Annotated in this window: 52 protein-coding genes and 2 tRNA genes (2 of these 54 cut by a window edge); 31 read left to right on the top strand and 23 right to left on the bottom strand. The window is 63.3% G+C overall.

Annotated elements, in window-relative coordinates:
* On the top strand, positions 1–133 hold the 3' portion of the coding sequence (locus P0D87_RS22130) for a LysR family transcriptional regulator (RefSeq protein ID WP_006052414.1). The gene continues 806 nt to the left of window position 1, outside the view; only the last 133 of its 939 coding nucleotides appear in the window; the start codon falls outside the window, past its left edge; it ends in the stop codon at positions 131–133.
* Between the two features lie 203 nt (positions 134–336).
* Entirely contained in the window at positions 337–495 is a 159-nt protein-coding gene (locus P0D87_RS22135) for a hypothetical protein (protein ID WP_006052415.1), read from the top strand.
* A gap of 55 nt (positions 496–550) precedes the next feature.
* Here P0D87_RS22135 and P0D87_RS22140 read toward each other — a convergent pair whose 3' ends face one another.
* From P0D87_RS22140 to wrbA, 4 genes are read right to left on the bottom strand one after another with little or no spacing between them, the layout of a single operon-like run.
* Entirely contained in the window at positions 551–1,369 is an 819-nt protein-coding gene (locus tag P0D87_RS22140; protein ID WP_053858509.1) for a metallophosphoesterase, read from the bottom strand.
* A 59-nt stretch (positions 1,370–1,428) separates the two neighbouring features.
* Positions 1,429–2,847: an FAD-binding oxidoreductase gene (locus tag P0D87_RS22145; RefSeq protein WP_029967658.1), complete on the bottom strand. Its 1,419-nt coding sequence runs from the start codon at positions 2,845–2,847 to the stop codon at positions 1,429–1,431.
* 58 nt (positions 2,848–2,905) lie between these two features.
* On the bottom strand, positions 2,906–3,403 hold the full coding sequence (locus tag P0D87_RS22150; protein ID WP_082367017.1) for a DUF2069 domain-containing protein: 498 nt from the start codon (positions 3,401–3,403) through the stop codon (positions 2,906–2,908).
* Positions 3,400–4,002, bottom strand: a complete 603-nt coding sequence (gene wrbA, locus P0D87_RS22155; RefSeq protein WP_006052419.1) for an NAD(P)H:quinone oxidoreductase — start codon at positions 4,000–4,002, stop codon at positions 3,400–3,402. Before wrbA ends, P0D87_RS22150 begins: the two co-directional genes overlap by 4 nt.
* Positions 4,003–4,200: 198 nt before the next feature.
* Here wrbA and P0D87_RS22160 point away from each other — a divergent pair, with 198 nt between their 5' ends.
* Positions 4,201–5,514, top strand: a complete 1,314-nt coding sequence (locus P0D87_RS22160) for a YihY family inner membrane protein (protein ID WP_081652996.1) — start codon at positions 4,201–4,203, stop codon at positions 5,512–5,514.
* 54 nt (positions 5,515–5,568) lie between these two features.
* Here the strand turns inward: P0D87_RS22160 and P0D87_RS22165 are convergent, their stop codons facing one another.
* From P0D87_RS22165 to P0D87_RS22175, 3 genes are all read right to left on the bottom strand, one after another.
* On the bottom strand, positions 5,569–5,889 hold the full coding sequence (locus P0D87_RS22165) for an Mpo1-like protein (RefSeq protein WP_025600584.1): 321 nt from the start codon (positions 5,887–5,889) through the stop codon (positions 5,569–5,571).
* Positions 5,890–6,142: 253 nt separating this feature from the next.
* Positions 6,143–6,976 (bottom strand): alpha/beta fold hydrolase, encoded by an 834-nt coding sequence (locus P0D87_RS22170; RefSeq protein WP_053858508.1) that lies wholly within the window; start codon positions 6,974–6,976, stop codon positions 6,143–6,145.
* Entirely contained in the window at positions 6,973–8,382 is a 1,410-nt protein-coding gene (locus P0D87_RS22175) for an O-acetylhomoserine aminocarboxypropyltransferase (protein WP_053858507.1), read from the bottom strand. The genes P0D87_RS22170 and P0D87_RS22175 overlap by 4 nt, the downstream gene beginning before the upstream one ends.
* A gap of 266 nt (positions 8,383–8,648) precedes the next feature.
* Here P0D87_RS22175 and P0D87_RS22180 point away from each other — a divergent pair, with 266 nt between their 5' ends.
* From P0D87_RS22180 to P0D87_RS22195, 4 genes are all read left to right on the top strand, one after another.
* Entirely contained in the window at positions 8,649–9,107 is a 459-nt protein-coding gene (locus P0D87_RS22180; protein WP_006052424.1) for a CBS domain-containing protein, read from the top strand.
* 148 nt (positions 9,108–9,255) lie between these two features.
* Entirely contained in the window at positions 9,256–11,220 is a 1,965-nt protein-coding gene (locus P0D87_RS22185) for an MFS transporter (RefSeq protein WP_029967647.1), read from the top strand.
* A 99-nt stretch (positions 11,221–11,319) separates the two neighbouring features.
* Positions 11,320–12,420, top strand: coding sequence for a chorismate synthase (gene aroC, locus P0D87_RS22190; RefSeq protein WP_053858506.1), 1,101 nt, complete (start codon positions 11,320–11,322; stop codon positions 12,418–12,420).
* Positions 12,421–12,480: 60 nt separating this feature from the next.
* Positions 12,481–13,959 carry a tetratricopeptide repeat protein gene (locus P0D87_RS22195; protein ID WP_053858505.1) on the top strand — a complete coding sequence of 493 codons (1,479 nt, stop codon included), beginning with the start codon at positions 12,481–12,483 and terminating at the stop codon, positions 13,957–13,959.
* A 61-nt stretch (positions 13,960–14,020) separates the two neighbouring features.
* On the opposite strand, the gene P0D87_RS22200 is transcribed toward P0D87_RS22195, so the two are convergent.
* On the bottom strand, positions 14,021–15,694 hold the full coding sequence (locus P0D87_RS22200) for an electron transfer flavoprotein-ubiquinone oxidoreductase (protein ID WP_053858504.1): 1,674 nt from the start codon (positions 15,692–15,694) through the stop codon (positions 14,021–14,023).
* A gap of 187 nt (positions 15,695–15,881) precedes the next feature.
* Here P0D87_RS22200 and P0D87_RS22205 point away from each other — a divergent pair, with 187 nt between their 5' ends.
* Both P0D87_RS22205 and P0D87_RS22210 read left to right on the top strand, forming a co-directional pair.
* On the top strand, positions 15,882–16,658 hold the full coding sequence (locus P0D87_RS22205; RefSeq protein WP_006052429.1) for an SDR family oxidoreductase: 777 nt from the start codon (positions 15,882–15,884) through the stop codon (positions 16,656–16,658).
* A gap of 58 nt (positions 16,659–16,716) precedes the next feature.
* Complete coding sequence (locus P0D87_RS22210) at positions 16,717–17,160, top strand: acyl-CoA thioesterase (protein WP_029967641.1); 444 nt, start codon at positions 16,717–16,719, stop codon at positions 17,158–17,160.
* 41 nt (positions 17,161–17,201) lie between these two features.
* On the opposite strand, the gene P0D87_RS22215 is transcribed toward P0D87_RS22210, so the two are convergent.
* The gene (locus P0D87_RS22215; protein ID WP_006052431.1) at positions 17,202–17,747 is read right to left on the bottom strand and encodes a PAS and helix-turn-helix domain-containing protein; all 546 of its coding nucleotides are present in this window, start codon (positions 17,745–17,747) and stop codon (positions 17,202–17,204) included.
* A gap of 241 nt (positions 17,748–17,988) precedes the next feature.
* Between P0D87_RS22215 and P0D87_RS22220 the strand changes: the two genes are divergently transcribed.
* From P0D87_RS22220 to P0D87_RS22290, 15 genes are all read left to right on the top strand, one after another.
* Complete coding sequence (locus P0D87_RS22220; protein WP_006052432.1) at positions 17,989–18,693, top strand: CoA transferase subunit A; 705 nt, start codon at positions 17,989–17,991, stop codon at positions 18,691–18,693.
* Between the two features lie 2 nt (positions 18,694–18,695).
* Positions 18,696–19,337 (top strand): CoA transferase subunit B, encoded by a 642-nt coding sequence (locus P0D87_RS22225; RefSeq protein WP_006052433.1) that lies wholly within the window; start codon positions 18,696–18,698, stop codon positions 19,335–19,337.
* A 299-nt stretch (positions 19,338–19,636) separates the two neighbouring features.
* Entirely contained in the window at positions 19,637–20,548 is a 912-nt protein-coding gene (locus P0D87_RS22230; RefSeq protein ID WP_053858503.1) for an alpha/beta fold hydrolase, read from the top strand.
* Between the two features lie 80 nt (positions 20,549–20,628).
* Positions 20,629–20,982 (top strand): RidA family protein, encoded by a 354-nt coding sequence (locus P0D87_RS22235; protein ID WP_006052435.1) that lies wholly within the window; start codon positions 20,629–20,631, stop codon positions 20,980–20,982.
* A gap of 106 nt (positions 20,983–21,088) precedes the next feature.
* Entirely contained in the window at positions 21,089–23,332 is a 2,244-nt protein-coding gene (locus P0D87_RS22240) for a RelA/SpoT family protein (protein WP_053858502.1), read from the top strand.
* 130 nt (positions 23,333–23,462) lie between these two features.
* A tRNA-Val gene (locus P0D87_RS22245) sits at positions 23,463–23,539 on the top strand.
* Positions 23,540–23,789: 250 nt separating this feature from the next.
* Positions 23,790–25,697 (top strand): threonine--tRNA ligase, encoded by a 1,908-nt coding sequence (gene thrS / locus P0D87_RS22250; protein WP_053859068.1) that lies wholly within the window; start codon positions 23,790–23,792, stop codon positions 25,695–25,697.
* A gap of 49 nt (positions 25,698–25,746) precedes the next feature.
* Complete coding sequence (gene infC / locus P0D87_RS22255; protein ID WP_081435533.1) at positions 25,747–26,271, top strand: translation initiation factor IF-3; 525 nt, start codon at positions 25,747–25,749, stop codon at positions 26,269–26,271.
* A gap of 244 nt (positions 26,272–26,515) precedes the next feature.
* Positions 26,516–26,713 (top strand): 50S ribosomal protein L35, encoded by a 198-nt coding sequence (rpmI, locus tag P0D87_RS22260; RefSeq protein ID WP_006052501.1) that lies wholly within the window; start codon positions 26,516–26,518, stop codon positions 26,711–26,713.
* 29 nt (positions 26,714–26,742) lie between these two features.
* On the top strand, positions 26,743–27,102 hold the full coding sequence (gene rplT / locus P0D87_RS22265; RefSeq protein WP_006052502.1) for a 50S ribosomal protein L20: 360 nt from the start codon (positions 26,743–26,745) through the stop codon (positions 27,100–27,102).
* Between the two features lie 158 nt (positions 27,103–27,260).
* Complete coding sequence (gene pheS, locus P0D87_RS22270) at positions 27,261–28,274, top strand: phenylalanine--tRNA ligase subunit alpha (protein ID WP_006052503.1); 1,014 nt, start codon at positions 27,261–27,263, stop codon at positions 28,272–28,274.
* Between the two features lie 186 nt (positions 28,275–28,460).
* On the top strand, positions 28,461–30,896 hold the full coding sequence (pheT, locus tag P0D87_RS22275) for a phenylalanine--tRNA ligase subunit beta (protein WP_053858501.1): 2,436 nt from the start codon (positions 28,461–28,463) through the stop codon (positions 30,894–30,896).
* A gap of 69 nt (positions 30,897–30,965) precedes the next feature.
* Complete coding sequence (locus P0D87_RS22280) at positions 30,966–31,376, top strand: integration host factor subunit alpha (protein WP_006052505.1); 411 nt, start codon at positions 30,966–30,968, stop codon at positions 31,374–31,376.
* Positions 31,377–31,422: 46 nt separating this feature from the next.
* A complete protein-coding gene (locus P0D87_RS22285) occupies positions 31,423–31,830 on the top strand; it encodes a MerR family transcriptional regulator (RefSeq protein ID WP_029967632.1) in 408 nt (135 codons plus the stop codon).
* A gap of 61 nt (positions 31,831–31,891) precedes the next feature.
* Positions 31,892–31,968 (top strand) — tRNA-Pro (locus P0D87_RS22290).
* 104 nt (positions 31,969–32,072) lie between these two features.
* Here P0D87_RS22290 and P0D87_RS22295 read toward each other — a convergent pair.
* From P0D87_RS22295 to P0D87_RS22320, 6 genes are all read right to left on the bottom strand, one after another.
* Positions 32,073–33,515 (bottom strand): MFS transporter, encoded by a 1,443-nt coding sequence (locus tag P0D87_RS22295; protein WP_053858500.1) that lies wholly within the window; start codon positions 33,513–33,515, stop codon positions 32,073–32,075.
* A gap of 57 nt (positions 33,516–33,572) precedes the next feature.
* On the bottom strand, positions 33,573–35,561 hold the full coding sequence (locus P0D87_RS22300) for an aconitase family protein (protein ID WP_053858499.1): 1,989 nt from the start codon (positions 35,559–35,561) through the stop codon (positions 33,573–33,575).
* A gap of 135 nt (positions 35,562–35,696) precedes the next feature.
* Positions 35,697–36,590, bottom strand: a complete 894-nt coding sequence (locus tag P0D87_RS22305) for a LysR family transcriptional regulator (protein ID WP_053858498.1) — start codon at positions 36,588–36,590, stop codon at positions 35,697–35,699.
* 86 nt (positions 36,591–36,676) lie between these two features.
* A complete protein-coding gene (locus P0D87_RS22310) occupies positions 36,677–37,819 on the bottom strand; it encodes an acyl-CoA dehydrogenase family protein (RefSeq protein ID WP_053858497.1) in 1,143 nt (380 codons plus the stop codon).
* Positions 37,820–37,834: 15 nt separating this feature from the next.
* Positions 37,835–39,043, bottom strand: a complete 1,209-nt coding sequence (locus tag P0D87_RS22315; protein ID WP_053858496.1) for an acyl-CoA dehydrogenase family protein — start codon at positions 39,041–39,043, stop codon at positions 37,835–37,837.
* Positions 39,044–39,106: 63 nt separating this feature from the next.
* Positions 39,107–41,239 (bottom strand): 3-hydroxyacyl-CoA dehydrogenase NAD-binding domain-containing protein, encoded by a 2,133-nt coding sequence (locus P0D87_RS22320; protein WP_053858495.1) that lies wholly within the window; start codon positions 41,237–41,239, stop codon positions 39,107–39,109.
* A gap of 154 nt (positions 41,240–41,393) precedes the next feature.
* Here P0D87_RS22320 and P0D87_RS22325 point away from each other — a divergent pair, with 154 nt between their 5' ends.
* The 3 genes from P0D87_RS22325 (at position 41,394) to P0D87_RS22335 (ending at position 43,106) form a co-directional block, all read left to right on the top strand.
* Positions 41,394–42,302: a LysR family transcriptional regulator gene (locus P0D87_RS22325; protein ID WP_006052513.1), complete on the top strand. Its 909-nt coding sequence runs from the start codon at positions 41,394–41,396 to the stop codon at positions 42,300–42,302.
* A 116-nt stretch (positions 42,303–42,418) separates the two neighbouring features.
* On the top strand, positions 42,419–42,616 hold the full coding sequence (locus P0D87_RS22330; RefSeq protein ID WP_006052514.1) for a hypothetical protein: 198 nt from the start codon (positions 42,419–42,421) through the stop codon (positions 42,614–42,616).
* A 109-nt stretch (positions 42,617–42,725) separates the two neighbouring features.
* On the top strand, positions 42,726–43,106 hold the full coding sequence (locus tag P0D87_RS22335) for a DUF5594 family protein (protein WP_006052515.1): 381 nt from the start codon (positions 42,726–42,728) through the stop codon (positions 43,104–43,106).
* Here the strand turns inward: P0D87_RS22335 and P0D87_RS22340 are convergent.
* From P0D87_RS22340 to P0D87_RS22370, 7 genes are all read right to left on the bottom strand, one after another.
* Positions 43,077–43,265: a hypothetical protein gene (locus tag P0D87_RS22340; RefSeq protein ID WP_053858494.1), complete on the bottom strand. Its 189-nt coding sequence runs from the start codon at positions 43,263–43,265 to the stop codon at positions 43,077–43,079. The genes P0D87_RS22335 and P0D87_RS22340 overlap by 30 nt on opposite strands.
* A gap of 49 nt (positions 43,266–43,314) precedes the next feature.
* Entirely contained in the window at positions 43,315–45,426 is a 2,112-nt protein-coding gene (locus P0D87_RS22345; RefSeq protein ID WP_053858493.1) for a phosphocholine-specific phospholipase C, read from the bottom strand.
* 81 nt (positions 45,427–45,507) lie between these two features.
* Positions 45,508–45,831, bottom strand: coding sequence for a hypothetical protein (locus P0D87_RS22350; RefSeq protein WP_053858492.1), 324 nt, complete (start codon positions 45,829–45,831; stop codon positions 45,508–45,510).
* A gap of 185 nt (positions 45,832–46,016) precedes the next feature.
* Positions 46,017–46,847 (bottom strand): alpha/beta fold hydrolase, encoded by an 831-nt coding sequence (locus tag P0D87_RS22355; protein WP_053858491.1) that lies wholly within the window; start codon positions 46,845–46,847, stop codon positions 46,017–46,019.
* Between the two features lie 8 nt (positions 46,848–46,855).
* Complete coding sequence (locus P0D87_RS22360; protein ID WP_006052520.1) at positions 46,856–48,463, bottom strand: benzoate-CoA ligase family protein; 1,608 nt, start codon at positions 48,461–48,463, stop codon at positions 46,856–46,858.
* A 119-nt stretch (positions 48,464–48,582) separates the two neighbouring features.
* On the bottom strand, positions 48,583–50,184 hold the full coding sequence (locus P0D87_RS22365; protein ID WP_053858490.1) for a 3,4-dehydroadipyl-CoA semialdehyde dehydrogenase: 1,602 nt from the start codon (positions 50,182–50,184) through the stop codon (positions 48,583–48,585).
* A gap of 8 nt (positions 50,185–50,192) precedes the next feature.
* A complete protein-coding gene (locus P0D87_RS22370) occupies positions 50,193–50,660 on the bottom strand; it encodes a DUF4863 family protein (RefSeq protein WP_053858489.1) in 468 nt (155 codons plus the stop codon).
* Positions 50,661–50,842: 182 nt separating this feature from the next.
* Here P0D87_RS22370 and P0D87_RS22375 point away from each other — a divergent pair, with 182 nt between their 5' ends.
* The 4 genes from P0D87_RS22375 to boxA all read left to right on the top strand — a co-directional run bounded on the left by P0D87_RS22375 (position 50,843) and on the right by boxA (position 56,425).
* Positions 50,843–51,835: a helix-turn-helix transcriptional regulator gene (locus tag P0D87_RS22375; protein WP_006052523.1), complete on the top strand. Its 993-nt coding sequence runs from the start codon at positions 50,843–50,845 to the stop codon at positions 51,833–51,835.
* A gap of 115 nt (positions 51,836–51,950) precedes the next feature.
* Positions 51,951–53,621, top strand: a complete 1,671-nt coding sequence (gene boxC, locus P0D87_RS22380) for a 2,3-epoxybenzoyl-CoA dihydrolase (protein ID WP_053858488.1) — start codon at positions 51,951–51,953, stop codon at positions 53,619–53,621.
* A gap of 46 nt (positions 53,622–53,667) precedes the next feature.
* A complete protein-coding gene (gene boxB / locus P0D87_RS22385; protein ID WP_408637037.1) occupies positions 53,668–55,095 on the top strand; it encodes a benzoyl-CoA 2,3-epoxidase subunit BoxB in 1,428 nt (475 codons plus the stop codon).
* Between the two features lie 88 nt (positions 55,096–55,183).
* Positions 55,184–56,425 carry a benzoyl-CoA 2,3-epoxidase subunit BoxA gene (gene boxA / locus P0D87_RS22390; RefSeq protein ID WP_006052526.1) on the top strand — a complete coding sequence of 414 codons (1,242 nt, stop codon included), beginning with the start codon at positions 55,184–55,186 and terminating at the stop codon, positions 56,423–56,425.
* A 23-nt stretch (positions 56,426–56,448) separates the two neighbouring features.
* On the opposite strand, the gene P0D87_RS22395 is transcribed toward boxA, so the two are convergent.
* On the bottom strand, positions 56,449–56,932 hold the 3' portion of the coding sequence (locus tag P0D87_RS22395) for a TetR/AcrR family transcriptional regulator (RefSeq protein WP_044021962.1). Its footprint extends 230 nt past the window's final position; 484 of the gene's 714 nt are visible here — the last part of the coding sequence; its start codon lies off the right edge, out of view — the gene reads right to left on this strand; its stop codon occupies positions 56,449–56,451.

Genomic DNA, 56,932 nt, shown 5'->3' on the forward strand with positions numbered 1-56,932 from the left:
CCTGTACGCGTTGTATCCGTCGCGCCAGTATCTGGACGCGAAGATCCGCACGTGGATCGAGCATCTGCGCGACGAACTGCCGGCGACGCTCGCGGTCGACGAAGCGGAGTTGCGGCAGTTCGCTCGGACCTGAGCCGGCGAGCGGTTTCGGCTCGTCCGGTTGGGTGACGGGCGGTTGAATCGGCGCGCTGTTACATCGGCGCCGCGCCGCAACATTTCCTTACTTCCGCGCGCGAATCGATTTGCTACCGTGTGGTTAATGCGCGGCGCGTCAAACCGGCGCGTTGTTGTCGCCGCCACGTTCGGCAATCGCAATCACCGAAGGACGAGGATTTCATGGATACGCATCTGATGATCGGCGTGGCCGTCATGTTTGGACTGATCGGCATTGCCGCATCTCGCGACCTGCTGCGCCGCCTGCGTCAGCAGCAGCCGCAACTTGCGCCGATCAGGATCGAGCGTCCCGAAGCCGGCAAGCAGCGGAGCGGGCGGTAGCCGTTTGGGCTTGCGGCGGGGCGCGTCTGCGGTTTGAGGCCGCAGCGCCGCCGCGCTAGATCTCGACGACCTTATCCCACGCGAACTGCGGATTTTCCCACTGCCTGCTGCGCCGCTCGAAGTAACCTCGCGGATTACACACCACGCGCGTGCCGTTCACCGTGTAGTCGAACGACGTATGCGTGTGCCCATGAATCCATAGCGTGACGGGTGCCCGCACGAGCTCCGGCAAATGGTTGACGAAGCCCGCGGACACGCGGTCTTCCGCGTAACGCTCCGCGAGACTCAAACGATGCGGCGCGTGATGCGTGACCACGACCGTCTGCCCGGCAAACGGTTTCGCGAGTTCGCTCTCGAGCCACGCGCGCGCCTGGCGATGCAGCGCGAGCGCGTCGCCGGGCGTGAAGTCGCGCGCGTCGTCCTCGGCGCGGTTTTCCAGCCCGTGCGGCCAGTTGATCTGAATCGGCCCGCGAAAGTCGAGCATGGCGCGCCGCGACGCCTCCATCGATTCTTCCAGCGCCGCGCTGTCCGCGCCGAACAGCGCAAAATCCGTCCATAACGTCATGCCGAGCACGCGCCAGCGTCCCTGCGGATCGACGAGTGCGGCGTTGTTCAGCACGTACACGTTGTCGACCTGCGCGGCCGCGTCGTACAACGCGGTTTCGAGCGCGCCGAACTCGCCGTCGTAGTACTCGTGATTGCCCGGCACGTAGATCACCGGCGTCGCGCCGTCGAAGGTCTGCGCGGCCCAGCGCGGGCCCGCCGCGTGATTGTGAATGTCCCCGGCCAGCACGATCAGATCCGCTTCTGCGTGCGGAATCAGTTCAGGCTCGTCGTTCTCGAGATGCAGATCGGACAGCACGCGAATTTTCACGAAGAAGGCTCCTGCGAGTGGCTCGGTTGCGGCCGGTTTCAACCGGTTGCTTCACGCTTTTAGCGTAGCACTTTGCCTGGGTTCATCAGGTTCAGCGGATCGAGCGCGCGCTTCACCGCACGCATCATCTGGACCTCGACGTCCTGCTTGTAGTGCATCGCTTCATCAATTTTCAACTGCCCGAGCCCATGTTCCGCGCTGATGCTGCCGCGGTGCCGATGCACGCTGTCGTACACGATACCGTTGATCGGGCTCTGGAATTGCGCGAGGAACGCCTTCGCGTCGACACCCTCCGGCGCCTGCACGTTGTAATGCAGATTGCCGTCGCCGAGATGGCCGAACGTCACCATGCGCGCGCCGGGCGCGGCCTGCGCGATCGCGGCATCGGTTTCCTCGATGAAATGGCCGATGCGCGAGATCGGCACCGCAATGTCGTGCTTGATGTTCAGACCTTCCTCGGCCTGCGCGAGCGGAATATGTTCGCGCAGGTTCCAGAACGCGCGCGATTGCGCGAGGCTTTCCGCGACCACCGCGTCCTGCACGACGCCGTCTTCGAGCGCCGTTTCCATCAGACGCTCGAAGAGCGCGCGCGCGTGCTCCTCGCTTTCGCTGTCGGACAATTCGAGCAGCACGATTTGCGCGTGCGGTTCGGCAAACGGATAGCGCATCTGCTCGAAGTGCCGGCCGACTAGCCGCAGGCAGAAGTCCGACATCAGTTCGAAGCCCGTGAGCAACGGCCCGGCGATGCGTTGCGCGAGCGACAGAAAGTCGAGCGCCGCATGCGGCGACGCGAGCGCGGCGAGCGCCGTGACGCGCGCGGCCGGCTGCGGATGCAGCTTCAGCACGGCTGCGGTGATGATGCCGAGCGTGCCTTCCGCGCCGATGAACAGATCGCGCAGATCGTAGCCGGTGTTGTCCTTGCGCAGCCCGCGCAGACCGTCCCACAGTTCGCCTTGCGGCGTGACGACTTCGAGGCCGAGACAGAGTTCGCGCGTATTGCCGTAGCGCAGAACGCCGGTGCCGCCCGCGTTGGTCGCGAGATTGCCGCCGATCGTGCAACTGCCTTCGGCGGCAAGACTCAGCGGGAACAGACGGCCGGCTTCGTCGGCGCGTTTTTGCACTTCGGCGAGAATCACGCCGGCTTCGACGGTCATGGTGTTGTTGTGCGGATCGATGTCGCGCACGCGGTTCAGCCGCCGCAAGCTGACGACCGCCTGCGCGCCGCTCGCATCGGGCGTGGCGCCGCCTGCAAGGCCCGTGTTGCCGCCTTGCGGCACGAGCGGGACGCCATGTTCGACGGCGAGCTTCACGAGCGCCGCGACTTCGGCGGGCGTCGCCGGCGACAGCACCGCGCAGGCCGCGCCGGTGTAGCGGCGGCGCCAGTCGGTGAGGTAGGGCGCGGTGTCGTGCGCGTCGGTCAGCACATGGGCGGCGCCGATGGCGTCGCGGCAGGCAGTGAGGAAAGCGGATTGAGTCATGTCGGTTGGGTGCGGGATTGGGCGGCGGATGCTGAGGCGCAAGTCGAGCGTATTACGTTCAGACGTCCGCGTTTTCCGGATGTTCGCGGGGCGGCTTCGCGGCGCCGTTCGATACCTTTTCCGCTGCCGTTTTTTCCGCGTCTCGTTCGGCCTCTCGTGCCGCATCTTTCGCCGCCGTTTTCGCCGCCGTTTTTGCCGCGCGTTTGAACGGCGCGACATACGCGAGCGTACAGACGAAAAAGAGCACGCTAAGCATCGCTTCCAGCCAACCGAAGCCCGCGCTCAAGCCACGCTCGCTCCAGCCGCGCACGACGCCCTCGGTAAAGTAAAGCAGGATCAGCATCGACGCCCATTGCATCGTATAGAGACGCCGCCGCCACACGCCCGGCAGCGCGAGCAGCAGAGGCACGGCCTTCAGTACGAGCGCCGAGCCGCCCGGGCGCAGCGGCGCGAGCCACGCTTCCCAGGCAATCGACAACGCGATCAGCGTGACGAGCGAAGCCGTCGCGCCGAGCGCGGCGTGCAGGTTTGGCGACGGCGGCAGCGTGCGATTCACGGTCTTTCGCTCATGGATGCCGCCGTGCGCGCGACACGTGCGCCGAGCGCGACGGCCAGCGTTTTCTCGTCGGCGGAAATGCCTTGTGCGGCGCTGCCCGCGCGCGCGAAATGCGACGCGCCGTAGGGCGTGCCGCCGCTTTGCGTTGTGCTCAATGCGCTCTCCGTGTACGGGATGCCGACGATCAGCATGCCGTGATGGAGCAGCGGCAGCATCATGGACAACAGCGTGGACTCCTGGCCGCCGTGCAGACTGCCGGTGGACGTGAACACGCAGGCCGGCTTGCCCGACAGCGCGCCCGAGAGCCACTGCGGCGTGGTGCCGTCGAGAAAGTACTTCAGCGATGCGGCCATGTTGCCGAAACGCGTGGGCGAGCCGAGCGCGAGACCGGCGCATTCCTCGAGGTCGCGCAGTTCGGCGTACGGCGGTCCTTCGGCGGGAATGTCGGGCTGCGTCGCCTCGCAGACGGTGGAAACCGCCGGCACGGTGCGCACGCGCGCCTGCATGCCGGGGACGCTGTCGACGCCGTGCGCGATCGCCAGCGCAAGCTCGCGCGTGGCGCCGTGACGGCTGTAATAGAGCACGAGAATGTCTTTCATAAGCCTCATCAGTGAACGGGTATTATAGGGCTTGGGTCCGCTCTAGAGGCCGTTCCCAGCCATTCATAGCCATTCGGCCAGGGCTCGCGTAAGGTGCGTCGAGGGTGCGCTCAGAATGCTTTACGAGTGCTTTGAGAGTTCGCTGAAGATTCGGCCGGGCGGTCCTGAAACACAGTCAGACAAAGCAAGGAGGCAGGTTTGTTGTCCAGGGTGCGTTTCGACCTCGATACGCTCAAGCGGCTCGCGCAGTTCGCCGCGAAGCGCAGCAGCGAAGACCGCATTGCGCAGGTGGCCGGCAGCCTCACGTTCACCACGATGCTCGCGCTGGTGCCGCTCGCCACCGTCGCGTTCGCGCTCTTCACGGCGTTTCCGCTGTTCAGTTCGTTCCAGGAGTCGCTGCAGTTTTTCCTCGCCGACCACCTGATGCCCGCGCAACTGAACAGCCAGATCTTCAAGTATCTGAATCAGTTCGCGTCGAAGGCGAAGGGCTTGACGACCATCGGCATGGTGCTGCTGTTTCTCACGGGCGTCATGACCATGATGACGATCGAATCCGCGTTCAACGTAATCTGGCGCGTGCGCAAGGCGCGGCCTATCGCGCAGCGCATCCTCGTGTACTGGGCGATCATCACGCTGGGTCCGATTCTGATCGGCGTGAGCCTCTCGATCTCGTCGTATCTGTTCACGCAGTCCATGACGTTCAGCGCGGCCCAGCGCATGACGCCGGTGATCGAATTCGCGCTCGCGGGCGCCGCGTTGCCGCTGACGGCGCTCGCCTTCACGATTCTCTATGTCTATCTGCCGAACTGCCGTGTGGAGTGGCGCGATGCGGTGATCGGCGGCGTCACGGCGGCTATTGCGTTCGAACTCGCCAAGCGCGGCTTCGGCTATTACGTGCGCCGCATGCCGACCTATACCGCGGTGTACGGCGCGTTCTCGGCGGTGCCGCTGTTTCTGCTGTGGATGTACCTCTGCTGGTTCATCACGCTGGCGGGCGCGATGATCGCGTCGGCGTTGCCGGCCATTCGCATCGGCCAGTTTCATCGACCGACTTTCGAGGGCAGCAATCTGTTCGATGCGCTGGAATTGCTCGCGCGGCTTTGCGAAGCGCGCGATGCCGGCAAGCGCGGCTACACGGTGACAGAGCTTTCGCGGATGCTTCGCCGAGATATGGACACGACGGTCAATCTGCTGCAAAAGCTCGAACAGATCGAATGGATCGCGCAGTTGCAGGAAGACGCGTCGCGCCCGCACTTCCTGCTGCTGGCCAATCCCGCGCAGATCACGGTGCAGCAGCTATACGACCTGTTCGTCATGGATCGCGCTGAGCTGGAGTATCAGCTTCAGCTCGCGTCGACTCGTGTGGACGGCGCCACGCTGCTCGCGGCGCTCGAGAACGACAAACTGCGGGTGACGCTCGCGACGCTGCTCGCCGTGCGTGCCGCGGCGCGCGCGGCGGCCGCGGAAGAGAACGAGCGCGGCACGTCGTCGATGCCGCATCAGGCGGCCTAGCGCTCAGAATGCAGCGAGGCGGCGGTTCCAGCGCCGCGCGCCCGCTCGCTCGCGCTACAACGAAATCTTGCCGACGCAGATGTCCTTGAACATCACCCAGTCGCCCATCAGGCTGTAGAGCGGATGGCGAAACGTTGCGGGCCGGTTCTTCTCGAAGAAAAAATGGCCGACCCAGGCAAAGCCGTATCCGCAGACGACGGCCGCGGGCAGCCACAGCCAGTCGCCGGTGGCGAGCGCCATCGCGAGGCAGCCGATCACGCCGAGCGAACCCACGAAATGCAGCCGCCGCGAGACCAGGTTGCGATGCTCGCTCAGGTAGTACGGGTAAAACTCCGCGAAGTTCGCGAAGTGATCGGTATGCGCGGTATGAGCCATAACGGCCTCCGGATTGCTACGCGTTGCGAATCATCGCCTGTTGTTGCGAACTGCGTTTTCGCGGCGCCCCGACGGCGCGCGAAATGACAGGCTCGATTCATTGTCCGGCTATCGCGTGCCTGGCGCAACCTGGCCATTCGGACGATGGCGAAGGCGCTTCGGGGCGGTTATCGTGGGTGCGTGAATTGGCTGGCGAGCGGGCTGGCGAGCGGGCTGAAAAAATCAACTCGCGACGAAGCGCAGCAGCCCCGCGTTAATCCGCCGCGTGAGCCGGCCTAGAAGCGAAGCTGAACAGCGCGTCGAGCGTGGCGTCGGGCTGTTCGGTCATCAGCGCGTGTCCTGCTTCTAACGTGACGGTGTCAACGGGCGCGCCTGCCTGCGCGAGCGCATCGGCGAGTGCCTTGGCGGCGCGCGGCGGCGTCATCGCGTCGCGGCGGCCGACCACTAGGCGCGTCGCGCAGCGAACCTGCGCGGCACGCGCAAGGCCGTCCGCGTAGCTATTGCACGCGGTGAAGTCGGTATGAAAGAGATGCGTCTCGCCTTTTGCCGAAACGCGCTCCATCAGCCGCTGGTTCATACCGTGCAGCCAGAAGCCAGGACCGGGGCAGGACGGTTTGGCCGCGAGCGTCGAGTGCGACCATTCGTTGACCATGCCGATTGCGTCCGGCTCTCGATGTAGGGCGGCTTCGAGCAAGGTATCGGAGACCGCCATCGGCAACGCGGTGGCGAGGAGCGCGAGATGCGTGGTTCGCGGCGGGAAGCGGCCGGCGAAGTCGAGCGCGATCAGCGACCCCATGCTATGGCCGGCGACGAATGCGCGCGCGACACCGGCGGCGTCGAGCAACGCGGCGAGCCAGTCCGCCAGCGCGTCGATGGTGTGCAACGCGGGGCCGGCGCTGCGGCAGTGGCCGGGGAGATCGACGGCCAGCACGCTAAAGCCGTGGTGCGCGAAATAGCGCGTTTGCAGCGCCCACACGCTATGGTCGTGCTCGGCGCCGTGGATGAAAACGGCAGTCGGCAGACTCCGGTCGAACGGTTTGCCGCCGGTGTAGGCATAGGCGGCCTTGCCTTGAACGGTCAGGATCATGGCGACTCCGGGCGCGGTTGCGAAGCGGTGCTGCTGTCTGTCTTCGGCGCGCCGTCCTGCGCGGGATTCTGCGCCGGCTTCTGTGTCGGCTTCTGTGTCGGCTTCTGCGTCGGCTTCTGCGTCGATTTCTGCGCGGCTTTCAGGCCGCGCTTCAGATCGTCGATGAGGTCGTCGGGGTCTTCGAGACCAATGGAGAGCCGGATCGTGCCTTCCGCGATGCCGGCCGCGGCGAGCGCGGCCGCGTCCATCCGGAAGTGCGTGGTGGAAGCAGGGTGAATGACGAGCGAGCGCGCGTCGCCGACGTTCGCGAGATGCGAGAACAGCGACAGCGCTTCGATGAAACGGCGGCCGGCCTCGCGGTCGCCACGCAGATTGAAGCTGAACACGGCGCCCGCGCCGCGTGGCAGCAGGCGTTGCGCGAGCGCGTAATCGGCATGCGTCGGCAGTTCGGGATAGGCAACGGCTTCGACCGCCGCATGGCCGGCGAGGAACTCGACCACGCGGCGCGTGTTGGCGACGTGCCGTTCCATCCGCAGAGGCAGGGTTTCGATGCCTTGCAGAAGCTGCCAGGCGGCTTGCGGATGCAGGCATGCGCCGAAGTCGCGCAAGCCCTCGCGGCGAGCGCGCAGCAGGAATGGCGCAACCGTGCTTTCCTCGCTGAACACCATGCCGTGGAAGCCGTCGTAGGGTTCGGTGAATTCGGGAAAGAGCCCGGAGGCGTCGAAGTCGAACGTGCCGCCGTCCACCAGCACGCCGCCAATGGTCGTGCCGTGGCCGCCCAGGAACTTGGTCGCCGAGTGATAGACGAAGTCCGCGCCGTGCTCGAACGGTTTCAGCAGATACGGCGTGGTGAACGTGGAATCGACGAGAAGCGGCACGCGATGCTCGTGGGCGAGCTGCGCGACGGTGGCGATGTCGAGCACGTCGAGGCCCGGATTGCCGAGCGTTTCGCCGAACAGCAGGCGTGTGTTCGGGCGCAGCGCCGCGCGCCATCCGTCGATGTCGCCGGGTTTGACGAACGTCGTTTCAATGCCGAAGCGGCGCAACGTGTAGTGCAGCAGATTATGCGAGCCGCCGTACAGCGCGCTCGAAGCGACGATGTGCGAGCCCGCGCCCATCAGCGTGACGATCGCGAGGTGCAAGGCGGCCTGGCCGCTCGCCGTGCCGATCGCGCCCGCGCCGTTTTCGAGCGCCGCGACGCGCTCCTCGAACACGGCCACGGTCGGATTCGAGATGCGCGAGTAGACATGGCCGGCGCGCTCCATGTTGAAGAGCGCGGCGGCGTGGTCCGCGTCGCGAAACGAGAACGAAGTGGTCTGATAGATTGGCGTGGCGCGCGCGCCGGTGGTGGGGTCGGGCGCGGCGCCGGCGTGCAGCGCAAGCGTGTCGAAACGGTTGGCGGACATGCTGGTCGGCGAGGCCACGGGCGGTCTCGCGAAAGGTCAAGGTGGCGGCCATCGTATCACCGGCGCAGGCTGCTTCAAGCGCGGTTTTCCCGATGCGCGAGTGTGTGCGTGCGGGTGTGCGTGCGGGTGTGCGTGCAGCCTTTGCCTGGCGGCGGAAGGCCGCCCCGCCTTGGTGGGGGGGCCGCTTTCCTTTTATGGGCCTTTCCGATAGGATCGAAAGTCATTGATGCATTACCATGCCTAGCGGGTATTTCGGGAGACAGATCATGCGAGTCAGCGACATTCTTAAAGTCAAAGGCAACACCCTTTTCACGGTCACGCCGGATGCCACGCTGCACGACGCAGTCAACACCATGGCCGAACATGACATCGGTTCGCTCGTCGTCATGGAGTACGGCGACCTGGTCGGCATGCTGACATTCCGCGAGATTATTCTGACGCTCAAGGAGAACGGCGGAAGCGTGGGCACGTCGACCATTCGTAAGGTTATGGACGATCATCCGCTTACCTGCACGCCCGAAACCGACGTCAACGAAGTGCGCCGCATGATGCTCGAGCATCACGTGCGTTATCTGCCGGTCATGGAAAGCCGCACGCTGATGGGTGTCATTTCGTTTTACGACGTCGCGAAGGCGGTGGTCGAAGAGCAGGGCTTCGAAAACCGCATGCTCAAGGCGTATATCCGCGACTGGCCGGAAGAGCAGGGGCAGCAGCCGGCGCGTTAAGGCGGCAGGACCCAATATTGAATGAAGGCGTGCGCGAGAGCGCGCGCCTTTTTTGTGCGCGCGGCGCTCGCTCGTTACGCGCGTTGCGGAACTGCCCCCACTGGCGCGCACTCCAGACGCGCATTTCCCCATCCGTTCGTCAAACTTCATGAGTCAGAGCCCCACGCCTCCTACGCCGCCAACGCGCACGCTACCCGCCGCGGGGCGCGCCGCGCGCCGGCATGGCGGCCATGAATCGCAGTTCAAGCTGCTGGGTGAGCGCCGTTTCGCGCCGTTTTTCTGGACGCAGTTCCTCGGCGCGATGAACGACAACGTCTTCAAGATCGGGTTCACGTCGCTCGTCACGTTTCAGGCGGCGCGCTTTTCGGGCGTCGATCCGAAAACTGCGGCGTTTCTGATCTCGGCCATCTTCATCCTGCCTTTTGTGCTGCTGTCGGCCACGTCCGGGCAGATTGCCGACAAGTACGACAAGGCGCTGCTCACACGCTTCGTCAAGACCTTCGAGATCGCCGTCATGCTGATCGGCGGCGCGGGTTTCCTGCTGCATAGCGCGCCGCTGCTGTATTTCTGCACGTTTCTGATGGGCGTGCATTCGACCGTGTTCGGGCCCGTCAAGTATTCGTACCTGCCGCAACATCTGTCGAGCCACGAGCTTGTCGGCGGCAACGGGATGGTCGAGATGGGCACCTTCGTCGCGATTCTCGTCGGCACGATCGTCGGCGGCGCGAGTGCGGGGTTCGTCGAACATGGCGCGCTGCTGCTGGCCTGCGCGTGTGTCGCGATTGCGCTGGCGGGGCGCGTGGTGTCGAGCTTCGTTCCGGTGACGGCGGCGCCGCAGCCGGATCTGCGCATCAACTGGAATCCGGTCAGCGAGACCTGGCGCAACCTGAAGCTCGCGCGCGAAAACCGCACGGTGTTCCTGAGTCTGCTCGGCATATCGTGGCTGTGGTTCGTGGGCGCGACGTTTCTGTCGTCGTTTTTCAGCTTTGCGAAAGACGTGTTGTCCGCCAATCCGGACGTCGTGACGGTGCTGCTCGGCACGTTCTCGATCGGCATCGGCCTCGGCTCGCTGATGTGCGAAAAGCTCTCGAAGCGGCGTATCGAGATCGGCCTCGTGCCGCTCGGTTCGATCGGCATGAGCGTGTTCGCCATCGATCTTTTTTTCGCCAGCCACGCGTTGCCGCCCGTCGGACACCTGTTGAGCGTGGCCGAGTTTCTCGGGCGCGCCGCGCATTGGCGCGTGCTCGCCGATCTGTTCCTGCTCGCGATGTTCGGCGGCTTCTACAGCGTGCCGCTCTATGCGCTGATCCAGAGCCGCAGCCAGCCGAGCCACCGGGCGCGCATCATCGCGGCGAACAATATTCTGAATTCGCTGTTCATGATCGTCTCCGCGCTGATGGCGGTCGGCCTGACGGCGGCGGGCTTCAGCATTCCGGCAATTTTCCTCGTGACGGCGCTGCTCAATATTGTGGTGGCGACTTACATCTATTCGCTCGTGCCCGAGTTTCTGCTGCGCTTCATCGCCTGGCTGCTGGTGCACACGTTTTACCGGATTCGCCTCGTGCACGCCGAGCGGATTCCGGACGAAGGCGCGGCCGTGCTCGTCTGCAATCACGTCAGTTTCGTCGACGCGGTCGTGATCATGGCCGAGAGTCCGCGGCCGATCCGCTTCGTGATGGATCATCACATTTTCAGGACGCCGTTCGCCGGCTGGGTGTTTCGTCACGCGAAGGCGATTCCGATCGCACCCGCGCACGAGGACGCGCAGTTGCTGACGCGCGCCTACGAGCGCTGCGCCGAGGCGCTTGCCGAGGGCGAACTGGTGTGCATCTTCCCTGAGGGCAAGCTCACTCGCACGGGCGAGATGAATCCGTTCCGTCATGGCGTGACCGAGATCATTCGGCGTACGCCCGCGCCTGTGATTCCGATGGCGCTGCGCGGGCTGTGGGGCAGCGTGTTTTCGCGCGCCAACGACGCGCGCTGGCCGCGGCCGGTGCAAAAGGGCGTGATGAGCCGGCTGACGCTCGCGGTCGGCGAGCCGATCGAGCCGGCGCTTGCCACGCCGGAACTGCTGCAGAAAACCGTCACGGAACTGCGCGGCGCGCGCAAATAGGCCGGCTTGTCCGGAAGTCATAAGCCGGCGCCGCGGGCGGCCTCGTGCCCCAAGGGGCTGGCATAATAGCGTCTTCCCCGCATCCTTTGGACGACGCTCATGTCCGGCAACACCCTCGGTACGCTTTTCACTGTCACGACCTTCGGCGAATCGCACGGGCCGGCCATCGGCTGCGTGATCGACGGTTGCCCGCCGGGCATGGCGCTCGACGAAGCCGACATCCAGCTCGAGCTCGACCGCCGCAAGCCCGGCACGTCGCGGCACGTCACGCAGCGTCAGGAAGAAGACAAGGTCGAGATTCTGTCGGGCGTGTTCGAGGGCAAAACCACCGGCGCGCCGATTGCGCTGCTGATTCGCAATACCGATCAGCGCAGCAAGGACTACGGCAATATCGCGGACACCTTCCGTCCGGGTCACGCCGACTACACCTACTGGCAGAAGTACGGCATTCGCGACTATCGCGGCGGCGGCCGTTCGTCGGCGCGGCTGACGGCGCCGACGGTCGCGGCGGGCGCGGTGGCGAAGAAGTGGCTGCGCGAGAAATTCGGTACTGAAATTCGAGGCTATATGGCGGCGCTCGGCGAAATCGACGTGCCGTTCGTCGACTGGGCGCAGGTGCGCGAGAACCCGTTCTTCGTGCCCAACGCGGACATCGTGCCGCAGCTCGAAGCGTATATGGACGCGCTGCGCAAGGACGGCGACTCGATCGGCGCGCGTATCAACGTGGTGGCGTCGGGCGTGCCCGTCGGCCTCGGCGAGCCGCTGTTCGACCGGCTCGATGCGGACATCGCTCACGCCATGATGGGGATCAACGCGGTGAAGGGCGTCGAAATCGGCGCGGGCTTCGCGAGCGTCGCGCAGCGCGGCTCGGTGCACGGCGACGAACTCACGCCCGAGGGCTTTGTGGGCAACCACGCGGGCGGTGTGCTCGGCGGCATTTCGACGGGGCAGGACATCACGGTGTCGATCGCGATCAAGCCAACGTCGAGCATCCGCACGCCGCGCCGTTCCATCGACAAAGCGGGGCAGCCGGCAGTTGTCGAGACGTTCGGCCGGCATGACCCGTGCGTCGGCATTCGCGCCACGCCGATAGCGGAAGCCATGCTCGCGCTGGTACTGATGGACCACGCGCTGCGTCACCGCGCGCAATGCGGCGACGTCTCGGTCAGCACGCCGAAGATCGCGGCGAGCGCGCCTTAACGGGCGCCGTTAGCGCCTCTCACATCGCATTGCATAAGCGGCGCGCGGCGCCTTCCTCGCATGAATCATCCTCCTATCGAGCCAGCGGGCGACGTTCTGACGGCGCTGCGCTCGCGTGCCTCGGCGCCGCACGCGAGCGCGCACGATTACCTCGCGTTCGGTCAGGCGCTGCTGCAACACGCGGGCCGCGACAAGGCGCTGCAACGCGAAGCGCTCGTGGCGCTTGTGCGCGCCTATCAGGCCGAGCCGGCCTGCGAGCCAACGCTGCTTCACACGATTGCGCAGACCGCGTTCATCGTGCGCGATTGGGCGCTTGTCGAATCCGCGACCGCGCTGCTGCTTGCGCAAAATCCCGCCGATGCCAACGCATTGGTCTGGCGCGCGGCAGCCGTTCAGTATCGCGACGACTTCATTACCGCCGAGCAGTTGCTGCGTGAAGCGGTGCGCGTCGTGCCCGGCAATCCGGTAGCGCTTCACAAGCTCGCGTTGTGCGTGAAGGAGCAGTCGCGTTTCGCGGAAGCGGAAGCCTTGCTGCGTCAGGTGCTCGCGTCGTCGCCGGAAAACGCGCATGCGTGGTTCGATCTTTCGGAACTCGAAATCCGCAATGGACGTTTCGCCGAAGGCTGGGCGCATTACGAGTCGCGCAACGCGTTTGCCGGCGAACTGAACAACGCGCAGCAGGCGCTCGCCGCGATCAGCGCGCACTGGCAAGGCGAGCCGCTGACGGGCAAGACGCTCGTTGTGTACGGCGAGCAGGGCAACGGCGATTGTCTGTGGGCAGTGCGCTTTTTGCCGCTTCTCGCCGAGCGTGCGCGGCGCGAGGGCGGCACTGTGATCTTCGGTCACGACGGGCCGTTGCGGCATCTCTTCGAACGGACGTTGCCCGCGGATCTGCGGCTCGAAACGAGCCTTGAAACGCAGCCTGATTTCCATTGCGGGCTAATGAGCTTGCCGCTGCGTCTCGGCATTGTGGATGCGAGCGGCTGGGGCGCGCCTTATCTGAGCGCCGACCTGCAGCATGTGCAGGTGTGGCGGGATCGCGTAGAAGCCTGCATCGCCGGAAAGCCTGGCGGCAATCGCAAGGTCGGGCTGGTGTGGAACGGTAATCCCGACCATATTCGCGACGCGCGACGGTCGGTGCCGGCGGAACAACTGGAACCGTTACTGGATGTCGCGGGCGTGACGTATTTCGCGCTGTCGCCGGGACGTGGCGAGACCGTCGCGCAGTGGCGTGCGAAGGGCCTCGACGTCGTGGACCTCACGCAGCATTTCCAGTCCGGATTCGACGACGTCGCCGCGTTGCTGGCGAATCTCGACCTGATGGTCACGATCGACAGCGGGCCGGCTCATCTGGCCGGCGCGCTCGGCGTGCCGACCTGTTTGATGATCGACCATGTATCCGCGTGGTTCTGGGGCAGCGATTCGGCGGCTACGCCCTGGTACGATTCGATCGAACTGTTCAGGCAACCCACGGTGGGCGCGTGGGCGCCGGTGGTCGCGCAGGTGCGCGAACGTATCGAACGGATGGCGCGCGGCTGACGCCATTGCTTTCGCAGCGCAGGCGTGGGCCGCCTGCGCCTTGAAGCTATAAATCCCGACCTTACATGTTCGGATAGTTCGGCCCGCCGCCGCCTTCAGGCGTCACCCACACGATGTTCTGCGTCGGGTCCTTGATGTCGCACGTCTTGCAGTGCACGCAGTTCTGCGCGTTGATGACGAGCCGTTCGCCGCCGTCGTCGTTCTTCACGAACTCATAGACGGCGGCCGGGCAATAGCGCGCTTCCGGGCCCGCATACGTCTGCCAGTTCACGTTCACCGGCACCGTCGGGTCCTTCAGCGTCAGATGCGCGGGCTGGTTCTCTTCGTGATTCGTGTTCGAGATGAACACCGAAGACAAGCGGTCGAACGTGAGCTTGCCATCGGGCTTCGGATACTCGATCGGCGTGCATTGCGACGCGGGCTTCAGCATCTCGTGATCCCAATGCTGGTGATGCAGCGTCCACGGCACGTTGCCGCCCAGCAGCTTCTGCTCGATGCCGACCATCAGCGTGCCCAGGTACAGGCCCTTGCTCATCCACTGCTTGAAATTGCGGGCGCGGTACAACTCGGTATGCAGCCACGAAGTCTTGAAGCTCTCCGGATAAGCCGCGAGTTCGTCGTTATGACGACCGGCCTGCACGGCTTCGAACGCGGCGTCGGCGGCGAGCATGCCGGTCTTGATCGCCGCGTGCGAACCCTTGATGCGCGATGCGTTCAGGAAGCCCGCATCGTCGCCGACCAGCGCGCCGCCCGGAAACACCAGCTTCGGCAGCGACATCAGGCCGCCTGCGGTGATCGCGCGCGCGCCATACGACACACGCTTGCCGCCTTCGAGGAACTGGCGGATCGCCGGATGCGTCTTGTAGCGCTGGAATTCCTCGAACGGCGACAGATACGGATTCGTGTAGCCGAGACCCACCACGAAGCCGACCACCACCTGGTTGTTGTCCATGTGATAGAGGAACGAGCCGCCGTACGTGTCCGTTTGCAAAGGCCAGCCGGCCGTGTGCATCACGAGCCCAGGCTTATGCTTCGACGGATCGATCTCCCACAGTTCCTTGATGCCGATGCCGTAGACCTGCGGATCGACGCCGTCGCGCAGCCTGAACTTGTCGTTCAACTGGCGACCGAGATGCCCGCGCGCGCCTTCGCAGAAGAGCGTGTATTTGGCGTGCAGCTCCATACCGAGCTGGAAGTTTTCGGTCGGCTGGCCGTCCTTGCCGATGCCGAGGTTGCCGGTCGCGACGCCCTTGACGGAACCGTCGTCGTTATAGAGCACTTCGGCCGCCGGAAAGCCGGGGAAAATCTCGACGCCCAGCGCTTCCGCCTGCTGCCCCAGCCAGCGCGTGACGTTCGCGAGGCTGATCACGTAGTTGCCGTGGTTCTTGAAATTGTCCGGCAGCGCCCAGTTCGGCACGCTTTTCGAACCCGTTTCGGTGAGGAACAGGAAGCGGTCTTCGGCCACGTCGACCGTCAGCGGCGCGCCTTTTTCCTTCCAGTCGGGAATCAGTTCATTCAGCGCGCGCGGGTCCATCACCGCGCCGGAGAGGATGTGCGCCCCGATCTCCGAGCCCTTTTCCAGCACGCAGACGCCAAGCTCGACGCCCTTGCCGGCCGCGAGCTGCTTCAGGCGGATCGCCGCGGACAAGCCTGCCGGGCCGCCGCCGACGATCACGACGTCGTATTCCATCGACTCGCGCGGGCCGTACTGCTCGATGAGACTTGCGGGGGTCATTGATGCTCCTCTTACCGTTAGAATGCTTTTTTCGGGATCGTATTGTGGGCGATGGATTCTTGCACTGCAACCGCATCGACGGAGATTAGCACGAGCGTTCTATTCTCGTGATACGGTATTGACCCGAGTGCAGCGCGGGCCGCGACTGACAACCGCATTCGTAACTACAACCGAACAAGGAACCACAATGGGCCGTTCGATCAATCTGGAAGGCAAGGTCGCGTTGATAACCGGCGCGTCGAGCGGGTTGGGCAAGCGCTTTGCGCAGGTGTTGTCGCAGGCGGGCGCCAAGGTCGTGCTGGCGAGCCGGCGCACCGAGCGGCTCAAGGAACTGCGCGCCGAAATCGAGGCATCGGGCGGCGCGGCGCATGTCGTCTCGCTGGACGTAACCGATTATCAGAGCATCAAGTCGGCGGTCGCGCACGCGGAGACCGAAGCCGGCACCATCGACATTCTGGTGAACAACTCGGGCGTGTCGACCACGCAGAAGCTCTCCGAAGTCACGCCCGCGGACTTCGAGTACGTGTTCGATACGAATACGCGCGGCGCGTTTTTCGTCGCGCAGGAAGTGGCCAAGCGCATGATCATGCGCGGCAACAATGCGCAGAAACCGTCGTACCGGATCATCAATATCGCGTCGATGGCGGGGCTGCGCGTGCTGCCGCAAATCGGCCTTTACTCGATGAGCAAGGCCGCCGTCGTCCACATGACGAAAGCGATGGCGCTCGAATGGGGCAAGCACGGCATCAATGTGAACGCGATCTGTCCTGGCTATATCGACACGGAAATCAATCATCATCACTGGTCGACCGAGCAGGGGCAAAAGCTCGTGTCGATGTTGCCGCGCCATCGCGTCGGCAAGCCCGAGGATCTCGACGGCCTGTTGCTGCTGCTGGCGGCCGACGAATCGCAGTTCATCAACGGCTCGGTGATCGCCGCCGACGACGGCTTCGGCCTCGCGTGACTTTCACTCGTTTCAGGCCGGATTCAATCACTTAAGAAGCAGGAAGAGCAGAAGCACAATGAGCGATTTTCACGCAGTCTTTGAGATGTCGATGCCGATCCGCTGGGGTGACATGGACGCATTCGGCCATGTGAACAACACGGTCTATTTCCGCTACATGGAGCAGGTGCGCATTTCCTGGTTCGAGCAGTTGGGGCTGAGCGGCAGTCAGGCGGACGGGCAGGGGCCGGTGATCGTCAATGCGTCGATGGAATTTCTCAAGCAACTGCATTATCCCGGCGACGTGATCGGCCGCATGAGCGTCGCGACGCCGGGCCGCAGCAGCTTCGACACCGGCTTCGAGCTGGTGCGCGCGGACGATCCGAACACGGTTTATGCGCGCGGCGCCGCGCGCTGTGTGTGGATCGACTACGCGGCCGGCAAGTCGGTGCCGGTTCCCGATCTGCTGCGCGCGACCATCGAGCGAGCGGCTCTGGTGAAAGCGGCCGAGCGCGCGGCGTAAGTTCGCGAGGGGCGACGTTCGGAGCGCGGTCTGTCTCCGACTCAGTGCCCAAGCAGCCGCTGCAACAACTCGGTCGCGTTCCCCGTATCGTATTTGCGCATCAGGCGCGCGCGGTACACATCCACCGTGCGCGGGCTGATGGCGAGCGCGCGGCCAATCTGCTTGCTGGTTTTTCCCGTCACCAGTTGCGCGGCGATTTCCCGTTCGCGAGGCGTCAATTCGACCGCCACGCGCCGCGTCGCGCTCAGATCCTCGAACGTCCAGACGCCCGCCGCGTGCGGGTCGGTGCGCCGCTGCGCGCGGCCCGTCACGTGGCACCAGAACAGTTCGCCGTTGGCGCGCTTCATGATGCGGTCGTCGGCGTAGCTGCCTTGCGCGGTCATGATCGGCGGAATGCGTGCGCCGATCCGCTCGAATTCGTCCGCCGACGGATACAGAATCTGAAACGACTGGCCGATCAGCGCCTCGCGCGGGCAGCCGAAGATCGACGCGAGCTCGTCATTGCAGTCTTCGATAATGCGTTCACGCGACAGCACGAGCCCGATCGGCGCGAGATGAAAAGCGGTTTGATAGTCCAGGGCGGGCATGGGCTGGCGGCAAGTACTTATGTATTTTTGCGTATTGTGCCGCATGGCGCGGCGAGCGTACTCTTTCGGGCACATGAGAGCGCGGTGAAGCGTCCGTGAGCGCGCGTGCGCGAGGGTTTGTCCTCTCTCCACGCGATGCGTCTCCCGGATGACTAGAATGACGTGTCGGGCCTCGGCCTGTACGCGTCGTATCAGCCGCAATAAACCGGTTTCGGGTTTCCATAAAGGAAGGGACATACTGATGAACAAGGTCTATCCAGGCGCCGCCGAGGCGCTGAAAGACATCGTCAAGGACGGGCAGACATTCGCCGTCGGCGGCTTTGGCCTGTGCGGCATTCCCGAGGCGCTGATCGCCGCGTTGCGCGATACGAAGGTGCAGGGCATTACGTGCATCAGCAACAACGCGGGCGTCGACGGCTTCGGTCTCGGTCTGCTGCTCGAGACGCGCCAGATCAAGAAAATGATTTCGTCGTATGTCGGCGAGAACAAGGAGTTCGAGCGCCAGTATCTGGCCGGCGAACTCGAGCTCGAATTCACGCCGCAAGGCACGCTCGCCGAGAAACTGCGCGCGGGCGGCTCGGGCATTCCGGCGTTCTTCACCAACACCGGCTACGGCACGCTGATCGCCGAAGGCAAGGAAACGCGGCAATTCGGCGAGAACCACTACGTGCTCGAACATTCGCTGACTGCGGATGTCGCGCTCGTCAAGGCATGGAAGGCCGACAAGTCGGGCAACCTGATCTATCGCCGCACCGCGCGCAACTTCAATCCGATGTGCGCGATGGCCGGCAAGATCACGGTCGCGGAAGTCGAAGAGATCGTCGAAGTCGGCGAACTCGATCCGGACGCGATTCACACGCCGGGCATCTTCGTGCAGCGCATCGTGCTGAATGCGCATCCGGAAAAACGCATCGAACAACGCGTCGTCCGCGCGAAAGGAGACTGATCATGGCATGGACTCGTGACGAAATGGCCGCGCGCGCGGCGAAGGAATTGCAGGACGGCTTTTATGTGAACCTCGGCATCGGCTTGCCGACGCTGGTGGCGAACCACGTTCCGGCGGGCGTCGAAGTGTGGCTGCAGTCGGAGAACGGCCTGCTCGGCATCGGCCCCTCGCCGACCGAAGACGAAGTCGACGCCGACCTCATCAACGCGGGCAAGCAGACGGTGACCACGCTGCCGGGCTCGTCGATTTTCTCGTCGGCGGATTCATTCGCGATGATCCGCGGCGGCCACATCAACCTGGCGATTCTCGGCGCCATGCAGATCAGCAAGAAGGGCGATCTCGCCAACTGGATGATCCCCGGCAAGATGATCAAGGGCATGGGCGGCGCGATGGATCTGGTCGCGGGCGTCAAGCGCGTGGTCGTGCTGATGGAGCACGTCGCGAAGGGCGATCAGCACAAGATCCTCGAAGAATGCACGCTGCCGTTGACGGGCGTGGGCGTGGTCGATCAGATCATCACCGACCTCGGTGTGATCGAAGTCACGGACGACGGCCTGAAGGTGACCGAATTGGCGCCGGGCGTGAGCGTCGACGAGATCAAGGCGAAGACAGGCGCGCCGCTGGATGTGAGCGCGGTTAGCTGATACGCGGTTGTTGATGGCGCTGCCGGCCTGACGTATAGGCGCTGGCTGACGGTGTCGACCATTCGCGTTATGTGAGGCATGCAAGAAAGCGGGCGAGGCGCGAGTCTCGTCCGCTTTTGTCTTATGCAGTGGATGTTTTGGGTCGTTCGTCCTATGCCGTCTGGACGATCCTTGTCACGCGGCAAAGCGGTTTACAATCGTCCGAAGCAATCATTTGAAGATTCGACGCGGGCGATATTTCGCAGCATTCGCTGCCCGCACGCAAGCTCAATCCGCAGCGCTTTTGCAAGGACCCCAAGATGACTGCAACGACCGCCTTCGCCGGTGAGCGGCCCACGCCGCGCCAACGTTATGTGCAGTGCGCGAGCGCCGCGGGCCTGCATCGTATTGCGTACACGGAGTGGGGCGATCCGGACAATCCGCGCGTGCTGTTGTGCGTGCATGGCCTGACCCGCTCGGGGCGCGACTTCGACCGGCTGGCCGCGCAATTCGCCGGCACGTACCGTGTGGTGTGTCCGGACGTGGCGGGCCGGGGCTTGTCATCGTGGCTTGCCAACCCCAATCTGTATAGCGTGCCGCAGTATGTCGCCGACATGGTCACGCTGATTGCCCGGCTGGACGTGGAAACGGTCGACTGGTTCGGCACGTCGATGGGCGGCCTGATCGGGCTCGGTCTGGCGGGCCTTCCTGATACGCCCGTCCGCAAGCTGTTGTTGAACGACGTGGGGCCGCATCTCGAGCCGGAAGCGGTCAAGCGTATCGGCGACTATCTCGGCAAGCCGGCGCGTTTCGAGTCGCTGCAGCAAGGCATCGATCACGCGGCGTTTCTTGCGACAACCTTCGGCCCGCTCACGCCCGACGAATGGCGCGAGATCAATACGCCGCTCTTGCGCGAGGAGAACGGCACGTGGCTGTTTCGTTACGATCCGCGCATCGCGCAGCCCTTCGCCGCGACCACCGAAGAAACCGCGAAACTCGGCGAGGCCGCGCTATGGCATTCGCTCGCGTCGTTCCAGGGACCGGTGCTGGTGGTGAGAGGCGAGCAGTCCGATTTGCTGTCGCGCGAGACGGTCGCGAAGATGGTCGAGACGGGGCGCGACGTGTCGAGCGTCGAGATTGGCGGCGTCGGGCATGCGCCGGCGTTTCTGTCGGCGGATCAGATCGACATTGCGAAGCGGTTCTTTATCGGCCCCGGCAACGACGCGTCATAATACGCAGTTGCGCGTGACGCTTTCGGGTCATGCAAGCGGCATTTCCATTCAACCTTCTTCTATCTACGTCAGGATTCTCCATGGCAGTCATTCGTCACCATGTTGGTAAGCGCCTCTCGGAAATCGCCGTGCACAACGGCACGGTCTACCTGGCCGGCCAGATCGCCGAAGATGCGGATCAGGACATCACGGGGCAGACGCGCGAAGTGCTCGGCCACATCGACCGCCTACTGGCCGAGGTCAACAGCGATAAATCGCATCTGCTGTCCGTGCAGATCTACATCTCGGACATGGTGCATTTCGCCGGCATGAACGCGGTGTGGGACGAATGGGTCGCACAAGGCGCGACGCCGCCGCGCGCGACAGTCGAAGCGAAGCTCGCGAATCCGAAGTGCCTCGTTGAAATCGTCGTGGTCGCGGCGCAGCGTAGCTAAGCAACGCAGTTGGGCGACGCAGATAAGCGACGCACCAAGCAACGCAGCATCGTGCAGTCGTAGTTGAAATTCCGTTGATTTGCCAGGGCCCGCTGGGCCGCGCACCATGAATACCGAAACCGTTACGAACGCGCCGCATCCCCTCCCGTCTTTCGACGAAGCGATGGCATTCGTACGGCTGCATGCGGGCGAGGTGCGTCTGTCATCGGGCGAATTGCTGGCGGATCACGCGGCGGGCACCGCGTCCATCATGCGCACGCTCAATGTCGATCCGGCGGCCGTGCTGGCAGCGGCGCTGTTCGCGTTGACGCCGCATTTGCAGGACCCCGAACGCGTGATCGCCGACAACTTCGGCGAAGAAGTCGCGCAACTCGTCAGCGACGTGCGCAAGCTGCTGCGCCTTGGCACCGTGAGCTTGCGCGCCGCGCAGAACACGATGCCCGAAGCGGGACGCGACGCGCAGGCCGCACGGCGCGCGCAGGTCGAGGCATTGCGCAAGATGCTGCTCGCGTTCGCGCAGGACATTCGCGTGGTGTTGATCCGGCTCGCGTCGCGGCTGCAGTCGCTGCGTTATTACGCGGCGGCCAAGCTCACGCCGTCGCCGGATGTGGCGCGCGAAACGCTCGACATTTATGCGCCGCTCGCGAACCGCCTGGGCATCTGGCAACTGAAGTGGGAACTCGAGGACCTCGCGTTCCGCTTCGAGGAACCGGTGGTTTACAAGCGCATCGCCAAGCTGCTGGATGAGAAGCGCGTCGAACGCGAAACTTATGTGGCGCAGGCCATTGAACGCCTGCAGCAGGAACTCGCCGCCGCCAACATTCGCGCGGAAGTGAGCGGGCGCCCGAAGCATATCTTCAGCATCTGGCGCAAGATGCGCGGCAAGGAACTGGACTTCGCGGAACTCTACGACGTGCGCGCGTTTCGCGTGATCGTGCCGGACATCAAGGACTGCTACACCGTGCTCGGTATCGTGCACAACCTGTGGCAACCGGTGCCCAAAGAGTTCGACGACTACATTTCGCGGCCCAAGCCGAATGGCTACAAGTCGCTGCATACAGTCGTGATCGGCGACGACGGCCGCGCGTTCGAAGTGCAGATCCGCACGCACGAAATGCATCGCTTCGCCGAATACGGCGTGGCCGCGCACTGGCGCTACAAGGAGGCCGGCACGCGTGGTTACGGCGGCCAGTTCGCGGCCAATGAGAAGTACGACGAGAAGATCGCGTGGCTGCGTCAATTGCTCGCATGGAAAGACGATGTGTCTGAGGGGGAGCACGGCGAAAAGCGCGCGGCGCAACCGTGGGAACAACTGCGCCAGGCCACGCTCGACGACGACCATATCTACGTGCTGACGCCGCAAGCCCGCGTGATCGCGTTGCCGCATGGCGCGACGCCGGTGGACTTTGCTTATCACCTGCATAGCGAGCTGGGGCATCGGTGCCGCGGCGCGCGCGTCGACGGCGCGATGGTGCCGCTGAACACGCAGTTGCAAAACGGTCAGACGGTCGAGATCGTCGCGGTGAAGGAGGGCGGTCCGTCGCGCGACTGGTTGAATCCGCAGCTCGGCTATCTGCATAGCCCGCGCGCGCGTCAGAAGGTGCGCGCCTGGTTCAATGCGGTCGAGTTGCAGGAGCACATCGCAAGCGGCCGCGCGATGGTCGAAAAGACCTTGCAGCGCGAGGGCAAGACGTCGGTCAATCTGGATCAGCTTGCCGCCAAGCTCGGCTTCAAGACCACCGACGATCTCTTCTCCGTCGTGGGCAAGGAAGAGTTCAGTCTGCGGCTCGTCGAGCAGGCGCTGCACGATGCGCCGCCGCCGGAGCCGGTGGTCGAGGCGCCGGAGCAATTCGAGAAGCGCAGCAGCGGAGCGAGCGTGGCGCGCGGCGCGTCGACGGGCGTGCTGGTGGTCGGTGTCGACGCGTTGCTCACGCAGCTCGCGCGCTGCTGCCGGCCTGCGCCGCCCGACGACATCTCGGGCTTCGTGACGCGCGGCAAGGGCATGTCGATTCACCGCAGCGATTGCCCGACGTTCATGCGCATGGCCGAGCGCGCGCCGGAGCGGGTGCTGCAAACCGCATGGTCCGCGGACGTGATGAGCGGGCGCGGGCAGTCGGTCTATCCGGTTGATCTGTCGATCGAGGCGACCGACCGCCAGGGACTGCTGCGCGACATCTCGGAAGTGTTCGCGAGAGAGAAGATGAATGTGATCGGCGTGAAGACGCAGACGCGCCGCAATGCCGCGTTCATGCAATTCACCGTCGAGGTGTCGAGTGCCGCGCAAATCCAGCGCGCCTGCACGCTGCTCGGCGAAGTGACCGGTGTCGTGCGCGCATCGCGTAAAGGGTGATAGCACGGTGTGTTGATGGACTCATGCGGTTATCGCGCGAGCCATGAAATGATGGGCAGTAGCGGATTTAAAGTCGGTGCATAAAAGTACTTGCCAAGCAGTGTGGTGCTCCATATAATCTCGTTTCTTCAGGCTCGTAGCTCAGCTGGTTAGAGCACCACCTTGACATGGTGGGGGTCGTTGGTTCGAGTCCAATCGAGCCTACCAACGAAAGTGAAATTCCGGCGCAGCCGGGGTTTCGCAAACTGCAGTAAGCGCCTCGGCGCAAAAGGCGAATACGGTTATGACACCGCGAACGTTGACCGAAACCACTTCGGAGCGACGCTAGTCGAGGACCACTTTCGCCAGTGCAGTTTGCAGGAAATGTGAATGCGGCCCCTCGAAAGCGGGGCCGCATTTTTTTTGGCTTGTTTGATGGTTGTATCTGCCGCCGCCGGTCGGCATCACGGAGAACGCAATGGTTTCGATACGTCTGCCTGACGGTTCTGTTCGACAGTACGAGCATCCGGTGACCGTCGCCGAAGTGGCCGCGTCCATCGGCCCCGGCCTCGCGAAGGCCGCGCTCGGCGGCAAGATCGACGGTGAGCTCGTCGATACGTCCACGTTGATCGACCACGACGTGTCGCTGGCCATCATCACCGAAAAAGACGCAGACGGTCTCGACATCATTCGGCACTCCACGGCGCATTTGCTCGCGTACGCGGTGAAAGACCTGTATCCCGAAGCGCAGGTCACCATCGGTCCGGTGATCGACAACGGCTTTTACTACGACTTCGCGTACAGCCGTCCCTTCACGCCCGAAGATCTCGAAAAGATCGAAAAGCGCATGCAGGAACTCGCGAAGAAAGACGAGCCGGTTTCGCGCCGCGTCGTGTCGCGCGGCGAAGCGGTCGACTACTTCAAGAGCATCGGCGAGAAGTACAAGGCGGAGATCATCGAGTCGATTCCCGCTACCGACGAAATCAAGCTGTACTCGCACGGCGGCTTTACCGACCTGTGCCGCGGTCCGCACGTGCCGTCCACCGGCAAGCTCAAGGTCTTCAAGCTGATGAAGGTCGCGGGCGCTTACTGGCGCGGCGACTCGAAGAACGAGCAGTTGCAGCGCATTTACGGTACGGCCTGGACGAAGAAAGAAGACCAGGAAGCGTATCTGCACATGCTCGAGGAGGCTGAGAAGCGCGATCACCGCAAGCTCGGCAAGCAGCTTGACCTGTTTCACATGCAGGACGAGTCACCGGGCATGGTGTTCTGGCATCCGCGCGGCTGGACGTTGTGGCAGCAGGTCGAGCAGTACATGCGCCGCCGCGTGAACGACGCCGGCTATCTGGAGATCAAGACGCCCATGATCATGGACCGGTCGCTGTGGGAGGCGTCGGGCCACTGGCAGAACTATCGTGAAAATATGTTCACGACGGAATCGGAAAAGCGCGACTACGCGATCAAGCCGATGAACTGCCCCGGTCACGTGCAGGTGTTCAACCACGGCTTGCGCTCGTATCGGGATCTGCCGCTGCGTTACGCGGAGTTCGGCTCGTGCCACCGCAACGAGTCGTCGGGCGCGCTGCATGGCTTGATGCGCGTGCGCGGGTTCGTGCAGGACGACGCACACATTTTCTGTACGGAAGACCAGTTCATCAGCGAGTCGATCGCTTTCAATACGCTCGCCATGAGCGTGTACAGCGACTTCGGCTTCGATCATGTCGAGATCAAGCTGTCGCTGCGCCCTGATGCGCGCGCCGGCACGGACGAAACGTGGGATCGCGCGGAGCAGGGCCTGCGCGAAGCGCTGACCGCGTGCGGCGTGACGTGGGAAGAACTGCCGGGCGAAGGCGCGTTCTATGGTCCGAAGGTGGAATATCACATCAAGGACGCGCTCGGCCGCTCGTGGCAATGTGGCACGCTGCAGCTCGACATGGTGCTGCCGGAGCGTCTCGGCGCGGAGTACGTCGCGGAAGACAACAGCCGTCGCCGGCCGATCATGCTGCACCGGGCAATCGTCGGATCAATGGAGCGTTTTCTCGGCATCCTGATCGAGCACCATGCCGGTGCAATGCCCGCTTGGCTTGCGCCGATGCAGGTGGTGGTGATGAATATCGCCGAAAGTCAGGCCGAATACGCCCAGTCTCTAGCCCAATCGTTGCAAAAACAAGGGGTTAGAGTAGAGGCCGATTTGCGCAACGAGAAGATTAGCTATAAAATACGTGAGCACACGCTTGAGAAGGTGCCGTACCTGCTTGTGGTCGGCGACAAGGAGCGTGAAGCCCAAACGGTAGCCGTGCGTGCCCGTGGTGGTGTCGACCTTGGCGTGATGCCTGTCGATACCTTCATTGAGCGTCTGCGCCTGGACGTGCAGTCGTTCAACTGAGCCACTTGGCAGCCCGGCTCGTTTTTTTAATTTTTAGAGGAAACGTAACATCGCTACTGATAAGTCTGCGCACCGCATCAACGGTGAAATTACGGCACCCGAGGTGCGTCTGGTCGGAGTCGAGAACGAACCGCTCGGCATCGTGAAACTCGCTGATGCGTTCCGCATGTCGGAACAGCAAGACGTGGATCTGGTGGAAATCGCGCCGCAAGCGGTTCCGCCGGTTTGCCGCTTGATGGACTACGGCAAGTTCAAGTACTCGGAAGCGAAGAAGCAGCACGAGGCCAAGCTCAAGCAGAAGATCGTTCAGGTCAAGGAAGTCAAATTCCGCCCGGGCACTGACGACGGTGACTACAACGTCAAACTGCGCAACCTCATTCGCTTTCTCGAAGACGGCGACAAGACGAAAATCACGTTGCGTTTCCGTGGCCGCGAAATGGCTCACCAGGAAATCGGTATGCGCATGCTGGAACGCCTGCGCACCGACCTCGACGAAGTAGGTCAGGTCGAGCAAATGCCGAAAATGGAAGGGCGCCAGATGATCATGGTGCTCGCTCCGAAGAAAAAGAAGTAAGCGGTCAGAGCGGCGGCGCGCCATGTGGCGCGCGTTCTGGTTGTCAAGTTCGAGTGCGTCACGCCGGGTGTCCGGCGCGGCGTCAGCAGGTTTCGGAGCGGCGCTCGTGCAAACGTGCGCCGTTTCCTGAAAGCGGCTGCCGGCGGTATCGGCGGTCTGCATACCAAGTGGAATGGGTTTCGAAGGGCGGGTAATGGCCAACTGGCCGACCGCACACCCATATCCATCTAATAATGGAGTTGTCATGCCGAAGATGAAGACCAAGAAGAGTGCTGCGAAGCGCTTCGTGGTGCGTCCGGGCGGTACCGTCAAGCGCGGTCAAGCCTTCAAGCGCCACATTCTTACCAAGAAGACCACCAAGAACAAACGCCATCTGCGCGGTTCGACGGCAGTTCATGATTCCGATCTGAACTCCGTGCGCGCAATGCTGCCGTTCGCTTAACCCTTAACCGAAACTCATAGGAGCAAGACATGCCTCGAGTAAAACGTGGGGTTACCGCACGGGCCCGTCACAAGAAGATCATCAAGCTGGCCAAGGGTTACCGCGGCCGTCGCAATAACGTCTATCGCATCGCCAAGCAGGCGGTCATGCGCGCAGGCCAGTACGCCTACCGCGATCGCCGCAACAAGAAGCGTGTGTTCCGTGCATTGTGGATCACGCGTATCAACGCGGCGGTGCGTCAGCACGACATGACGTACAGCGTGTTCATCAACGGCCTGAAGAAGGCTTCGATCGAACTGGACCGCAAGGTGCTGGCCGACATGGCTGTGTTCGACAAGGCTGCTTTTGCTGCGATCGTTCAGCAGGTGAAAGCCGCCGTTGCAGCCTGATTGCGCTTCTGGCAATTAACACTGCGTGGTTCGTTGCAGCGAACATCCGGTAGTCTCGGTGACGCTGCAACAAAAACGGGGCTCCTCACCGAGCCCCGTTTTTGTTGGTAGAACCAGTTTTGTTTCGATAGAACACTGACGTTGAAATGATGGGATCAATGGATCTGGACCAGATTGTCGCCGACGCGCAAAAAGCCTTCGCAGAAGCCTCCGACGTCACCACGCTCGAGAACGAGAAAGCGCGCTTTCTCGGTAAATCGGGCGCGCTGACAGAACTGTTGAAGGGCCTTGGCAAACTCGATCCCGAAACGCGCAAGACCGAAGGCGCACGGATCAACCTCGTCAAGCAACAGGTCGAAGCCGCGTTGACGGCGCGCCGCCAGGCGCTGGCCGACGCGTTGCTGAACCAGCGCCTCGCCGCCGAAGCGATCGACGTCACCTTGCCGGGACGCGGCGCCCATGCCGGCAGCCTGCACCCGGTGATGCGCACATGGGAGCGCGTCGAACAGATTTTCGGCAGCATCGGTTTCGACGTGGCCGACGGCCCCGAGATCGAAACCGACTGGTACAACTTCACCTCGCTGAACAGCCCGGAAAACCATCCGGCGCGTTCGATGCAGGACACGTTCTACGTCGACGGCAAAGATGCCGACGGCCGTCAACTGCTGCTGCGCACGCATACGAGCCCGATGCAGGTCCGCTACGCGCGCACCAACACGCCGCCTATCAAGGTGATCGTGCCGGGCCGCACGTATCGCGTGGACAGCGACGCGACTCACTCGCCCATGTTCAACCAGGTCGAAGGCCTGTGGATCGAAGAGAACATCAGCTTCGCGGATCTGAAGGGCGTCTATACCGACTTTCTCAAGAAGTTCTTCGAGCGCGACGATATTCAGGTGCGTTTCCGCCCGTCTTATTTCCCGTTCACCGAACCGTCGGCTGAGATCGACATGTTGTTCGAAACGGGCAAGAACGCGGGCAAGTGGCTCGAGATTTCGGGTTCCGGCCAGGTTCATCCCACGGTGATCCGCAACATGGGCCTCGACCCGGAGCGCTACATCGGCTTTGCCTTCGGCAGCGGCCTCGAGCGGCTCACCATGTTGCGCTACGGCGTGCAGGACCTGCGTCTGTTCTTCGAAAACGACCTGCGTTTCCTGCGTCAATTTGCCTGAGCGCGCCTATAAGCGCGCCTACTGAGCGCGCCCGAGCGAACGCGCACGGCGCGACGACGAGCATAGAGCGCGGCAACACACGCAGTGCCTGCCGCCAAAGCGTCCCGCAGTGACAAGCAGTGACAAGCAGTGACAGTTGGCCTCTGCGTCACGTGGACCTAAACCGATCAGAACGTACACAGAACCATGCAATTCCCGGAATCCTGGCTGAGAACCTTTGTCGATCCGCAACTGACCACGGACGAGTTGTCGCACGCATTGACGATGGCGGGTCTCGAAGTGGAAGACCTGCGGCCGGCCGCGCCGCCGACCTCGAAGATCGTGGTCGGTCAGGTGCTGGAAGTCGTCAAGCATCCGGACGCGGACAAGCTCAACGTCTGCCAGGTGAACGCCGGCACGGGCGCGACGCTGAACATCGTATGCGGTGCGCCGAACGTGGCGCCCGGCATCAAGGTGCCGGTCGCGCTGGTCGGCGCACAACTGCCGCCGGCCGAAGAGGGCGGCGCGCCGTTCGCGATCAAGCTTTCGAAGCTGCGCGGCGTGGAAAGCCAGGGCATGCTGTGCTCCGCGCGCGAGCTGAAGCTGTCCGAAGATCATAGCGGCCTGATGATCCTGCCGGAAGACACGCCGATCGGCCAGGACATCCGCGAAACGCTGAATCTCGACGACACCATTTTCGAAATCAAGTTGACGCCGAACAAGGCGGACTGCCTGTCGGTGTTCGGCGTGGCGCGCGAAACGTCCGCGATCACCGGCGCACCGTTGCGTCCGCTCGAGATCAAGCCAGTCGAGGTCAAGCTCAACGAGACGCTGCCTGTCAGAATTTCAGCGCCCGATCTGTGCGGACGTTTCTCGGGTCGCGTCATCCGCGGCGTGAATGCGCGTGCGAAGTCGCCGCAATGGATGATCGAACGTCTGGAGCGTTCGGGTCAGCGCAGCATCTCGGCGCTCGTCGATATTTCCAATTACGTGATGCTCGAGTTGGGCCGTCCGTCGCACGTGTTCGATCTGGACAAGATCCACGGCGGCATGGACGTGCGTTGGGGCCGCAAGGGCGAAACGCTCAAGCTGCTGAACGGCAACACTGTCGAAGTCGACGAAACCGTGGGCGTGATCGCCGACGAGCGGCATATCGAAAGTCTCGCGGGCATCATGGGCGGCGACAGCACGGCCGTCACGCTCGACACCACCAACATCTACCTCGAAGCCGCGTTCTGGTGGCCCGACAGCATTCGCGGCCGCTCGCGCAAGTACAACTTCTCGACGGACGCCGGCCATCGCTTCGAGCGCGGCGTCGATTACGCGAGCACCGTCGAACATATCGAGCGCATCACGCAACTCATCCTCGACATTTGCGGTGGCGAGGCGGGGCCGGTGGACGACCAGATCGTCAACGTGCCGCAGCGCGAGCCGGTGAAGATGCGTGTGTCGCGTGCGAACCGCATCATTGGCGTTGCGATCGGCGCTGACGAAATCGCGCAGATCTTCACGCGCCTCGGCCTTAAATTCGAACGCGACGGGGACACCTTCTCGGTCATGCCGCCGTCGTACCGTTTCGACATTGAAATCGAAGAGGACCTGATCGAGGAAGTCGCGCGCATCTACGGTTTCGAAAAGATTCCGGCGCGTCCGCCCGTCGCGAAGAGCGAGATGCGCGCGACCCACGAAACGCGCCGCTCGATCCACACTATCCGCCACGCGCTTGCCGCGCGCGATTACGCGGAAACGGTGAACTTCAGTTTCGTCGATGCCGAGTGGGAACAGGACTTCGCCGGCAACGACAAGCCGGTGCGTTTGCTGAACCCGATCGCGAGCCAGTTGTCGGTCATGCGCACGACGCTGTTCGGCAGCCTCATCCACGTGCTGCGCACGAACCTGAACCGGCGCGCCGCCGACCGCGTGCGCGTGTTCGAAGCGGGCCGCGTGTTCCTGCACGATCCGTCGATCAAGGCGGGCGAGCTGACGGTCGAAGGCTTCGCGCAGCCGAAGATGATCGGAGGCCTCGCGTACGGTCCGGCGCTCGACGAACAGTGGGGCGCACCCGCGCGTACGGTCGACTACTTCGACGTGAAGGCCGACGTCGAGACGTTGCTCGCGCCGGCGGCGGCGCGCTTCGTGAAAGCGGAGCATCCGGCGCTGCATCCGGGGCGCAGCGCACGCATCGAACTCGATGGCCGCGCGATCGGCTGGATTGGCGAATTGCATCCGCGCTGGATGCAAAAATATGATTTACCGCATGCGCCGATTCTGTTTGAACTTGAAGCGGATGCATTAATGCAACGCGTATTGCCCACGCCGTCGGAAGTGTCTAAATTCCCGCCGGTGCGACGCGATATCGCAGTGGTTGTCGATCAGAAAATCGAGGTGCAGGCGCTTCTCGACGAGCTCCAGAAGGCCCAGTCCGAGCCCGCCTGCAAGACCGTTCAGAAGGTTGCGCTTTTCGACGAATTCCGTCCAAAATCAAACACTTCCGGCGGTCTGGCGGCTCACGAGAAAAGCCTTGCGTTCCGAGTTACCTTGCAAGATACTGGCGGGACCCTTCAGGACGAAACGGTCGATCTGGCCATTCAGACTCTGGTGGAACGTCTGGCTCGAGTATATGGCGCACGGTTGCGCGGATAACCCGCATTTAACAATTGCACGGCTGTTTCCGCATCCTTTGTTTTCTGTCTGGCGCGCCATTTGATAGATATGAATGAAATGAACTCGAGTGATTTCGAAGCCCTTCTTACGGCGCAACGCAGCGCCATGATTCGAGAAATTCCGACATCACCCGCCGCCGTTTCAACTGAAACGCCGACGCTCACCAAAGCGGAACTTGCCGAGTTGCTGTTCGACAATGTCGGGCTCAACAAGCGGGAAGCGAAAGACATGGTCGAGGCGTTTTTCGAGGTGATCCGCGACGCGCTCGAGAGCGGCGACAGCGTCAAGCTGTCGGGCTTCGGCAACTTCCAGTTGCGCGACAAGCCGCAGCGTCCCGGCAGAAACCCGAAAACCGGCGAGGCGATTCCGATCGCCGCGCGCCGCGTTGTGACGTTTCATGCAAGTCAAAAGCTGAAGGCTCTGGTCGAGAACGGCGCGGAAGCGAGCTTCACGCGCTGATCGACTGGCGCGTTCCTGCGCAACCCACCACGACGGCTAACTGACGATGACAGCGACGATGGAAAAAGTCGTCTTGCCTCCGATTCCAGCGAAACGCTACTTCACGATTGGTGAGGTCAGCGAACTATGCGGTGTGAAGCCGCATGTGCTGCGCTATTGGGAGCAGGAGTTTACGCAGTTGCGGCCGGTGAAGCGGCGCGGTAATCGCCGGTACTATCAGCATCACGAGGTGTTGTTGATCCGGCGGATTCGCGAGCTGTTGTACGAGCAGGGTTTCACGATCAACGGTGCGCGCAACCGGCTCGATTCGCATGGCGGCGGCGCGCACGGTGCGCCGGCCGCAGCGGGCGACCAGGTCGAGGGCGTCGCACCGCCGGCGCCGACCACGGTTGCCGTCGACGTCGAACAGTTGCGCAAAGAGCTGCTTCACGTGATCGACCTGTTGAATCGCTAATGGCTTTGTTGGTGGCGGCGGTTCTCATCGAATGAAGTGTCTGTTATAATTTCTTGCTGTTCGGGGCGTAGCGCAGCCTGGTAGCGTACCTGCATGGGGTGCAGGTGGTCGGAGGTTCAAATCCTCTCGCCCCGACCAAAGAATCAAGGCCTTACAAGCATCGCTTGTAAGGCCTTTTTCATTTGCACCACAGCGTGCCCCGCCAATCGCGCATTCAGTGCGACGCATTCAGTGTGACGCATTCAGTGTGAAATACTCTCCAAAGATTTCCCCAACGTCCGCGGCCCCATCAAACCGATCGCGACAATCACCAGCGCCATCGCGCTCGCGATAAACACAAACACACCCGTCACGCCGAACTCCCTCAGCATAAACGCGATCACAAACGAACTGAACACAGCAGACAACCGGCTCCACGAATACACGAAGCCCACCGCACGCGCGCGGATCGCCGTCGGATAAAGCTCCTGCTGATACGTGTGATAGGTGAACGAGATGATGTTGCCGGCGAGCGTCAGCAGCACGCCGAGCGTCACGATCATCACCGCCGCCGAGGCCTGGCTGAACAGCAATCCGCTCACGATATTGATCGCGGCCATGCACACGATCACATGCTTGCGTTCGAAGCGGTCCGCGATCCAGTAGCCAAGCAACGGACCGAGCGGCGCGGCCAGGCCGATCACCGTCGTATAGAGCAGGCTCGAGGTCACCGTGATGCCTTGCTTGACCAGCAGCGTCGGTACCCAGTTGGCGAAACCGTAGAAGCCGACGGTCTGGAAAATATGGAAGACGATTAGCATCAGCGTGCGCTTGCGATAGGGCGGCTGCCACATGTCGGCGAATCGCGCCTTGCGCGGCACCGGCGCCGCGGGCCCAGGCTCAGGCAGCGGCTTGCCGTATTGCTGTGCGACTTTTTCTTCCAGACGCGCGAGCACTTCGTCGGCTTCGCGAATTCGCCCCTTGCTCGCCAGCCAGCGCGGGCTTTCCGGCAGATTTCGCCGGAAGTACCAGACGAAGAGTGCGCTGATGCCGCCGAGCAGCACGACCCAGCGCCAGCCGTCGAGTCCGAACGGCGTTCTCGGTACGAGCAGATACGAAAGAAACGCCACGACAGGCACCGCGGAAAAGCCGATCGCCTGACACACCGCAAAAGCCCTGCCGCGCAAGTGCTTCGGCGCGAGTTCGGACAGGTAGGTGCCGATGGTGATGAGTTCAACGCCGATGCCCATGCCTGAAACGAAGCGCCATAAATTGAGGCCGTGTGCGGTGTCCTGGAAGGCCATCACCGTGTTCGCCGCCATGTACCACAGCAGCGACCACGTGAAGATCGCTCGCCGGCCAAAACGGTCGGCGAGAAAGCCGCACGCGATCGTGCCGACGAACAGCCCGGCGAACAGGGCGGCGACGAAGCTCGCGACGCCGGACGTGCCGAAGAGCCCCGACGTCGTGGGCGTGAGAATGCCGCTTTTCACGAGACCGGGCGCGACGTAGCCCGTGAAGAGAAGATCGTACAGCTCGAAAAAGAATCCGAGACTGAGCAGCAGGATCAGCTTCCAGACCGCGCGCGTCGCGGGAAGTCTGTCGAGGCGGGCGGAAATTGTTCCGATGCCGGCGACCGTGGCCGCTTCGGCTTGTGCTGCGTCATTACCGACGCGTAGCGATGACGCGCCCTCCAGAATGGCCATGCCTGTCTCCTGTATCTGCATCTCTTTTTGAATATGTCACAACTTGCCCCGCGGCCGTTAGCGGTGCTGTTCCTGCAATTCGGCAAACGAAGCGATTTTGCCCGCAAGCGCGCTTGCAACGACCGTCGGCGGACTCGCGAGCCATACTTGCCCAGGCCCGGAGCGGCCCGAGAAATTGCGGTTGATCGCGCTGATCGTGACCTGGTCCGCGTCGGTGGACGAGCCCGGTCCGCAATTGGCGCATGCGCCGCACGAGGGTTGCAGCAGGATCGCGCCGGCCTGCTCGAACGCGTCGATATAGCCGCGTTTCACGCAGTAATCGCGAACCTCCGACGTGCCGAACTGAAGAAACAGCTTCACACCTGACGGCACCCGCAAGCCGCGCGCGAGCGCCCATGCGAGCACCTCGTGATAGTGATCGAAGTCCTCGCGCTTGCCTGCCGTGCACGAGCCGCCATACGCGATGTCCACCTTCGGGCGTTGCGCTAGATCGCGCAGCGCAATGCCGTTGCCCGGATCGCCGGGCGCGGCGAGCATCGGCGAAATGTGCGTGCAGTCTATATCGATGACGTCGGCGTATGTCGCGCCCGCATCGCTCTGCATCCACGGTTCGAGGCCGAAGTCGATGCCGCGGCGCTCCTTCAAAAAGCGCACGGTTTCTTCATCGGGCGCGACAATGCCGGAGAAGCCGCCCAGCTCGGCCGTCATGTTGGTGAGCGTGGTTCGCTCGTCGGTCGTCAATTGATGGACAGCGCTGCCGGCGAACTCGAACACCTTTCCGACGCCCGCACCCGCACGTATGCGCGGTTCGGCCAGCAAGTGCAGCACGAGGTCTTTCGCGGTGACGCCCGGCGCCACCGCGCCGTTGAAATTAACCCGCAGCGATTCGGGCACGGTCATGCGCACCGCGCCTGTGACAAACGCATTCGCCATGTCGGTCGTGCCGACGCCGAACGCGAGACAGCCCAAGGCGCCGCTATGCGGCGTATGCGAATCGGTGCCGACAATCAGTTGCCCGGGCAGCGCGTAACGCTCGGCCATCATCGCGTGCGAGATGCCTTCTGAACCTTCGGTGAAGCTGCCGTCGACTTCGCTCAGATAGCCGTGATTCGTGATCGCGTAGTCGCGCGCGAACTGACGATGCGCCGCCGACAGTTCGCGCACGTCGGGCAGCAGGCCGTTGCGCACATGAAGCTCGCTCTTGTGCGAATACGACAGGTGATCCTCGAACGCGAGAATCGTGTCGGGATCGCTCAGCGTGAGCGGCTTGCCGAATGTGGCATGCAGCATGTGCGTGGCCATGCCCGTGTAGTACTCGTGGATGAAGCGCCAATCCGCGCGGACGAACGCGCCGCTGCCGGGCGTCGGCGTGTCGCCGGTTGCATCGGTGGAATGCGCGTGACGGTCGAGGATTTTTTGCGCGAGCGTGCGCGGCTGCGCGTTGTTGGCGTCAGCGACATTTGCATCGGCATTGGCCGCGGAAGTTGTCGAGCGGATTTGGCGCATGTTTTGCGCGCCGTAACGCAGCAGGCCGCCGCTTGTCAGAATCGCAGCGGCGAGGCTATCGCGCGAGGCGACGAGCTCTTCGACGTCGATCGGCTCGCCTCGCTGGATGCGTTCGATCAGGCCGAAGTCCGTCGACGTAAAGAGCCCGAGGTTGTCCGCATTCTGACGATAGATGCGCTCGAAGCTCCGCGCGATCACGAGCCGGATGCCGGCGCGATATTCCGCGAGCGGACTATGTTCGCGCGACGATCCTTTGCCGTACCGGTTGCCCGCCACCGTCACGCGAAAGCCGCCGTTGCGAATGGCGTCGATACCGATCGGATTTGTATCGCCTGCACGGAACCCCACATAAGGCACCCGGCCAAGGCGTTCGTCGAAGCGGGTCAGCACGCTCATCGGCGTGATCTCGTCCGTCGACACGTCGTCTCTCAAGCTGCCTGCCGTCGCGGGGTTCAGATCCGTACCGTCGAGCTGTTGCGCGATCCGTTCGGGGTCCGCGCAAAGAAACAGTACGCGGCCAGTCAAATCCAGTTTTGCCATCCACTTCTCCTTCTACCCGAATCTAGATGGCGGCGAGAGCAGCGCGAAGTGCTGGATCGGCAAACGGGGCATCGCGATTGGCGATGGCCTCACGAAGGGCTTGCAAGGGGCTTGTGATGGTCCGCCGACGTCTCTTTAACTGGCAGGACCTGTCAGCGCTTCAATCAACGCCTGGACCGCCTTCAGACGCGACGATTTGCGCAGCGCATGAACCCGCAGCGTGCGGCTCGTCGCCCAGATTTCATCGAGCGGCCGGCGCACGAACGCATGCGATCCGGCGAACGCGGACGCGGCGCTCGTCGGCACAATACCGATGCCAAGTCCTGCTTCGACCATCCGGCACTGCGCGTCGAAACTGTTGACGGTAACGGACAGCTTGAGCGGCGTTCGCGCTGCGTCGGCGCGCTCCTTGATGAGCAGATCCAGCGAGCCGCCGGCCTGCAGCGCAACGAGCGGAAAGCGGAGCAGGTCGCTGAAGGTCGGCGCCTCGAGCGCGGCGAGTTCATGATCGAGAGGGAGCACGACCATCAGCGGGTCATCGGCGAAGTGCCATGATTCCAGTCCGCCGGATGCTTTGCCGCTTGCAGAAATGCCGACGTCGGCGCGGTCGTCCATGCAGGCGCGGATGACCTCGTCGCTGATCTGCTCGGTGAGTGCGATTCGCACGAGCGGGTAGTGGGCCTGAAATGCCTTCAGCCGCTCGGGCAAAAAGCCGACAATCGCCGATGCGTTCGCATACAGACGCACGACGCCGGCGACCTCGCCGCTGAGCGACTGCACCTCGCGGGCGAATGACTGCAACTGATCGTGGACCGACACCGCACGAGAAAAGGCATGCCGCCCGGCCTCCGTCAACTCGACTCCCGACGGCGAACGAATCAGCAACGCGAGGCCCATTGCCGACTCCAGATCCGCGATACGCCGGCTCAATGCGGAAGCGGCAATGTGATTGCGGCTGGCGGCGCGAGCAATCGAGCCTTCCTGCACGACGGAGATGAACAGCTCGAGGCTGTACGGATCGATTCGCATACGGCCGGCGTTGCGCCTGCAAAGTCTGAACAGCCAATTCTAGCAGCGGCAGTCCTAAGCCCCCGGACGACTGCGTTCAACAATCGTCACTCTCGCCCCAACTCCACAAACCGCTCCAAATGATGATCCTCATCCCCAAGCTGATGATCGATCATCACAAGCCGCTTTGCGTAATGAGCGAGCGGCAGTTCCCACGTCATGCCGATCCCGCCATGCAGTTGAATGCACTCCTGCGCGACGAGCGCACCGATCCTGCTGATGCTGTATTTCGCCGCCGACACCGCGCGCTCGCGCACCTTGCGTTCCGCACCTAACGCGGCCGCGGCGTTGATTACCGCTGAGCGCGCCTGTTCGATTTCGAGCAGCATGTCGGCCATTCTGTGCTGCAATGCCTGGAAGCTGCCGATCGCCACGCCGAACTGCTTGCGCGTGCGCAGATAGTCGAGCGTGTAGTCCTTCGCGACGTCCATCGCGCCGACCGCTTCCGAGCAGAGCGCGAGCACGCCGCATGCAATCGCATATTCGAGCGTTGCGAAACCTTCGCCCGCTGCGCCGAGCAAAGCGTCGTCGCCGAGTATGACGTTCTCGAAGCTCACTTCGGCCGCGCGCCCGCCGTCGATCTTCGGATAACCGCGCACGCTCACGCCCGGCGCATCGCGAGGCACCAGAAACAGCGTCACGCCGGCTTCGGAATCGTCCGCACCTTCGGGGCGCGCCGACACGAGGAAGAGGGCAGCCTGCTCGCCGTGCTGAACCACCGCCTTGGCGCCATTCAATCGCCACGCGCTGCCATCGCCATCGCCATTGCGCTCGGCGCGCGTCGTCACTCGGGCGAGTTCGTAGTGACTATCCGGCTCGCCGTGCGCGAGCGCCACAATACGCGAGCCGTCGATCAATCCGCCGAGCAACGCCCGCTGCGCGTCATTGCCGCTGCGAGCAATGGCCTGGCCGACGATGAGCGTATCGAGAAACGGCTCGACCACGAGCCCGCGCCCGAGGCTCTCGAACACGACTGCAATATCAAAGCCGCCGCCGCCGAAGCCGCCGCTCGCTTCATCGAACAACGCGCCGATAATGCCTAGCTCTCCGAAACGATTCCACAACTCACTGCTGAAACCATGCGCCGATCGCGCGATCCGGTCGCGCGTCGCGAAGCCATACTGTTCGCTGATAAAGCGGTTCAGCGTATCGGCGATCATCCGGCGATCTTCGGTGTGCTGGAAGTTCATGATGTCCGTTTCCTTCTACAGTCCGAGGATCATTTTGGAAATGATGTTCTTCTGAATCTCATTCGATCCGCCGAAGATCGACAGCTTGCGATTGTTGAAGTATTGCGAAGCCGCGCTCGCCGCTTCGTCGGGACCAACGGGCGCGCCTTGATAACCGTCGTGCAACGCTTCTTCGATAAAGGGCTGCGCATACGGTCCCATCGCGCGGCGCGTGAGCGACGAGATCTCCTGGCGAATCTCCGTGCCGCGAATTTTCAGCATCGAACTTTCGGCGCCCGGCACGCCGCCGCCCGCCACCGCGGCGATCACGCGCAGGTTGGTCGTCTTCATGTTCTCGAGATCGATTTCGACGCGCGCCATGCGCGCCGCGAACGACGGGTCGTCCGCGAGAGGCCGCCCATTGCGCCGCTGTTTCGCCGCGATCTTGCGCAGCCGGTTGAATGCCGCCACCGAAAAGCCGACGCCCGCGATATTCGTGCGCTCATACGTCAGCAAATATTTGGCGTATGTCCATCCCTTGTTTTCTTCGCCGACGAGATTGGCAGCCGGCACCCGCACGTCCGTGAAAAACACTTCATTCACTTCGTGCTCGCCGTCGAGCGTGATGATCGGCCTTACTTCGACGCCCGGCGTTTTCATGTCGATCAACAGGAAGCTGATGCCTTCCTGCTTGCGGACGTCGGTCGCGGTGCGCACGAGGCAGAAGATCATGTTCGCGTAGTGGCCGAGCGTGGTCCACGTCTTCTGTCCATTGACGATGTAATGCTCGCCGTCCGCATCGACGCCGCGCACGGCCGTGGTTTTCACCGACGCGAGATCGGAGCCCGCGCCCGGTTCCGAATAGCCCTGGCACCACCAGTCGGAACCATCGAGAATGCGCGGCAGCCAGTGGCGTTTCTGCGCGTCGCTGCCGTATTTGATCAACACGGGTCCGAGCATATTCACGCCGAAGGGCACGACGCGCGGTGCGCCGGCCAGCGCGCATTCGTTCTCGAAGATGAATTTCTGCACCGCGTTCCAGCCGGGCCCGCCGTATTCCTTCGGCCAATGATTCGCGAGCCAGCCGCGCTCGTTGAGGATCGCGTGCCACTCGGCCATGTCCTCGCGCGTGAGCCGCCGGCCGCCGTGCACTTTGTCGGCGAGACGCCGCGGGAGTTTGTCGCGCAGAAACGCGAGTACCTCGGCGCGGAACGCTTCTTCTTCGGGCGTAAAGTTCAGGTCCATCGCAGTTCCTTTGTGATTCGAATGCTTCTGCTGACAAGCACGGACAAGCACCGGCAAGCGGCGTCAGATTGTCTGATTGAGGCTCGCAAAATCCGCGCCGCGCTCGACGAGTTCAACGAGCAGCGGCGACGCTTGCCAGAACAACGGGTCTTCTTTCGCGAACCCGCGAATGTCCGCGAGAATGCTCGGCAGGCCAACCATGTCCGCATATTTCATCGGACCGCCGCGATAGCGAGGAAAACCGTAGCCATACAGCAGCGTTACGTCGACGTCGAGCGGACGCAGCGCGATCCGCTCATGCACGACGTTCGCGCCTTCGTTGATCATCGCGGCCATGTAGCGGCGAATGATCTCGTCGTCGGTGAAATTGCGCGGCGTGATGCCGGCGCGCTCGCGCTCGGCGTCGATAATCGCCTCCACTTCCGGGTCCGGCTGGCCGCTGCGCGATCCTTCGGGGTACAGATAGAATCCACGGCCGGTTTTTTGGCCGAACCAGCCGCGCTCGCAGAGGCGGTCGGCGATCTGCACATAGCGCGCCGTGGGATCGCGCGTCGCGGCGCGCCGTTTGCGCGCGGCCCAGCCGATGTCGCCGCCCGCGAGATCGACCACCTGAAACGGTCCCATCGGAAAGCCGAATGCGCGCACCGCAGCGTCGATCTGGTAGGGCGACGCGCCGTCTTCCATCATCGCGTCCGCCGCGCTGCGATAGACGGCCAGAATGCGATTGCCGATAAAGCCGTCGCATACGCCCGCACGCACCGGCGTCTTGCGCAGCTTCTTCGCGAGTTCGAACGCGGTCGCGACGACGTCGGCGCTCACGGCTTGCGGCACGACGACTTCAAGCAGCTTCATGATGTTGGCCGGCGAGAAGAAGTGCAGGCCGATCACGTCGGCGGGCCGCGAAATGCTGGCGGCAATCGCGTCGATGTCGAGATACGAGGTGTTGGTCGCGAGCACGGCGCCCGCTTTGCAGACGCGGTCGAGTTCGGCGAAGACTGCCTGCTTGACGGCCAGGTCTTCGAACACGGCCTCGATCACGAGGTCCGCGTTCGACAGTGCATCGTATGAGGTGCTGCCGGTCCAGCGCGCCATGAACTCGTCTTTCTTTGCGGCACTCAGGCGGCCCTTCGCGATGAGGCCGTCGTAGACCTTCTCGATGTGCGCGCGGCCCCGCGCCAACGACGCCTCGTCGCGTTCGATCATCGTCACTGGCAGGCCCGCGTCGAGCACCGCGACCGCAATGCCCGCGCCCATCGTGCCGCCGCCGACCACGCCGACTGCATTCAGTGCGCGCGGTTTTGCATCGCGTGTCTCGGGCGCTTTCAACACTTCGCGCTCCGCAAAAAACGCATGAATCAAGCCGGCGCGCTGCGGACTGTCGAGACATTGCAGGAAGAGCTGACGCTCGACACGCAAGCCTTCTTCGAAGCGCTGCGTGATCGCGGCCTCGATTGCATCGACGATCTTCAGCGGCGAGAACAGACCGCGGGATTTCTTCGCGGTCTCGGCACGCGCCGCGGCGACCGCCGCGAGACTGGCGGCGCGATCGCTCAACGCGCCGGCGTCGCGCGTGCGACGCACCGCTGCATCGCCGGCAAGCAGTTCATGCACATAGGCGAGGCCTTCGGCGAGCACGTCGCCGCTCGCGCCCAACCGGTCGACGAGTCCGAGCGCGAGCGCTTCCTTCGCGCTCGCATGGCGGCCGCTCAGGATCAGATCGAGCGCGGCCTCTGCGCCGATCAGGCGCGGCGTGCGCTGCGTGCCGCCCGCGCCGGGCAGCAGGCCGAGCTGCACCTCGGGCAAGCCGAGCTTCGCGCCTTCGACGGCAATCCGGTAGTGCGCGGCGAGCGCCACTTCGAGACCGCCGCCGAGCGCCGCGCCGTGAATCGCGGCGACGACCGGCTTCGTGCACGCCTCGATGCGGTTGCACACGTCCGGCAGCGACGGCGGCACCGGCGGCTTGCCGAACTCGCGAATATCCGCACCGGCGATGAAGTTGCGGCCCGCGCCGACGAGCAGCACCGCTTCGACCGAACGGTCGCTGTCGGCGGCTTCGATTGCGGCGAGCAGGCCACGCCGCACGTCGGCGGAAAGCGCGTTGACGGGCGCGTGGTCGATCGTGACGAGCAGCACCTTGCCGCGCAATTCGCGCGTGACGACGTCGGCTGAAGTGTCGGTGGAAGAGGTGAGGGTCATGGGCGCGTCTCCTTTGATTGTCTCGGCGCGCAGACGGTGGGCTGCCGCATGCCACGTCTCGCGAATGCTCACGATTGTGGAGCGGTCAAGGTTCATTGACAATCACATCAACGATTGACAGACTGTCAAAATAACTTTGACAAAGGCCGGTTTTGTGGACGTCAATTCGCTAACCCTGCTGGTCGAGATACTCGACGCGGGCAACCTGAGCGAGGCCGCGCGGCGCCTGAAGATGAGCCGCGCGAACGTGAGCTATCACCTCAATCAGCTCGAGCGCTCGGTCGGCCTGCAACTCGTGCGGCGCACCACGCGCCGGGTCGAGGCTACGGAGATCGGTCTGCAGTTGTACGAACATGGCCGCGCGATTCAGAACGCGTTGCTGGCCGCGCGCGAATCGGTGACGACGCTCGGGCAAAGCCTGCAAGGGCGAGTGCGCCTCAGCGTGCCGAGCGGTTACGGTCAACTCGTGATGTCCGAGTGGCTGATCGGGTTCAAGCGCCTTTATCCCGGCATCGTGCTCGACGTGCTGTTCGAGAATCGCGTCGAAGACCTGATGCGCGACGAAGTGGACATCGCCGTGCGAGTGATGTCCGAGCCGCCGCAAAATCTCGTCGCGCGCGACATGGGAGCGGTGCGCTACGTTGCGTGCGCGTCGCGCGCCTTCGCCGACACGCATGGCATGCCGACGCAACTCGACGATCTGCGCACCACGCCGTTGATCACCGCCGCAGTGGTCGGCCGGCAATTGCGCGTTGCCGCGTATCTGCGCGACGAGCGCCACGAGGTGCTGCTGGAGCCGACCATCATCTCCGAGAACTTTCTGTTTTTGCGGCAGGCGGTGCTCGCGGGACTCGGTGTGGGCATCGTGCCCGACTATGTGGTGCATGACGATCTGCAACGCGGCGATGTCGTGACGACGCTCGACGAATGGCGCCTGAGCATCTTCGGCACCAACATGTACCTGCTTTATATGCCGAACCGCCATCACACGCGCGCGGCGGCAACCTTCATCGAATTCATTCTGGAGCAGGCACGCGCGAGCGGAAGAGGCCGCGTCGCCTGAAGCGCGGTTTGCGGGTTAAAGACCATTGCGCATTCGCGCGCTTGCCGCGAGTATGCTGAGAAAAAGAGCGCGCACGCGCCGGCACGCAGCACGTCAAAACGTCAGGGGACACCAGAATGAAGCGGTCAAATGCATTGCTCGTCGTGCTCGCGGTTCTTGCATGCGCCGTTGCCGCGCTGCTGGTCGCGCGCTTACCGGGCGAGCAAGCCATTCGCCTCGCGGGCTATGCGGCCACGGCCGCGCTGGCGGCGCTGATCGGCTTCGTGGTTCGCAGGCGCAATAGCCGCGCGCAGAAGGCCAAGCGCGCGGGATAACGCGGGGATAAGCGTCGCCCGAAGAAGAGGGCGGGAAAAGGCGCTCGCCGGAGGCCGCATTGCGCGTGCTACGATGCTTCGCTCATTGCGCAGCACGCCGGAGAATGAGATGCGCCCAGACACCGCCGACCGTTTCGATATTGAGTTCGCGCCTCGCATTGCCGAGGCCATCGCTGCGTGCTTCGCCACGACCGTGCATACGGAAGTGCTGCCGTATGGCGGTCCTGGTCGTCCGACACGACTTCGTATTCATGCGGCGCCGCTCGAGCACATCGCGCATTACGCGCATCCGTTGAATCTGTATCTGACGTGGGACAGCGACGAAATCGAGCGGCTCATGAAAGACGAAGGGCAGGCGCGTTTTGCGCGCTATCTGGCCGCGCTGCCTCGCAAGCTGCAGGCATGGCGCCACGCGCGCGAACTCGATTTTTCGTCGCACACGCAAGCGGAGCCCGTGTCATTAATCGGCGGGCTCGACTTCGAGGCTTGAGCCCGCGCAGCTCACTTCCTGAATGCCGCGCGTCTGCTCGTCGGCAGCATGGGTGATCTCCGCGACGATGGTCGTCACGTTCGCGGCGTTGCTCACAATGTCCGACCTCGCGATGCAGACGCAGCAGCAAAAACCCTCGGCGAAATAAAAAACGGCCACTGCATTTCTAATGCAGCGGCCGTTCGAGCTTGCCCGATTGACTACGCGATCACGCGCCCAGTGCAGGATCGCTCATGCTGCTCTTGCCGGTCTCCACATGGCCCGCGAAACGGCGCGCGAACAGCGGGTCCGTATCGACGGTGATCGACAGATCGTACCAGCCGTGCGCATTGCGAAGATCGAGATACAACTCGTCCGTATCGCCGCCGCGCACCACGCGTTTGATCGCGTGCTTCGGGTCGTACGCATTGACGATCGTGAACTTGCAATGCGCGCTGCCCACGTTTTCAAGGCGCAATTGCAGATTGCCGTTCGCGACGTCATAGCCTTCGAGTACTTCCGGACGAGCGATGTCCGAGCCGTCCCACCAGCTACGCGCAATCGGCCGGCCTGTAAAGCGGCGCAAGAAACCGTTCGGACCATGCACGGTGAAGTCGTAAGTACCGTCCACGTTCAGCGCGAACGCGTCCTGCAAGCGCTTGCCGGCTTCCACGGTGTACGTGCGCGGCGCGTCGGCGCTATTCGCTCGATACACCTGAAAGACCGCGGCCGCGCTGCCCGTATTCACGAAGCGCATGGTCAGCGTTTTTTCCGCACCTTCGCCGTGGACGCGCACAAACATCTCATACGGCAACGCACGGGCAGGGCGCACGCCGGGTTCCTGGCGCGGCACGGCCTGTATCGCCGGCGGCAGCGGCACATAGTCCGGATGGCGGTTCTGATCGGCCGGCACATAAGCGCTCGTGCTCGGCAGGCTCGGGAACGCGTCGTTCGGATTGCTGAAGTTGAACGCCGATGTAAGATCGCCGCACACCGCGCGACGCCACGGCGAAATGTTCGACTCGGCGAGATTGTGCTGCTCGCCAAAGCGCTGTTCGATGAAACGGATCACCGACGTATGGTCGAACACCTGCGAGCACACATAGCCGCCTTTGGACCACGGCGAGACGACGAGCATCGGCACGCGCGGACCGAGACCGTAGGGCGCGGCAACGTTCTTCGCGTCGCCCGGATAAATCTCGTTGACGGTATCGACGGTGGAAAGACCGTCCGCGTTCGAGCTCGGCGCGCATGGCGGCACCATGTGGTCGAAGAAGCCGTCGTTCTCGTCGTAATTGATCAGGAGTACGGTCTTGCTCCACACCTCGGGATTCGACGTGAGAATCTGCAACACCTGGTCGATGTACCACGCGCCGTAATTGGCGGGCCAGTTCGGGTGCTCGGAATAGGCTTCCGGTGCGACGATCCACGAGACTTGCGGCAGCGCGTTGTTCTGTACGTCGCGCTTCAGAACGTCGAAGTAGCCGTCGCCCTTCAATGCGTTGGTGCCCGTGCGCGCGTTGTCGTACAGCGGGTTGCCCGGCTGCGCGTTGCGGTACTGGTTGAAATAGAGCAACGAGTTGTCGCCGTAATTGCCGATGTACGGGTTTTGCGTCCAGCCCCACGAACCTTTGGCGTCGAGTCCCGTGCCGACGTCCTGATAGATCTTCCAGCTAATGCCGGCGTTTTGCAGGACTTCGGGGTAAGTCGACCAGCCGTAGCCGAGCTCCGAATTGTCGATGACCGGTCCGCCGCCCGTGCCGTCGTTGCCCACGCCGCCCGCCCACATGTAGTAGCGGTTCGGGTCGGTCGGGCCCATCAGCGAGCAGTGATACGCGTCGCAGATGGTGAACGCGTCGGCGAGCTGATAGTGAAACGGAATGTCCTCGCGCGTGAGGTAGGCCATCGTCGTCGCGCTTTTGGCGGGCACCCATTGATCGTAGCGGCCGCCGTTCCATGCGGCGTGCGTCGTGTTCCAGTCGTGTGCGAGGTCTTGCAGGAACTGCAGGCCGAGGTTCGGCGCGCTCGGGCGGAACGGCAGCACGTAGCCGGCATCGGCGGCGAGCGGCTGATACCACACCGGCTTGCCGTTTGGCAGATTGACCGCGCGCGTGTCGCCGAAACCGCGCACGCCGCGCAGCGCGCCGAAGTAGTGGTCGAACGAGCGGTTTTCCTGCATCAGCACGACGATATGCTCGACGTCGCGGATCGTGCCCGTCTTGCTGTTCGCGGGAATCGCGAGCGCGTTGCGGATGCCGGCCGGCAACATGCTCAACGCGGTGAACGAGCCTGCGGCCTGCGCGGCCGAACGTAGAAAATCACGGCGGTTTTTTGAAGTCATGGTATGAGCCTGGGTGTCTTCAGTGGGGAGCGCTCCGCGCGGCGCGCAAGCATGAGCCGCGCGTCGCGTGAAACGCGGGACTCAGTCAACAGTATGGATCACGGGTGTGGCAAGCGGCGTCGGCGCGGCGGCGGACAATGCCACGTCGGCGTTTGGTGCGGGTAGTGCTGGGCTTTGAATCGTGACGGCGGCAAGCGCGGGCGATACGGAAGACGGATTCGCCGATAGCACCGGATTGGTGCCGTTATCGGCCGCGTTTGCAGCGGAGCTGGACTTGCTCATGTCGGCCGCGTTCGTGTCGTCGTTGCCGCAGGCGGGGAGCAGCGCGCAAAGCGGCAACGCCGCGAGCGCGATCGCCAAACGTTTGCGATGCAGGGCAATGCACGGCTTCCACAGAAAGGACATGGCGATGTCTCCAGCACGGGGAACGCGCGGGCATCGGTATGCCCAGCTCAGCGATGCAAGGAGAATAGCCGCTTACCTGTGTAACTTTTATGAAGTTTTGGAAATTTGAGGATTTGATGAATATTGGGGATTCGCCGCGGTAACGACTGCTCAGGAACCGCGGCATAACGGCGGCATAACGGCGGCTACTGGTGTTCCGACACGAACGCGGCAATCACGTCGTTCAGCCGATCCGGCGCGTCGCGATGCGGCGAATGCCCGCACGCGTCGAGTCTTGCGAGTTGCGCATGCGGCACGTACTCCTGGATCGTATCGATCTGCGCCATCGTGCCGTAGTTGTCGTCATGGCCTTGCACGGCGAGCAGCGGCTTGTCGATCGGCGCGAGTTGCTCCGCAATCGACCATTGCCGGAAGGCCGGGTTTAGCCAGACATCGTTCCAGCCATAAAAAGCGGAATCGACGTCCGCGTGATAACGCGAGAGCTTGTCGCGCAGATCGGTGGTTTCGTAAAGCACCTTGGTCTGCGCAATGCTTTGCACGGACACGTCTTCCACGAACAGGTGCGGTGCGATGGCCACGGCACCGGCCAGCGCGTTGGGAAAAAGCGCCGCGTACAGCAACGCGATCGAGCCGCCGTCGCTATGGCCGATCACCCACAGGCGTCGGCGTTCGCGCGTGTCGATGTGAAGCGCGTCGAGAAGCGCGGGCAGAACATCGCGCGCCTGGTCGGTCATGAAATGCATCGGCCATTTGACGTGATGCTCTCGCGGTGTCGACCTTCCGTAACCGGGACGCGAATACACGAGCCCACGCATGCCCAGACGCTCGCACAATGTTTGCGGCCAGTCGCGCCACATTGCAATCGAGCCGAGTCCTTCGTGTAGAAACACGGCGATGGGCGCCGCGTTCGCCGCAGCGTTAAGCCAACGATATTCGATGCGCAACGGTCCATGCGACGCGGTAGCAGGCAAGTCGGCGAAGTGACTGGCGGGCGTCTCGACAGCGGGATTCTGCATGTATCACCTTATGATATTTCGCGCAGCTTGAAGCGTTGAATCTTTCCAGTGGCGGTTTTCGGCAAGTCGTCGGCGAACACGATGTCGCGCGGGTACTTATGCGGCGCGAGCCGCTCTTTCACGAAGGCCTTCAACTCGTCCGCCAGTATCTCAGAGGCCGCGAACTCGCGCTTCAAGACGACGAACGCGCGCGTCTTCACGAGGCCGCCGTGATCGACGCCGACCACCGCCGCTTCGAGCACTGCGTCGTGCTGCACGAGCACCATTTCCACTTCGACCGGCGACACGTATTGACCGCTGACTTTCAGCATATCGTCGCTGCGGCCCGCATACACGTAGCAGCCGTTCGGCAGACGACAGTACTTGTCGCCGCTGCGGATCCACTCGCCGAGAAACGTCGCGCGCGATTTTTCACGGTTGCTCCAGTACATCAGCGCCGCGCTCGGTCCTTTGATGTAGAGGTCGCCCACTTCGCCGTCGCCGACCGCATGACCGGTCTCATCGCGCAACTCGACTTCGTAGCCGGGCACCGGGCGCCCCGTCGTGCCGTATTCGACCGCACCCGCGCGATTCGACAGAAAGATATGCAGCATTTCAGTCGAGCCGATGCCGTCGAGAATCTCGCAGCCGAAGTGCTTCGTAAAGCGCTCGCCAATTTCGCGCGGCAACGCTTCGCCCGCCGATGTGCACACGCGCATCGCGACATCGTCGCGTGCGGGCAGATTCGGCGACACGAGCATGCTTGCGTAGAGCGTCGGCACGCCATAGAACACCGTCGGACGATGGCGCGTGAGACGGGCAAAGACGGCGTCGGCGGTAGGGCGCTCGGCCATCAGAATGGCGGTCGCGCCCACCGAAAGCGGAAAGGTCAACGCATTGCCGAGTCCGTATGCAAAGAACAGCTTGGCCGCGGAAAACACCACATCGCTTTCGACAATGCCGAGCACCGGCTTCGCATATAGTTCCGCGGTCCAGTAGAGGTTCGCGTGCGTGTGCACGGTGCCTTTCGGTTTGCCCGTCGAGCCCGATGAATACAGCCAGAAGGCGATGTCGTCGCAACCGGTTGCCGCGGGCTTCGCAGCGGGCGCGGCCGCGTCGATGAGCGCTTCCAACTCAGGCGCTGCCGCAAGCGGCGTGCTGTCGGCCGCGGCCGATGCGCGCGTCGAAACGATGAGCTGGCAGCCGTCGTGCTCGGCGGCCTCCATCGCTTGCGTGACGGTTGCCACGAGCGCGCTTGATGCGATCACCGCGCGCGCATGACTGTGCGTGAGCATGTACACATAATCGGCGGGCGTGAGCAGCGTGTTCGCGACGACCGGCACGACGCCGGCGTACAACGCGCCGAGAAACGCGATCGGCAGTGCAACGCTGTCGAGCATCACCAGCAGCACGCGTTCTTCGGGATGCACGCCGAGATCGCGCAACGCGGTCGCGAAGCGTCGCGCGCGTTCTTCGAGTTCGGCGTAGGTCGTGTTGCCGTTGTCGTCGATATAAGCGGTTTTGGCCGCGCGCGACGCGTTCAGCGCGAACAGATGAGCCGCGAAATTGAAGCGCGCGGGCGGCGGCTCGGCCGTCACGGCGGGCTGGCTCGCAGCCGGTTCGAACAGGGCTTCCATATGTCTCCTCCATCGAGTGGGGGCGGTCCGGCTGTTATGTGCTCATGATCCGCTGAATGCTTGCGTGCGCTAGCTGGTGCGTTGGGTCGGGCTCATTTGCGTGTCATGCTTAAAGATGTTCAGGCCGCAGGCAAATGAGTGATCTGCGAGAGTGCTTCAAGTGCCGTTGCCGACGCCTGAACGGCCGAGCGCCGATGATAAAAACCGAGCGCGCGCAGGCCACCGAGTTCTTCGCCGCCGCCCGCGCGGCCAGGCCCGCCGTGCAGCGACATCGGCATCACATTGCCGTGGCCGGTCTGGCTCTGCTGCACGGAAGGGGATACGGCATGCACGCGCCCATGCGAATCGGCGAGTTCGAGAGCGAGCCTGCCGAGGTGGGCGTCGTCGTTCGAATAGATCGACGCGACGAGCGATCCCTGGCCACGTCGCGCGAGTGCCACTGCATGCGCTTCGGGCAAGCCGGATTCGCCTGCGTTCTGCACAACGCGATACGGCGCGATGCTCGCAACGGGGCCGAACACTTCGAGGTCATGCAACAGCGTCGCGTTATCCGGATCGTTGACGACGAACAGATGCGGCGCGATGCAAGCCGCGATAGTTGCATCGGCATCGATAAGCGGCGTCGACGAACCGTCATACGCGAGCATGGCTTCCTCGCGCAAAGCGGCGATGCCGGCCAGCACGTTCTCGTATTGCGCGCGGCTCACGAGCGAGCCCATGCGCACGGCGTCGTTGCGCGGATTGCCGACGGCCACTTTGGCGAGCTTCGCCTTTAGCGCATCGACCACCGCTTCGAGCATGTTCTCCGGTACGAACGCGCGCCGGATCGCCGTGCATTTTTGCCCGGATTTCACGGTCATTTCACGCGCGACTTCGTTGATGAAAAGCTGAAACACGGGCGTGTCGGGTGCCGCATCCGCGCAGAGAATCGCGCTGTTCAAACTGTCCGCTTCGACGTTAAGCCGCGCGCCGCGCGCGACAAAAGCCGGATGCGCGCGCAACGTGGCGGCCGTTTCAGCCGAGCCGGTGAACGACACGACATCGAATGCCTGAATCTGATCGAGCAGCCCAGCCGAGCCGCCGCAAATCACCGAGAGCGCGCCGCGCGGCAGAATGCCTGCGTCCACGACATCGGCGACCATGCGTTGCGTGAGCCACGCCGTCGCGGTCGCGGGCTTGACGATGACGGGCACGCCCGACAGCAGCGCGGGCGCCGCTTTTTCCCACAAGCCCCACGACGGAAAATTGAACGCGTTGATAAAAAGCGCGACGCCGCGTGCGGGCGTCAACACATGCTGCGCGCTGAACGACTGATCCTTGCTCAGCGCGCTTGCGTTGCCGTCGCGCAGCGCATGCACGTCGCCGAGCGACGCGCCGAGCTTCGCGTAATACGACAGCGTGAAAATGCCTCCGTCGATATCGACCGCCGAATCGTTGCGCGTCGTGCCCGAGTTTGCGATTGCGATCGCGTAGTAGTCGTCGCGCTTCGCCTGCAGCAGCTTGACGATTTCGGCGAGGCGCGCGGCGCGTTGCGCATAGGTCAGCGCGCGCAGCGCGGCGCCGGCCTCATCGCGGGCAAAGCGGAATGCGTGCGCGAGATCGAGACCTTCGCTCGAGACGCGCACCAGCGCTTCGCCCGTCACCGGGTCGCTTAGCGTCACGCCTTCGCCGGCGCCGGCAACCCATTCGCCCGCGACATGGTTCTTCAATAGTTCGGTCATGGCAGCACTCACGCGGCGGTAAATTCGATTGCGCCTTGCGGCAGGAGATAAAGCACGAGCGCTTCGCCGTTCGCCACCGTCGGCCGATGTGCGGAACCCGGTTCGTAGACGCACCAGCCCGCAGGGTGGCCGTCGAAAGTCGCGCCTTCGGTGAGCGGCATGATCAGGTCGATCTCGCCGTGCGGATGAACGTGATGCGGACCGGCAATGTCTTTCATGTCGACGACGTCGACGGAAAAGCCGTGCGTGTCGGGCAGCGCCTTAAAGATGCGGCCGTAGCGAATGCCGCCGCCTTCGCGGTTGCAGAGCCAACCTTCGGCGACGCCGGCGCGGCAGGCGTCGGCGAGATCGCGAAACGTCTGACTGTCCGCGGGATACGTGACGTTGAGCCACGCGGCGAGGTCGGCGTTTAGCGGCCGGCCGGCCAGTTGCGCCGTGACCTGCGCGATAAGCCGCTGGAAATCGGATGGGGACATGCGAGCCTCCGGACTGTGCGCACGCACGTTAATGCATGTGACGCGCTGCGCGGTCTCCGTGACGCCGCGCGAAAAATCGCGGCAATCTTTGTAAGTGGATCAATGTTCGGCGAAAATTAACCGTTCACGAGGTGTGTGTCAAGCACTATAGTACATGTAACGTGGTTTGGAGGTATAAAAACATGAACCGGAATTACACTGAGTTGCCGCCGGACGCGCGTCCACGCGATGCCGCCGACGACGAAGCGGGCCGCCCGGAGCGCGCCGAGCGCGGCGGCGAACGCGAGGAGCGCGACCCATTCCTCACCGCGATGGGCGAACGCGTGCGTCTATTACGTGCAAGGCGCGGCATGACCCGCAAGACGCTGGCCGCCGAAACGGGCTTGTCCGAGCGGCATCTCGCCAATCTCGAGTCGGGCGTCGGCAATGCGTCGGTGCTGGTGCTGCGGCAGATTGCGGCGACGCTGAACTGTCCGCTCGCCGAAGTGATCGGGGATGAAACCACGGCGTCGGCGGAATGGCTGCTGATTCGCGAACTGCTGCACGGGCGCGACCAGGCCGCGTTGCAGCGCGCCCGCATTGCGCTCGCCGAGATGTTCGCGCAGGCGCCGCGCGACCCGCATCGCAAGGACAGGATCGCGCTGATCGGGCTGCGCGGCGCCGGCAAATCGACGCTCGGCCGGATGCTCGCGCAGGAGCGCAAGGTGCCGTTCGTGGAGCTGACGCGGGTCATCGAGCAGCTCGCCGGATGCCCGCCCGCGGAGATTCATTCGCTATACGGAGCGAGCGCTTACCGGCGCTACGAACACCGCGCGCTGGAGGCGGTGATCCAGGAACACGAGCGTGCGGTGATCGCGTCGCCGGGCGGACTCGTGTCGGAGTCCGGCACGTTCAACGCGCTCTTGTCGCACTGCTTTACGGTGTGGCTGCAAGCCACGCCGGAGGAGCATATGCGCCGGGTCGTCGCGCAGGGCGATTTGCGGCCCATGTCCGGCAACAAGGAGGCGATGGACGACCTGAAGCGCATTCTCACGGGGCGCAGCGAGCTGTACGGCCGGGCGGACATGACCTTCGACACGAGCGAGAAGACCTTGGCCGACGCCTATCTGCAACTGCGCGACCGGCTGGCCGCGAGGCTCGCCGCCGAAGCGCCGGACGAAGCACCAGCCGGTTGACGACTGCATTCGGCTTCGGGGTTTACTCGCAGATATGCACTAAAGTGCTTTACATGGGTGTGACGATGCACTATTGTTCGATCAACAACTCGCATCGTCCAGTCAGGAGACGCCCATGTCCACAGCAGAAACCGCCATCGCGCCGGTCGACTACCGCACCGATCCCTCGCAATACAAGCATTGGAAGCTGAGCTTCAACGGCCCGGTGGCGACACTCGCTATCGACATCGCGGAAGACGGCGGCATTCGCGACGGCTACAAGCTGAAGCTGAATTCGTACGACCTTGGCGTCGACATCGAACTGCACGACGCCATCCAGCGCATCCGTTTCGAGCATCCGGAAGTCAAGACCGTCGTGTTGACGAGCCTGAAGGATCGCGTGTTCTGCTCGGGCGCGAACATCTTCATGCTCGGTCTTTCGTCGCATGCATGGAAGGTCAACTTCTGCAAGTTCACGAACGAAACGCGTAACGGTCTCGAAGACTCGTCGCGCCACTCGGGGCTCAAGTTTCTTGCCGCGGTGAACGGCGCGTGCGCGGGCGGCGGTTACGAACTCGCGCTTGCCTGCGACGAAATCTATCTGGTCGACGACCGCTCGTCGTCGGTGTCGCTGCCGGAAGTGCCGCTGCTCGGCGTGCTTCCCGGCACCGGCGGACTCACGCGTGTCACGGACAAGCGCCGCGTGCGCCACGATCGCGCCGACATCTTTTGCACGGTGGTCGAAGGCATTCGCGGCGAGCGCGCGAAGGCATGGCGTCTCGTCGATGAAGTCGTGAAGCCGAATCAGTTCGACGCGGCCATTCAGGCCCGCGCGCTCGAACTTGCCGCGCAAAGCGATCGTCCTTCCGACGCGCCGGGCGTGAAGCTGACGCGCATCGAGCGCACGGATCGCGAAGACGGTCTGACCTATCAAATGCTCGACGTGACGATCGACCGCGCGAAACGTATCGCGACATTCACCGCGAAAGCGCCGCAAACGCAGCAGCCCACAACGACTGACGCGATTGTCGCCGCGGGCGCGAACTGGTGGCCGCTGCAATTCGCACGCGAACTCGACGACGCGATTCTGTCGATGCGCACCAACGAACTCGAAGTCGGCACGTGGGTGTTCCGCACCGAAGGCGACGCGCGCAATCTGCTCGCCGTGGATGCCGTACTGCTGCAACACAAGGATCACTGGTTCGTGCGCGAGACGATTGGCCTGTTGCGCCGCACACTCGCGCGAATCGACGTGTTGTCGCGGTCGCTCTTCGCGTTGATCGAGCCGGGCTCGTGCTTCGCCGGCACGTTCGCGGAACTCGCGTTCGCCGCGGACCGTTCGTACATGGCCGCGCTGCCCAGCAACGAAGACGAGGAGCCGGCCATCACGCTGTCGGAAGTCAACTTCGGTCTCTATCCGATGGTCACGCATCAGTCGCGACTCGCACGTCGATTTTATGAGGAAGCCGAACCAATCGACGCGGTGCGCTCGCTGATCGGTCAGCCGATCAAGCCGGTCGAAGCGGAACGTCTCGGTCTTGTCACGGCGGCGCCGGACGACATCGACTGGGCCGACGAAATCCGCATTGCGCTGGAGGAACGCGCGGCGATGTCGCCGGACGCGCTGACGGGACTCGAAGCGAATCTGCGTTTCAACGGACCCGAAACGATGGAGACGCGTATCTTCGGCCGCCTCACCGCATGGCAGAACTGGATCTTCAACCGGCCGAACGCTGTGGGCGAGAAGGGCGCGCTCAAGGTGTACGGCAAGGGCAGCAAGGCGCAATTCGACGTCTCGCGCGTTTGACGCATCGACGCGGACCTCTCACCTTCAGCATCGCAAGGAACCGACCATGTCAACGATCAACTACAGCGAAAAGATTCCGAACAACGTCAACCTCGCCGACGACCGCGCGCTGCAACGCGCGCTCGAACAGTGGCAACCGAACTTCCTGGCGTGGTGGGGCGACATGGGCCCGGAAGGCTCGCACGGCTACGACGTGTATCTGCGCACCGCAGTGAGCGTGGACGCGGGCGGCTGGGCGCATTTCGATCACGTGAAGATGCCGGACTACCGCTGGGGCATCTTCCTGACACCGGGCGACCAGGACCGCAAGATTCATTTCGGCGAGCACAAGGGCGAGGCCGCGTGGCAGGACGTGCCCGGCGAGCATCGCGCGAATCTGCGGCGCATTATCGTGACGCAAGGCGATACGGAGCCCGCTTCCGTCGAGCAGCAACGGCACCTCGGCCTGACCGCGCCTTCCATGTACGACTTGCGGAACCTCTTTCAGGTCAACGTGGAAGAAGGGCGGCACCTGTGGGCGATGGTGTATCTGCTGCATCGCTACTTCGGCCGCGACGGTCGTGAGGAAACCGAAGCATTGCTCGGCCGCCGTTCGGGCGACGAGGACAATCCCCGCATTCTGGGCGCGTTCAACGAAAAAACGCCGGACTGGCTCGCGTTCTACATGTTCACGTATTTCACCGACCGCGACGGCAAGTTCCAGCTTTCCGCGCTCGCGGAATCGGGCTTCGATCCGCTCGCGCGCACCACGAAGTTCATGCTGACCGAAGAAGCGCATCATATGTTCGTCGGCGAATCGGGCGTGTCTCGCGTGATTCAGCGCACCGCGCAGGTGATGAACGAACTCGGCACCGACGACGTCGCAAAGATCCGCGCTGCGGGCGTGATCGATCTGCCGACCATTCAGCGCTATCTGAACTTCCATTACTCGGTGACGATCGACCTGTTCGGCGCGGATCATTCGTCGAACGCGGCCACGTTCTACAGTTCGGGCCTCAAGGGCCGCTATGAGGAAGGCAAGCGCGACGACGATCATCAATTGAACGGGCAGAGCTACAAACTGCTTGACGTGCAGGACGGCAAACTGGTCGAACGCGAAGTGCCGATGCTCAATGCAATGAACGAAGTGCTGCGCGACGATTACATCAAGGATTCCGTGGCGGGCGTGGCGCGCTGGAACAAGGTGCTTGAAAAGGCCGGCATCGACTTTCGCATGACCGTGCCGCACAAGGCGTTCAACCGGCAGATCGGCACCTTTTCCGGCACGCGCGTGTCGCCCGACGGCCGCGTGGTCAGCGAGACGGAGTGGGCTGCGAACGAAGCAAAGTGGCTCGCCACGCCGGAAGATCGCGCGTTCGTTGCTTCGCTGATGGGGCGCGTGGTGGAGCCCGGCAAGTTCGCGAACTGGATTGCGCCGCCCGCGATGGGCGTGAACCGTCAGCCGGTCGATTTCGAGTACGTGCGCTTTAACTGAACGGACGCAAAGTAACGCGAAGTACGCGACGTAGGCGAAGCAAGAAACGCGCGGCGCGCCCGTGCAGCACTACATGGTGGAGGAAGTCATGAACGGCCCAGTGTCGATCGAGGTTCTCAGGCAGCATCTGATCGATCCGGAAATCTGCATTCGCTGCAACACCTGCGAAGAGACCTGTCCGATCGACGCGATCACGCACGACGACAACAACTACGTCGTGAAGGCGGATGTCTGCAACGGCTGCATGGCTTGCGTGCCGCCGTGTCCGACAGGCGCGATCGACAACTGGCGCACCGTGCTGAAGGCCGACGCGTATCCGATCGAAGAGCAATTCACGTGGGACGTATTGCCCGAGCAGAACACGATGGCGGTGCCTGCCGCCGACGAATCGCCCACCGCGGGCACGGCTAACGATGCCGCGGCAGACGCAAGCGGCATCGAAGTGGATACCGTGCGCGGCTCGGTCGTGCCGCCGTGGTCCGCTGCGAAGCCGTACGTGAATCTCTACACGCACAAAGCGCCGACCACCGCGACCGTGGTCGGCAATTACCGGCTCACGGACGCATCGACGGAAAGCGACATCCATCACATTGTGCTGGATTTCGGATCGATGCCGTTTCCTGTGCTCGAAGGCCAGTCGATCGGCGTGCTGCCGCCCGGCGCGACCGCTGACGGCCGTCCGCATCACGCGCGCCAGTATTCGATTGCGAGTCCGCGCGACGGCGAGCGGCCCGGCTACAACAACGTTTCGCTGACCGTGAAGCGCGTCTCGCAACAGCATGGCGATTCGATCGACGGCGTCTGCTCGAACTATCTGTGCGACCTGAAAAAGGGCGACGCGGTGACGGTAATCGGTCCGTTCGGCGGCACCTTCCTGATGCCGAACCATCCGAACTCGCATCTGCTGATGATCTGCACGGGCACCGGCTCGGCACCGATGCGCGCGATGACCGAGTACCGCCGGCGCCGTCGCCTGAAGGGCGCGACCGGCAAACTGATGCTGTTCTTTGGCGCGCGAACCAAGGAGGAATTGCCTTACTTCGGGCCGCTAACTAATTTGCCGAAGGACTTTATCGACACCAATCTGGCGTTTTCGCGCACGCCGGGTCAGCCGAAGCGCTATGTGCAGGACGCCATGCGTGAGCGTGCGGTCGACGTCGCGCATCTGCTGAAGGACGACAACACGCATGTCTATGTGTGCGGCCTGAAGGGCATGGAAGACGGCGTGCTGCAAGCGCTCAAGGAGATTGGCGAGCAGCATCAGATGGATTGGGACGCGCTGTGGGCGAGGCTCAAAAAAGAAGGGCGCCTGCATCTGGAAACGTATTGATTCAGGCCAGCCAAAGAAAAGCCCTATCTTGAAGGGTCCGCACCTTCGTCGCGCTGTGCGGGCGACACCGCGCCGCACGCGCGAATCACGAGTTGCACGACTTCTTCGGTCGTCGCCTCGAATGACTTCTTCGTCAACGCGCGCTTGCCTTTGAGCGCGCGAATCTGCGCGTCGAAATCGGCGTAGTGCTGCGTGGTCGCCCAGATCATGTACATCAGCGTGCGCGCATCGACGGGCGCCAGCAGTCCTCGCGCAATCCAGTCGTCGATCACCTTCACGCGCGTATCGAGCCACGGCTTGACTCGCTCAGTGAGGATGTCTTCCATGTGCTCCGCGCCGTGGATGATCTCGCTCGCCCACACTTTGGAGCCGAGCGGACGCCGGCGCGACAGTTCCATTTTCGCGCGCACGTATCCGCCGATTGCATCGACGGGGTCGTCGCTGCATTCGAATGTATCGGCCGCGCGATGCCAGTCTTCGAACAGGTCTTCGAGCACTCGCCGGTAG

Origin of the sequence: Paraburkholderia sp. RL17-368-BIF-A (genome assembly GCF_046054045.1) — a bacterium.
Classification (GTDB): Bacteria; Pseudomonadota; Gammaproteobacteria; order Burkholderiales; family Burkholderiaceae; genus Paraburkholderia; species Paraburkholderia graminis.

Bases quoted from the DNA above. Each gene is read 5' to 3' on its own strand.
- P0D87_RS22135 (WP_006052415.1), top strand. From the start codon at position 337: ATGGATACGCATCTGATGATCGGCGTGGCCGTCATGTTTGGACTGATC.
- P0D87_RS22145 (WP_029967658.1), bottom strand. From the start codon at position 2,847: ATGACTCAATCCGCTTTCCTCACTGCCTGCCGCGACGCCATCGGCGCC.
- wrbA (WP_006052419.1), bottom strand. From the start codon at position 4,002: ATGAAAGACATTCTCGTGCTCTATTACAGCCGTCACGGCGCCACGCGC.
- P0D87_RS22165 (WP_025600584.1), bottom strand. From the start codon at position 5,889: ATGGCTCATACCGCGCATACCGATCACTTCGCGAACTTCGCGGAGTTT.
- P0D87_RS22170 (WP_053858508.1), bottom strand. From the start codon at position 6,976: ATGATCCTGACCGTTCAAGGCAAGGCCGCCTATGCCTACACCGGCGGC.
- P0D87_RS22175 (WP_053858507.1), bottom strand. From the start codon at position 8,382: ATGTCCGCCAACCGTTTCGACACGCTTGCGCTGCACGCCGGCGCCGCG.
- P0D87_RS22180 (WP_006052424.1), top strand. From the start codon at position 8,649: ATGCGAGTCAGCGACATTCTTAAAGTCAAAGGCAACACCCTTTTCACG.
- P0D87_RS22185 (WP_029967647.1), top strand. From the start codon at position 9,256: ATGAGTCAGAGCCCCACGCCTCCTACGCCGCCAACGCGCACGCTACCC.
- aroC (WP_053858506.1), top strand. From the start codon at position 11,320: ATGTCCGGCAACACCCTCGGTACGCTTTTCACTGTCACGACCTTCGGC.
- P0D87_RS22195 (WP_053858505.1), top strand. From the start codon at position 12,481: ATGAATCATCCTCCTATCGAGCCAGCGGGCGACGTTCTGACGGCGCTG.
- P0D87_RS22200 (WP_053858504.1), bottom strand. From the start codon at position 15,694: ATGACCCCCGCAAGTCTCATCGAGCAGTACGGCCCGCGCGAGTCGATG.
- P0D87_RS22205 (WP_006052429.1), top strand. From the start codon at position 15,882: ATGGGCCGTTCGATCAATCTGGAAGGCAAGGTCGCGTTGATAACCGGC.
- P0D87_RS22210 (WP_029967641.1), top strand. From the start codon at position 16,717: ATGAGCGATTTTCACGCAGTCTTTGAGATGTCGATGCCGATCCGCTGG.
- P0D87_RS22215 (WP_006052431.1), bottom strand. From the start codon at position 17,747: ATGCCCGCCCTGGACTATCAAACCGCTTTTCATCTCGCGCCGATCGGG.
- P0D87_RS22220 (WP_006052432.1), top strand. From the start codon at position 17,989: ATGAACAAGGTCTATCCAGGCGCCGCCGAGGCGCTGAAAGACATCGTC.
- P0D87_RS22225 (WP_006052433.1), top strand. From the start codon at position 18,696: ATGGCATGGACTCGTGACGAAATGGCCGCGCGCGCGGCGAAGGAATTG.
- P0D87_RS22230 (WP_053858503.1), top strand. From the start codon at position 19,637: ATGACTGCAACGACCGCCTTCGCCGGTGAGCGGCCCACGCCGCGCCAA.
- P0D87_RS22235 (WP_006052435.1), top strand. From the start codon at position 20,629: ATGGCAGTCATTCGTCACCATGTTGGTAAGCGCCTCTCGGAAATCGCC.
- P0D87_RS22240 (WP_053858502.1), top strand. From the start codon at position 21,089: ATGAATACCGAAACCGTTACGAACGCGCCGCATCCCCTCCCGTCTTTC.
- thrS (WP_053859068.1), top strand. From the start codon at position 23,790: ATGGTTTCGATACGTCTGCCTGACGGTTCTGTTCGACAGTACGAGCAT.
- rpmI (WP_006052501.1), top strand. From the start codon at position 26,516: ATGCCGAAGATGAAGACCAAGAAGAGTGCTGCGAAGCGCTTCGTGGTG.
- rplT (WP_006052502.1), top strand. From the start codon at position 26,743: ATGCCTCGAGTAAAACGTGGGGTTACCGCACGGGCCCGTCACAAGAAG.
- pheS (WP_006052503.1), top strand. From the start codon at position 27,261: ATGGATCTGGACCAGATTGTCGCCGACGCGCAAAAAGCCTTCGCAGAA.
- pheT (WP_053858501.1), top strand. From the start codon at position 28,461: ATGCAATTCCCGGAATCCTGGCTGAGAACCTTTGTCGATCCGCAACTG.
- P0D87_RS22280 (WP_006052505.1), top strand. From the start codon at position 30,966: ATGAATGAAATGAACTCGAGTGATTTCGAAGCCCTTCTTACGGCGCAA.
- P0D87_RS22285 (WP_029967632.1), top strand. From the start codon at position 31,423: ATGACAGCGACGATGGAAAAAGTCGTCTTGCCTCCGATTCCAGCGAAA.
- P0D87_RS22295 (WP_053858500.1), bottom strand. From the start codon at position 33,515: ATGGCCATTCTGGAGGGCGCGTCATCGCTACGCGTCGGTAATGACGCA.
- P0D87_RS22300 (WP_053858499.1), bottom strand. From the start codon at position 35,561: ATGGCAAAACTGGATTTGACTGGCCGCGTACTGTTTCTTTGCGCGGAC.
- P0D87_RS22305 (WP_053858498.1), bottom strand. From the start codon at position 36,590: ATGCGAATCGATCCGTACAGCCTCGAGCTGTTCATCTCCGTCGTGCAG.
- P0D87_RS22310 (WP_053858497.1), bottom strand. From the start codon at position 37,819: ATGAACTTCCAGCACACCGAAGATCGCCGGATGATCGCCGATACGCTG.
- P0D87_RS22315 (WP_053858496.1), bottom strand. From the start codon at position 39,043: ATGGACCTGAACTTTACGCCCGAAGAAGAAGCGTTCCGCGCCGAGGTA.
- P0D87_RS22320 (WP_053858495.1), bottom strand. From the start codon at position 41,239: ATGACCCTCACCTCTTCCACCGACACTTCAGCCGACGTCGTCACGCGC.
- P0D87_RS22330 (WP_006052514.1), top strand. From the start codon at position 42,419: ATGAAGCGGTCAAATGCATTGCTCGTCGTGCTCGCGGTTCTTGCATGC.
- P0D87_RS22335 (WP_006052515.1), top strand. From the start codon at position 42,726: ATGCGCCCAGACACCGCCGACCGTTTCGATATTGAGTTCGCGCCTCGC.
- P0D87_RS22345 (WP_053858493.1), bottom strand. From the start codon at position 45,426: ATGACTTCAAAAAACCGCCGTGATTTTCTACGTTCGGCCGCGCAGGCC.
- P0D87_RS22350 (WP_053858492.1), bottom strand. From the start codon at position 45,831: ATGTCCTTTCTGTGGAAGCCGTGCATTGCCCTGCATCGCAAACGTTTG.
- P0D87_RS22355 (WP_053858491.1), bottom strand. From the start codon at position 46,847: ATGCAGAATCCCGCTGTCGAGACGCCCGCCAGTCACTTCGCCGACTTG.
- P0D87_RS22360 (WP_006052520.1), bottom strand. From the start codon at position 48,463: ATGGAAGCCCTGTTCGAACCGGCTGCGAGCCAGCCCGCCGTGACGGCC.
- P0D87_RS22365 (WP_053858490.1), bottom strand. From the start codon at position 50,184: ATGACCGAACTATTGAAGAACCATGTCGCGGGCGAATGGGTTGCCGGC.
- P0D87_RS22370 (WP_053858489.1), bottom strand. From the start codon at position 50,660: ATGTCCCCATCCGATTTCCAGCGGCTTATCGCGCAGGTCACGGCGCAA.
- P0D87_RS22375 (WP_006052523.1), top strand. From the start codon at position 50,843: ATGAACCGGAATTACACTGAGTTGCCGCCGGACGCGCGTCCACGCGAT.
- boxC (WP_053858488.1), top strand. From the start codon at position 51,951: ATGTCCACAGCAGAAACCGCCATCGCGCCGGTCGACTACCGCACCGAT.
- boxB (WP_408637037.1), top strand. From the start codon at position 53,668: ATGTCAACGATCAACTACAGCGAAAAGATTCCGAACAACGTCAACCTC.
- boxA (WP_006052526.1), top strand. From the start codon at position 55,184: ATGAACGGCCCAGTGTCGATCGAGGTTCTCAGGCAGCATCTGATCGAT.